The organism is Streptomyces sp. NPDC001194, assembly GCF_042896985.1.
Lineage (GTDB): Bacteria > Actinomycetota > Actinomycetes > Streptomycetales > Streptomycetaceae > Streptomyces.
In genome coordinates this window covers 74473-131431 of sequence record NZ_JBIAXU010000021.1, presented here as the reverse complement: position 1 = coordinate 131431, position 56959 = coordinate 74473, and the positions used below count along the sequence as shown (strand labels likewise).

Genomic DNA, 56959 nt, shown 5'->3' with positions numbered 1-56959 from the left:
CACCCGGCGATCGGGCTGCGCGGGCCGCCGGCCGCTCGCACGGCTCCCGTCCCGCGCGAGCCGCCGGTGCAGGGCGGGTCCGCCGGCCGCGATGCCCACGAACAGCACGACCGCGGTGATCAGGCTCGGCTCGGAGACCCACAGGCCGAGCACCTGGTCGAGGAGCAGGGCCCCCGCCACCAGCAACACCTTCCCGAGCAGCAGGCCGGAGTGGAGCCGGCGGTCGACGGGCCGGCCCAGGCGGGCCCGGCGGCGGTGCAGCAGCGACATCACCAGTGCGGCACACGCGACGAGCGCGACGAGACGCAGGGCGTGCTCCCAGGCGGGGGTGTCCGAGCCCCAGGCCCAGACCCCACCCATGACGGCCCCCGCGACTACGTAGATCCGACGCTCCGGCACGACTGCCTCCTGACCCTCGAGGGTCATACGACACGGAAACAACTTGCACTTCAAGTGTCATAACTTTGGACGTATCCGTCAAGCCCGGCCGCTTTCGAGCCGCCGGAGGCGTTCGACTAGGGTCGGCAGGGCAGCGCACCCATGAATCACCATCGACCACGAGGAGCAGCCGTGAGCCGGCCGGCGTCCACCGTTCTGCAGCAGGAGATCGCCAGGGAACTCCAGGTGTCGGAGACCTTCGACGCCGACCGGGAGATCGAGCGCCGGGTGGCCTTCCTGGCCGAGCGGCTCACCTCCACCGGCCTGCGCTCCCTGGTCCTCGGCATCAGCGGCGGGGTGGACTCCACCACGGCCGGACGGCTGTGCCAGCTCGCGGTGGAGCGGGCCCGCGAGGCCGGTCACGAGGCGACGTTCTACGCGATGCGGCTGCCGTACGGAGTCCAGGCGGACGAGCACGACGCCCAGCTGGCCCTCGGCTTCATCGAGGCGGACCGGGTACTGACCGTGGACGTGAAGCCCGCCAGCGACGCCGCACTGGAGGCGGCCCTCGCCGGGGGCACCGTGTTCCGGGACGCCCACCACCAGGACTTCGTTCAGGGCAACATCAAGGCCCGCCAGCGCATGATCGCCCAGTACGCGGTGGCCGGGGCCCACGACGGCCTGGTCGTCGGCACCGACCACGCGGCCGAGGCGGTCTCCGGCTTCTTCACGAAGTTCGGCGACGGCGCGGCCGACCTGGTCCCGCTGACCGGCCTGACCAAGCGCCGGGTGCGTGCCGTGGCCGACGTCCTGGGCGCCCCCGCGGAGCTGGTCTGGAAGACCCCCACCGCGGACCTGGAGACCCTGGACCCGGGCAAGGCCGACGAGGACGCGCTGGGTGTCACGTACGACGACATCGACGACTTCCTGGAGGGCAAGCCGGTCGACGAGCGCGCCTTCGACACGATCGTCCGCCGCTACCGCCTGACCGACCACAAGCGCCGGCTCCCGATCGCCCCGTAGTGCGGCGCCGGGTCGGGCGCATCGCGGTGGGCGGGGCGGGCTCCTACGCTTGAGGGAGCACCTCGGGGGCTCGGGGAGCCGTGTTGTCGAGCCTGGGCAGGGGTGACCGGTCATGGGCAGGTGCCGTCCGTTCCGTGAGCGCCGGGTCCGGCGTGCGGGAGTGCCGGCGGCGGTGGCGACACTGCTGGCCGCCCTGTGCGCGGGTACCGGCTCCGCCTCCGCCTCCATGGGCACGGACTTCGACCCCGCCACCGTGCGGAAGCTCGACGCGGCGATCACGGAGGTCATGAAGCAGACCGGCATGCCCGGTCTGAACATCGGCCTGTGGATGCCCGGCCGCGGCGTGTACGAGAAGTCCTTCGGCGTCGCGGACAAGCAGACCGGCACGCCCATGAAGTCCGACCTCTACTCGCGGATCGGCAGCGTCACCAAGACCTTCACCGTCACCGGAGTCCTCCAGCTGGTCGACCAGGGCAAGGTCGGCCTCGACGACCCCGTCTCGCGGTACGTCTCCGGCGTCCCCGGCGGGGACTCCATCACGCTGCGCCAACTGGCGAACATGCGCAGCGGCCTCTTCGACTACACGACGGACAAGAAGTGGCTGGACGGCGTCCGCGCCGACCCGCACCGCGCGTACACCCCCCGCCAGCTGCTGGACGTGGCCTTCGCCCATCCCCCGAACTTCAAGCCGGGCGCCAAGTCGGAGTACAGCAACACGAACACCATCCTGCTCGGGATGCTGGTCGAGAAGGTCAGCGGGCAGAGCCTCTCCGACTACCTCCGGGAGCACGTGTTCGCGCCGCTGAAGCTGAACGCCACCTCCCTGCCCGGTGACAGCGCCATGCCCGATCCGCACGCCCACGGGTACACGGACTTCACCCCGAAGGGCACCGTCGCCGACGCCACCGACTGGAACCCCTCCTGGGCCTGGGCCGCCGGCGCGGCCATCTCCGACCTCGACGACCTGCACACCTGGGCCCCGGCGCTCGCGGACGGCCGGCTGCTGACCCCCAGGACGCAGGCCGAACGGCTGCGGACGCTCCCGATCGGGGCCGTCCCCGGCGCCTCGTACGGCCTCGGCATCCTCGACTTCAACGGCTGGCTCGGCCACAACGGCGAGCTGCCCGGCTACGAGACGATCGCCGCCCAACTCCCGGCCGAGAAAGCCACCTTGGTGGTGCTCGTCAACAGCGACATCGACTACCGCGGCAAGAACCTGTCCAGCATGATCGGGAACGCGGTCACCTCGATCGTGACCCCCGACCACCTCTGGCCGGCGCCGGTGGCCGCCAAGCCGAAGTAGTCCCCGGCCGCAGTCGGCCGAGGCGGTCCATGTGACCATGGCCTCCTTTGGCACACGCACATCCGCATTGCCGCATTTCATGGGGGGACCATGCGCACCCGTACCACCACCGTCTCCGCCGGCCTCGCCGCCGCCCTCGCGACGGTGCTCCTCCTGACCGGCTGCACCGCGTCCGGCGGAAGCCCGAAGGGCAAGGACGGCGGCAGCAGCGCCGCGGCGCCCGCTCCCGTCGCGCCCGGTGGCGGCTCGGGGTTCGAGGGCCCCCGGCCGCAGGACCAGAACCTGCTCGCCTGGACGGGCGACCCCAACGACGCGGGGCACGTGACCGCCCAGTCGGTCGCCGGGGTGGCCGGACGGGTCACCCTCGTACGGATCGTGCTGCGCGAGCAGATCACCTGGTCCAACATCTGGCTCGGGCTGGCGGGGATCGACCCGAACGCCCAGCTCTCCCAGAACTTCCTCGGCGTCTACGACGCGAGCGGCACCCTGCGCGCGTCCACCGCGGACATCTCGCCACAGCTGATGACCGATGCGATCGCCAAGCCGTTCCCCCTCGCCAAGCCCTTCACCGCCGCCCCCGGCACCTATTTCATCGCCCTCCTCCTCAACGGCACCTGGGCGACCAACGGCCTCACCCTCAAGGCCACGGGCGCCGGGATCTCGGTGAACGCGGGCCTGACACCGCCGAACCTCCGCTACAGCACCCTGCTGACCGGCCAGACCTCCCTGCCGGCCACCGTGAACCTCGGTGAGCAGTCCACCGGCACCATCAACACGGGCTGGGGCAGCCAGTGGTACGCGATCTCCTGATCCGGGCGGGCCGCCGAACCGCGGGGCTGCGGGGCCGCTGAACCGCGGGGGCGCGGGCCGTGTCGCCCCGTGACCGCATGACCGCAGCTCAGGCGCCCCTCCGCCCGGCCTCCGCGGCGCAGCGGGTGCGGGGTACGGCCGGATGAGCGAAGCTGGGGACGGCTTTACCACGAGGCGGGACCCGAGCGGGACCGCCGATGCGAGGAGGGCTTCGTGGACGTTTCACGAGTCGGCGGGCTCACTCCCGCGACCCGGACCCGGAACGGGGTGCGGACGGCCACCCTGCTGTGCGCGGCCGCGGCCCTCGCGGTCGGAGCGGCCGTACCCGCCGCCGCACCCGCTTCCGCGCAGCAGACGCCCCGGGCCGTCATGGATCCGAATCCGGTCGTGGTCGTCGACTGCTTCTCCAAGGGCCAGGTGCGCCCCCGGGAGTACCTGCTGGCCTGCGGCGACGGGAACAACCGTCTCATCCGGCTGCGCTGGGACAGCTGGGGGCGGCGGACCGCTACGGCCACGGGCATCGACATGGTGAACGACTGCACCCCGTACTGCGCGGCGGGCCGCTTCCGCGCGTACCCGGTCAAGGTGACCCTGAACAACCCGCGGTCCTGGCCCGACCACCCCGACGTGCAGCGGTACACCACGATGCGGCTCCTCTACACCGACACCGCCCCGCCGCCGGTCCCCAAGGACGTGACGTACAAGCTCGTCTACTGACCGGCCCCGGCTACCGGCCGGCTCGATCGGCCTGACCGCCGAGGCGGGCGCTGATCAGGTAGGCCGCCTCTTCCGACAGCCGGGCGCGCCGCTCGTCCTCCTGGGCCCGTTCGAGTTCGCCCCGCAGTGCCAGCTCGGTGCGCAGTACGGTCGCCCGCGGCACCGGGACCCGCTGCCCGGGTTTCTCGGTGAACGGCTGGAGTTCGGCCGCCGAGACCTGGGCGTCCGGCGAGGAGCCGCGGCGGAGCGAGAGGAACACCCGGGCCAGCCAGTCGGCCGGGATCTGGACCATCAGATCTGTCATATCCGGGAAACGACGGGCCGCCCCCGCCGTGACTGCCGCTCCCCCGACCGGCTCAGTGCCCCTCCCCCGGCGCCCGGCGGGCGATGGAGGCCGAGCCGCGGCCCGTCGGGGCCGCGGCTCGGAGGCGGGGGTGGATCAGGACTTCTTGACCTCGTCGATGCAGAGCACGAACTGCTTGCCCGAGCTGCGGCGGGAGCCGCGCATCTGCTCCTGGTAGCCGATGTCCGACTGGCCCTTGCACTGGTTCGTGTCGAGGCTGTCGGGGATCACCTTGACCACCTTGTACTCGGCGTTCGCGCCGCCGCACTTCACCACCTGGAGGTCGGGGCTGATGGTGTTGCCCTTGTTCGTCAGGCAGTCCCCGACCTTCGCCTTGTCGGCGTCGTCCCGGCTGGCGTAGTAGCCCACCGCGGCCGCGATGACGACGACCACGGCGACGATGATCTTCAGGATCTTCATGACCCCCATGCGCTTCTGCGGAGGCGCGGGCGGGGCGGCGAACTGCTGCGGCGGGTAGGCGTACTGCTGCGGCGGGGCCCCGTACGGCGGCTGGCCCGGCTGCTGGGGCTGTCCGTATCCCGGCTGGGGCGGGTAGCCCTGCGGCGGCTGCTGGGCGTGCGGGGCGGGCTGGCCGTACGGGCCGGGGCCCTGCTGCGGCGGGTAGGTCATGCGGAAAATCCCCCGTGAACGTGTGCACTGCGCATTGCTTGACGTGCGCACGCTATAACAAGCCACCTACATCGGCCGCATTCACCCGAGGCGTCCGCGGCCCTACCCGTGGAAGGCGGTCGCGCGAACGGTGGTGCCGCAGAGCGCGAACTCACCGCCGTCGCTGGGCGCCAGCTGGTGGCGTCCGCCCGCGACGCCCACCACCATCGACGGCGCGACGAAGGGATCCGCGCCGGAGGCGCAGTAGCCGTCCGCCTCACCGAGCACCGGCGTGAAGGTGAGCTGCGACGAGGCCCGGCCGCCGGCGGCCAGCTGCACCGGTGCCGACTTGCCGACCCGGATCACCTGGAGCGGCTTGTTCTTGTCCGGCGAGCCCTGGCCCGCGAGTGCCACGGTCGGATAGCCGTTCAGTACGCACGGCTTCGCGCTCTTGTTGGTCACCGTGATCCGTACCTGCGCGGACCCGGCCGGCTGTGCGCTGTCGGCGACGACCTGGCTGCTCGTGCACGGGGCCGCCGGCCGGCGTGGCCCGTCCCCGCTGGCCGCCGCCCCGGAACCGGCGAACACCGCTCCGGACGCGAAGCCCGCCAGCAGGAGCACGGACGAGGCCTTGATCGCGACGCATCGCGTGGCGCGTTTCATGGGTTGCCCTCCACGGTCCGCCCGGAGCGCCGGAGCTGCTCGGGCCTGCCCCCTCCCCCAGCGTCCCACCAACGGGCGCCATCGGCGCGGGCGGCTCAGGCCCCCGCGTGGAGGTGGGCCGCCCACAGCAGCGGGGCCCTCACGCGGTCGTGGCCGGGCGGCAGGTCGTGGCCGTCCCGGACCTGGCGCACGGCGGCGTGCAGCGCGCGGGCGGAGCGGTCGGGGTCGACGGCCCCCGAATCCGTCCTGAGGCCGTCGTAGAAGGCCCGGGCGATGCGCACGGCGATCCGGTCGTCGATCTCCCAGAGCGTGCCGATGACATGGGGGAAGCCGGCGAGCTGGAACGCGGACGTGAGGTGGACGGCCTCGTCGGGCAGGTTCACGGTGTCGATGGCCGCCGTGCGGCAGGCGGACAGGTAGGCAAGCCTGGCGTGGTCGAGGGCGACGGGCGCCAGGCTCCTGACGGTCAGCGGGTCGTGCGCGTGGTCGTGGAGCAGCAGCCCGCTCTGCGAGGGGTCGGCGGGATCGCTCGTTCCGTGGCAGGCGAAGTGCGCGATGGCGCAGTGGGGCAGGTGCGCCAGTACGTTGGCCTTCGTCGGGGTGGTGTCCTCCTCCGCCCGGTCCCGGTCCTGCTCCCTGAGCAGGACGCGGTCGGGAAAGCGGGTCTCCAGCATGTCGGCCTCGGCGTCGGCGAAGCGCAACCGCCCCTCCCCCGGCAGTCCGGGCGTGGTCGGCATGGTGACGATCAGCGCCCGCCCGGCGGCGGCAGCGCCGCCCGCGCCGAGGGCCCGACCGCGTTCGCGGGCGTGGCGCAGCGCGCGTACGGTCGGGGTGTAGGAGGAGACGACCCGGTCCATCACGGTGCGCCGGTTCGGGTCGTCGGGCGCGTCGGCGTGATGACCGGCGGCATGCAGCGGCAGCAGCCCCAGCAGTCCGCCCGGGGCCCACCACACGCGCGGCAACTCCCCCTGGGTTTCGGTGGGGGGCGGGCCCTTGTACCCCAGCGCCTCCAGCACGGGACCGGCGGCGGCGTCCCAGAGCCACTCGAGGACGCCGGCCAGTACGGTCTGGGCCTCCTCCCGCTCCACGGGGTCCGTGCCCGAGGACGCGGTGTGCTGCGCCCTCCGGAAGGCGTTGATCCGGTCGACCAGCGTGGTGTGGTCCAGCCCGGGCAGCGGGAGGCCGGTGAGCCCCTCGGCCGTGAGCAGCAGCGCGTCACTGCGGAACCTGCTCACGTTGAACACCACGATCGGCCCGTGGGAGGCCTCGGCCCTGAGCTCTTCGGCCGGCGGCGGAAGGGCGAAGGAGGCGAAGCCCTCCAGGGCGCGGATCTCGTCCAGGACGGCGGTGAACTCCTCGGCCGTCCGGTGCCGGTCGCCGACCGGCGCGTCTGCGGGCGGGTCGAGCCGGTCGCGCAACTCGGCGTAGCGCGCCGCCAGTTCGGGACTCTTTTCGTGCAGGTCGGTGAGATCGCCGCGGTGGTCCAGTGTCCGGCCGAACATGACGGCGCGGCCCACCTCCAGCAGGCCCAGGGCGCGCTCCGCCCGCGATCGCGCCGTCCCGCCGGGGGCCGCGAGTGCGAGCGCGGCCGCGGTACCGGCCGGGCCCGCCACATCGCCGGTCGCGTCCTCGCGGTCCCGGCGCCCCCCTGTGCGCCCGGCCATCCGCGGCATCAGCCGCACGGCCTCCTCCGCCGCCTGCGCCGCACGTTCCCCTTCACCGGACCGTGCCAGCAGGAGGGCCGCGGACAGCCCCGCGCCGATCCGAAGGGACACCGAGGACGGGACCGTCGACGCCGCCGCCGACCAAGCCCCGACCGCCTCGTCCCGGTCCGCCCGGTCGCCGCCGTGGTCGAACCGCACGACCAGTGCGTCCGCGAGGTCGGACAGGAACACGGCGCGACCGGGGTGGCCTTCGGGCGTCGCCTCCACCGCCTGCCGGCCCACTTCCACGGCCGCGTCCAGGTCCCCGGAGTCACCGGTCCGTTCGAAGCGGAGCCGCAGTACGCGCCCCAGGTGGGAGAGGGTCTCGGTCAGGCCGGGCCGGCCGAGGGGGAACAGCGGCACGGCCTCCCGGTACCGGGCGATGGCACCGTCCAGATCGGGCAGTGCTCCGGTCCGCTCGTAGCGGGTCCGCAGTGCGCCGCCCAGGGCCGTCAGGATCAGCGCGCGGTAGAGGCCTTCACCGGGGGGCGTCCGCAGCGCCTCCCGGAGCAGTGCGACGGCGTCTTCGAGGTCCTCCACCGCTCCGGCCCGGTCGAACCGGGCGTTCAGCGCGTCTCCGAGGTTGTAGAGGTACATGGCGCGGCCGGACCCCTCGGCGACCGCCGCCAGCGCTTCCCGGAAGCGGTCGATCGCGGTGTCGAGGTCGGCGGGCGGGCCGCCCCGTCTCCACTTGATCCGCAGCACGTTGCCGAGGGCGGTCAGGTGAACGGCACGGTGGGGATGGCCGGCGGGCACGGCGGCCACGATGCGCCGCCACAGGCCCGCCAGAGCGGAGAGCCGACCCGGATCGTCCGACTCCCGCGGGTCCGAGAGCAGTTGGAGGGCGTACCCGGCCGCGTTCTCCGCGAGGACGGGCACCAGCGGCTCCGGAAGGTTCTCCTCGCCCGCGAGGAAGCACGCGGTGAGTGCCTGCACGGCGATCCGCAGGTCCGGCCGGCCCTGCTCCCCGTACGGGTCCTCGTACAGGTCCTCGTACAGGTCCTCGTACGGGTCCCGACCCGGCGCCCGGTCCGTCCGGTCCGCCAGCGCCTGGTGGCGGAACCAGTGGAACCAGCCCAGCAGATGGTGGACGGCGAGGTCGTCCTCTCCGGGCATGAGTGCCGCGAGCCGCCGCGCCTCGGCCAGGGCCTCGGCCTCCAATATCGGTGTCGCGTCCCGCGATTGCACAACACGCCGCAGACGCGCCGCCATTGCGTCCATCGCCGTCTCCGCGGCCGGTCGTACGGTGCGATCTGGGTCCCCCGGATGGCTCACGTCGGGTGATGCTAGTCCTACGGCCCCCGCACCGGCGGGTAGTTCCCCGGATACGCTCCGCGACAGCGGCGGTGGCCGCGGTCGTACGGGGTGCGACGCGTACGACCGGGGCTCCGGGCGCGGGGCCGCGGTCAGACCGGTTCGCGGTCCCCGACGGTCTCCCAGGACCCGGAGGCCGGTTCGTCGCCGCCCGCGGGGACGAACACGCACCGGGCGCCGGAGCGCATCGGCGACTCCCAGGCGGCCTCCACCTCGGCCATCGGCACGGCCACCGCAGCGGTGGTCGGCGCCAGGGCCGGCAGCCGGGCGAGCAGCTCGCGCAGGGCGGCGGCGCGGCGGTCGCCCGAGATCGAGCCGAGTCCGCTCCCGCAGAAGCCGACGTCCGCCTTGCGCAGCCATGCCGACGGCACGGTCATGTCGGGCCCGGCGGCGGATCCGACCTGCACCCACCGCAACGGGCGGGTGAGATCGGCGCGGTGGCGCAGGATGCCGTCGAGCGCCAGCTCGGCGGGACGGTCCCACAGATAGTCCAGGACCACGTCCACGTCGGCGGCCGCCGCGCCGAACGCGGCCGCGATCTCCTCGTCCGGGCCCGCGAGCCGCACCGTACGGTGCGCGCCCAGCTCCGCCGCGACCCGCAGCCCCTCCGGATCGCGCCCCGCCGCCACGACGGCGCCCGCGCCCTGGTCGAGGGCGAGCCGGATGGCGGCCCGGCCGGCGTTGCCGGTGGCGCCGAGGACGAGCACCGACTCGCCCGTGCGCAGCCGGCCCCGCTCGCGCAGTGCGATCCACGCGGAGGACGCCGGGTTCATGACGGCGGCGACGGCGACGGGATCCAGCCCGTCCGGTACGGGCATGAGCGCGGCGGCCGGTACGGCGACCCGCTCGGCCATCGTCCCGTGCGGGGGCTCCAGCCCCGGGATGTAGACGAGTTCACCGGCCGCGGTCCGGCCCACCCCGTCGAACCCGGGCACCAGCGGCAGCGCGTCGCCACCCGTGTAGTGGCCGCCCGAGGCGAACGAGCGCACCAGCGGGTACAGCGCGGCCGCCAGGACCTCGACGACCACCTCGCCGGCCGCGGGGACGGGCTCGGGCACGGACTCGTACCGGGGCGGCTGCCCCAGGGCGTGGACGACGGCTGCGTACATGAACTGGCCCCCAAACGGGTGATAATGCGGCAAGACGGACCATCCGATTGTGACGGCCGGCCGTCGCGCCCGCCGGCTGCGCCACGCGGCAGGGCTTCAGCGGACCGCCGTGGCGAGGCGGCGCGCCCCGCCCGAGTGGACGAAGTCCGTCAGGGAGACCGTGTAGTCGCCCTGGTCGGGGCGGTAGGCGGTGCAGTACTGCGTGGGGTACCAGCCGGGGATCCGCCAGGCGGCCGGCTGGGGGATGGCCTCGCAGGTCCGGTGGGCGGGCGCCGTGCGGTGCCGCTGGAGGAAGTCCCGGGTGAGCATCGGCTCCATGAAGATGAGGTCGCCCGCGTACGCACCGTAGATGAAGGTCTGGCCGCTGAGCGTGCCGGTGGTCGGGGGACGGCTGTCCAGGTGCGCGCCCATGGCGCCTTCCGCGGTCTGCGGGCTGCTCGCGGGGTAGCCGGCCGGCAGGTACGCCGCGGGGACCGGCTCGCCGGCCGCGGCCAGTTGGTCGCAGGCGATCAGCAGGGCGCAGCCGCCGGTCTTGATCGCGGTGCGGACCGCCCGGGGGGCCAGGTAGAAGTGCACGTCGAAGTGGGCGACGTCGTAGCGGCCGTGCGGGTTGTGCCCGTGCGGGTTCCAGTTGAACAGCACCCACTGGAAGGGCACTGCGGCCGCGGCGGCGGGGGTGGCCGGGAGCCCGAGTTCCAGGCTGTGGCCGCCGACGCATTCGTGCATGCCGTCGAGGTGCCCGTCGGCGTCGGCGTCGTAGCAGTGCTTGCCGTCGGTGGCGGCCGAGGTGGGCAGTCCGGTGACGGCCGGGGCGGTCAGGGCTACGCCCAGCACCTTCGGTATCCCGCCCTGGTACTCGCCGTACGTACGGACCGTGCCGTCGCCGAGGCGGGCGGCGCGTCCGTACACGGCGCACGCCGCGCTCCCGGCGTTCTCGCCGCAGGCGGGCATGCGTGCGGCGGAGCCGGAGGGCGGTGGCGGGGCCGCGGGACGCCCGGTGGCGGACAGGAGCGCTGCCAGGAGTGCGGCGGAGCCCAGCGCGGCGAAGGCGGTGGAGCGCGTCCGGGAGGTGCGGAAGAGGTTCATACGGCCACGCTCCAGGAGGAACGCGCGTTGAGCGCGGTGGCGTCCACACCGGTGACCTGGCGGGTGCAGGACTTGATGCCGTCCAGGCTGTCCTCGGGCAGGACGTGGCGGATGTCGTGGAAGCCGTCGGGGGCCAGTGCCTCGACCTGGCGGAGCACCGGGTCGGGTTCCAGCCTGCGGTGGGCCGCGAGGAGCCGCGTGGTCTGCGGCAGGCGGTCCGCCTCGTAGCGGGCGAGCGCCTCGTCCACGCCGTGGTGGGCGAGCTCGTACGCCAGCACGCGGGCGTCGACGATCGCCTGCGAGGCGCCGTTGGAGCCGGTCGGGTACAAGGGGTGCGCGGCGTCGCCGAGCAGGACGACCCTGCCGTCGGTCCAGGTGGGCAGTGGATCGCGGTCGATCATCGGGTACAGGCCGATGCGGGGTGCCCGGGTGATGATGCCGTGGAGGTCGAGGAACTCGCTGCGCCAGCCCTCGATGCGGGTGAGGACCTCTTCCGGGGGGACGGCGCGGTCCCAGTCGGCGCCGCCGCGCGCCTCCTCGGCGCCGAACCCGTCGTCGGTGCGGCTCTCGACGACCCAGTTGAGCAGGCACCGCCCGCTCTCGTCGGGCCGGGTGACCGGGTAGGCCACGGCCTTGACCCGGGCGTTGCAGCCGAGGATGACCATCGTGCGTCCGTCGAGGAAGGACGGCGCCTCGGTCACCCCGCGCCACATGCATATCCCGTTGCCGAGGGGCGGGCCTTCGTGCGGGTGCATCGTCCTGCGCACGGCCGAGTTGATGCCGTCGGCGCCGATCAGCAGGTCGCAGGTGTACGGGCTCGGCCGGTCCGCCACGTACGCCCGGACGGGGCGCCCGCCCGGCTCCCGGCCGCTCGTCCGGTCCTGTTCGTACCGTATGAGGCGGCCGCCGGTCACCAGCGCACCGGGGCCGAGCCGGTCCAGGACGGCCGACAGCAGGATGTCCTGCAGGTCGGCCCGGTGGACGGAGTACTGCGGCCAGTTGTAGCCGGCGGCGCGGCCGCGCGGCTCGGACCAGATCAGGCCGCCGTAGCGGTGGTGGTACTCCAACCGGGCGGTGGCCACGGCGACTTTGTCGAGCGCCGGCGCCAGTCCGAGTTCCGTCAGCTCCCGGACGGCGGCGGGTTGGAGATTGATTCCCGCACCGACGGCGCGCAGGTTGGGGCACGCCTCCACGATGAGCAGATCGCTCAGCCCTGCCGCATGAAGGCTCAGGGCCGTCGTCAATCCGCCAATTCCGGCACCGGCTATGAGGATGCGCGGGGAATTCCTTCGGCCGTACGGAGACATGCCCTCTACCTCCTGGGAAAGACGCCTTCCGTTGAATCTGCGGTGTTGAGAGCGAACCACTGTGCACGCGATCCCGAAAGTGCAGGTCAGCCGCTGGCGGTCACTCGATCAGGCTATGGCCGAGTGCCGCCTGATGGGTGACGAGCCTTTAATCGGGTGTCGGCAACAGAAAGGCTGCGACATGCCTGAAGAGACGTTCGAACCGTGCGACGTCCAGCGCCTCCAGCATGCTGTTGACTACGCCCTCCACGCCTCCGAGAAATCACTGGACGCTCTCCTGCCACCGTGGATGCCGGGCGAACTCAAACGGGAAATCAAGAGCGGATGCGTCGTCTCGCATTGCGCAACGCTACTGTTCCCGGAAACCGTGGAATCCGCTCTCGCGTACTTCGAGGAAAACGACTGGCCCGCGTCGGCCACCATACCGAGCGTGCTGGTCAAGCGCCGTCTGGTGGAGCGCCACTGGCTTCCGGACGATGCGGACATACGGGTGACGCGGCTGCGCGTCACGACCGGTCTGGCGCCGGAGGTCGAGGTCTTCCTCTTCCCTCGGTGCAGCCCCGGGTACACGGACGACGTGGGTGCGCAGGAGCGCGTCCACGGCTTCGAGAACCACGTGGGGCTGTTCATGGACCGGCCGGACGAGAGGGCCCTCACTCGTTTGGCGGACCGGCTGGAGACCACCGGCCGGATGGTCTACGAGGGCTCGGCGCACAACCCCCACGAGAACACCACGATGCTGTACTTCGCCCCGAGCGCCGCCGTGGCCATGTCCCGCCGCCGCTTCCCGCGGTGGGAGCTGCAGTGCGCGGGGGATCTGACGGCGTGCGCGGACCGGCGCCGGGTCCGGACGGAGGCCGTGTGCAGCGCGTACGCCGCGCTCGCGGCGAACCACGTGGACGGCGGTCTGACGCGACCCGCCCCCGCGCGGCGCCCCGTTCCGGTGGCGGCGCGGGAGGGCTGACCGAGGCGGGCCGCCGGCCCGGGCCCCGCCCCCGACTCCCCGTCCTCCGCCCCGTCCCGGGCGGGAGGCGGGGAGTCTTCGGTTGTCAGAGCGCGTCCGGCCCCGGCCCCCGGTCCACGGGCCAGTGCACCCGGCCCGCGTGGACGAGCCGGAGCTGGCGGCGCGCGGTGCGGGTGACCGCCGCCCATTGCGCATCGTCCGGGCCCGCGGCCAGGTAGGCGGAGACCGTCATCACCATGTGGTCCACGTACAGCCGCGCCAGCATGAGCAGGTCGTCCGCGCTCCACCCCCGGCTCAGGGGATCGGCGCCGAGCCGTTCGGCCACCTCGCGGGCGAACGCGTCGAGCTGGCCCGACACCGCCTCGCGCACCCTGCGTACACCGCCGTGCCGCTCGCGCACGATGAAGCGGATGTGCGCGGGGTACTCCCGTACGAGTTCGGCCATCAGGTCCACGGTCGTGTCGATCCGCTGCGCCGCCTCGCCGGAGGCGGCGAGGGTCGAGCGCACGGCGGCGTGCAGGCTCTGCAGCGCCTCGTCGACCAGGGCGATCCCCAGCTCCTCGGTGTCCCGGAAGTGCCGGTAGAAGGCCGTCGGGGTCACCCCGGCGACCCGGGTCACCTCGCGCAGGCCGAGGCTGCCCAGGCTCTGTTCCTCCAGCAGCGACAGGGCCGCGTCCAGCAAGGCCCTGCGGGTTTTGTGGCGTTGGGCCTGGCGTGCCCCGATGGTCTCACTCATGACGAAAAGTCAACCCCCGATTCTCGAAATCTGCGCGCTTGCATTTAGACTGAGCAGTCAGTGCACAACTGTCTCCTATTTTGGAGGAAGCACGATGCTCTTCCTGATAGCGGCCCTCATGCTGATGGGGATCGCCCTTGGAACCGTCGCCCACGTGCCCGTTCACGTATCCCTCGCCGCCACCGCCGCCATCGCCTGCTGGCTGCTGGTCTTCGCGGTCAGGGAGCGGACCGCCCGCCGGCACCGGCCGGCCGGCCGACAGGAGGGATGATCATGAACGCAACCGACACGGAGCGCCGCTCCCCCGCCGCCACCCCCGCACCCGCCCCGAAGTCCGCACCCACCGCCGCCGTCCGTCAGGCCGACGGAATGGCGGTGGCCTCCTTCGTGCTCGGCCTCATCGGCCTGCTCGCGATGAACCTGCTCCTCGGGCCGGCGTCGATCGTCCTGGCCGCCCTCGCGCTGCGGCGCGGTACGAGCCGCCCCGGGCGCGCCCGCCTCGGCCTCGCCCTGGGCGTCGCGGACCTCTTGGTCCTCGCCTGTCTGGTCAGCGCGGACCAGACCTGGTCGTGGAGCATCGGCTGAGCCACGCGTCCGCCGGCGCCGCTACGGGAGCGGGGCCCCGCGGGCGGTGAGCCACAGGTCGTACCACTCCTCGTGCGTGAGGTCGGGCTCGCGCAGCGCGGCGTCCCGGCAGGCGCGGATGCGTTCCGGGCGGCCGCTGCCCACCACGGGCGCGATCCGCGCCGGATGCCGCTGGAGCCACCACAGCAGGACCGTCTCCGGCGTGGTGCCCTTGGCGTCGGCCAGCTTCCGTACGAGACGGGCCGTCGCGTGCTCGTCGGCGCTCTCCTGCCGCCCGGTGTAGCGCCCCTGCGCCAGCGCGCCCCAGGCCTGGAGGCGGACCCCGTGCTCCAGGCAGTGCTCGACGGTCCCGGCGGGGAACCCGCCCGCCGCCGCCGCGGGGGTGTTGACGAGGACACCGTCCTCCAGCCAGTCCCGCCGGTCCAGGCTCATCTCCAACTGGTTCGCGACCAGCGGGAATTCGACGTGTCGCTGGAGACGGGCGATCTGCGCGGCGTTCATGTTCGAGACGCCGAAGGCACGGACCAGCCCCTGCTCGCGCAGTGAGGTGAGCGCCGCCGCGATGTCCCGCGGGTCGGCCAGTGGATCGGGCCGGTGCAGGAGCAGGACGTCGACGAAGTCGGTGCGCAGGCGCCCGAGGCTCTCCTCCACCTTCCGCACGATGGTGGAGCCGCGCAGGTCGTAGATGCCGGGGCGGTCGCCGTCGGCCAGCCGGATCCCGCACTTCGTCTGCAGCGCGATCCGCCCGCGCAGGCCGGGGGTACGGGCCAGGACTTCACCGAAGACGGCCTCCGCCTTGCCGCGGCGGTAGATGTCGGCGTGGTCGAAGGTGTCGATGCCGCTGTCCAGCGCCGCCTCGATCGCCGCCTCGGCCGCGTCGATGTCGGCCGGTGCGTACGCATCGGTGTCCCAGCCGCCGCCGAGCGCCATGCATCCGTACAGCAGCCGGGTGCCGTCCTTCTCCGGGGGTGTGATCGCCATGCCGCTCACCCTACGAGGCCGCCGGCTTCGCGGCGGGCCGGGGGCGGGGGGCCTCCACGGGCTTCTTCTGCGGCGGGGGCGTCCTCGGCGGATAGGAGGGCGGCACCTTCGGTCCGCTCGCACCGGTCGGCATCGTCGTCATGCGACCACGCTACGTGCCGGGGCGCCTCCGGGCCGGTGAGTTCCGGGGGAGAACGGCTCCGGCCCACCACCGCGCGGGGCGCGCGGTGGTGGGCCGGGGCGGTTCCTGCGGTGTCCGCGTTACGGCGCCATCTCGTAGGCCCCGGACAGCGCCTCGACGCGGTCCCAGACCCGGGCCGAGCGGGCTTCGTCGACGACCGGGCGCCGGATCGCGCCGAGCGCCCAGTTCTGCTGCTGCTCGGTGGCGGAGTCCTTGCCGTGGAGTTCGACGGCGTGCGCCGAGAAGTCCCGTACGAGGACGGCGAAGAGCTCGTCCAGCACGTCCTCGTCGAGGCCGGTCAGCCGGGCCTGCTCCAGGATCAGCTGGCCGTGGACGACGAGCGCGAAGAGCTGGCCGACGGCGAGCAGGAGGTCGAGGTCGCGGCTCTGCCGCTCGTCGGGGGCGGCGGTGGTGACGAACTCGCAGAGCGCGTCGGCCTGTTCGCGGAAGCGGGCGACGTTGGCCAGGGCCGCGTACGCGTCGAAGGCGGGGCGCCAGTCGTGGAAGCGGATGGAACCGAGGCCGCGGGCCGGGCCCTGCCGGAAGAGGAAGTCGTCGTCGGCCGCGTCGAGGCGGGTCGGCACGGCGGGGTGGTCGACCGGGTCGAGCAGGTGGTTGCGCATGAACTTGAGGATCAGGGCGAGGTTGACGTGGACCGTGCCCTCCAGCTTGGGCAGCCCGCGGATCTCGACGGCGGCCTGGGCGAAGTAGTTGTCCTTCTCGAAGCCCTTGGCGGCGATCACGTCCCACATCAGGTCGATGACCTTCTCGCCCTCCGTGGTCACCTTCATCTTCGTCATCGGGTTGAAGAGGAGGTAGCGGCGGTCGTCGGGTCCGGCGGTGCGGAAGTAGTCGACGGCGCGGTCGCTGAACAGCTTCATCCCGACGAGGCGTACGTACGCGTCCGCGAGCTCGCGGCGCACGTGCGGGAAGGCGGTGACGGGCCGGCCGTAGAGGATGCGGTTCTGCGCGTGGGTGACGGCCTCGTACATCGCGTGCTCGCAGATGCCGATCGAGGCGGTGCAGAGGTTGAACTTGCCGACGTTGACGGTGTTCAGGGCGGCGTCGAAGGCGGCGCGGCCGGTGTGCAGGACGTCGGCGGCGGCGACCGGGTAGTCCTCGAGGCGGAACTCGCTGACGTACTTGGAGGAGTCGACGACGTTCTTCACCAGGTGGTAGGCCGGGTGGCGGCTGTCGGCGGCGAAGAAGACGTATCCGTCCGGGCCCTCGATGTCGGTGCGGCGGCCGAACACCGAGACGAGCGCGGCCGCGTTGCCGTTGCCGATGTAGTACTTGGAACCGGTGGCGCGGAATCCGCCGGAACCGTCGGTGGCCGGCTCCAGCAGCATGTCGGTGGAGTAGATGTCGGCGCCGTGGGTCTTCTCGGACAGGCCGAACGCGAACACCTCGCCCTGGGAGAGGAGCTCGGCGGCGCGGTCGCGGGCTTCGGCGTTCTCGCTCTGCCAGACGGGGCCGAGGCCGAGGATCGTCACCTGCCAGGCGTACCAGTAGTCGAGGCCGTAGAACCCGAAGATCTCGTTGAGGGCGGCGATCCGTGCGGTGTCCCAGCGCTTGTCGGCGTGGCCCTCGGCGGCGGAGGCGGGGGTGAGGAAGGTGGCGAACAGGCCTTCCTTGGCGGAGAAGGCCAGGAAGTCGCCGAGCCAGGCGCGGGTGCGGTAGTCCTCGATCAGCTTGCGCTTGCCGCGCGCCTCGAACCAGTCGACGGTGGCGCGCAGCAGCCGGCGGGTCTCGGGGTCGAAGTGCTGCGGGTCGTAGGTGCGCGGGTTGAACAGCAGGGAGTCGGCCATGGAGGTTCGCCTTCCGGAGGGGTCGGGGGTGAGGGGTGAAGGTGGTGGTTGCGCAAGCGGGGGGAGGGCGGCTCAGGCGCGCGGGCGGGGCGCGGCGAGCCGGTGGACCGTGGCGAGCACGTCGTCGAGCCAGGCGATCGTCATGCGCTCGTACGCGATGCCCCCGCGGAGCACGACGTGCTGCAGCTCCTGACCGGCGTCGAGCGGTGCGGGGGCTTCGGGCCCGGTGAAGTCGCGCAGTTCCCCGGCGAGGTAGCGGGCGAGGCGGTCGCCGTGGGCCCGGCGGTGCCGTTCGACCTCGAGGACCAGTGCGGCCGGGTCGTCGAAGGCCGCGCCGCGGATCTTGACGGCGAGGTCGTGGCGCAGGCTCTCGGGTTCGATCGGCTCGTGCAGCCAGTCCGAGAGCGCGGTGCGCCCCGGAGCGGCGACGGAGTACTCCTTCTTGTCCGGCCGGCCCTGCTGCGCCACCTCGCGGACGGCGAGCAGGCCGTCGGTCTCCATGCGCTTGAGGACGCGGTAGATCTGCTGGTGGGTGGCGGTCCAGAAATAGCCGATGGACCGGTCGAAGCGCCGGGCCAGCTCATAGCCTGACCCCGGCTTCTCCAGCAGCGAGACGAGGATCGCGTGTTCGAGCGCCATACCCCTGATCCTTCTATGCACCTCGTTGCATAGACAAGTCGCAGCGCCCGGGTGAGACGCGGCTCACCCGGCGCCGGACGCCGGCGCAGTACGAAGCCTTTACCCGCCCCTGATGGCATGCCCAGGTCAAATCTGCCAGGCTCTTCGGCGGTGTCGCCCCGACCAGGGGGAGGCACCGCACCGCACGCACGGCACAGACACGCACGGCACAGCAGATCTGACCCAGCGTTCGTGCACACGACACGCACAGCCCGCGGCTGCCCTCCGGCGCACCCGAGCCGACCGGGCGGCCACCGAGCAGGCCGGAATCCGGCCGCCTCAAAGGAGTTCCGCGTGAGAACGACCCCCCACAAGGCCCTCGCAGCGTGCATATCAGCCTTCGCCGCGCTGGCCGCCACCGCACTGTCCCTCACCCCGGCCGCGGCCGCGCCGCACCGGGCGCCCTCCGCGGCCGCCGCCTGCACCCCGGGCCAGGCGGTCGCCAACGGCGGCTTCGAAAGCGGCACTTCGCCGTGGCCCCAGTCGCAGACCGGCCTCATCACGAGCCGCGCCGGTCAGAGCGCGCACGGCGGCACCGCCTTCGCCTGGCTGAACGGCGTCGGCCGTACGCACACCGACACGCTCTCCCAGAGCGTCACGATCCCCTCGGGGTGCAGCACCGCGACCCTCACGTTCTGGCTGCACATCGACACCGCCGAGACGACCACGTCGACGAAGTACGACAAGCTGACGGCGAAGATCGGCAGCACGACGCTCGCCACGTACTCGAACCTCGACAAGAACACCGGCTACGCACAGAAGTCCTTCGACGTGTCGGCCTTCGCGGGCCAGACGGTCAGCGTCGCCTTCACCGGCACCGAGGACTCCAGCCTCCAGACCAGCTTCGTCCTCGACGACGTCGCGCTCGACACCTCCGGCGGCACCACCCCGCCCGGGGACTCCACCCGGACGCCGACCGCACCCTCGTACACCGTCAACCTGAGCAGCAACACGAGCGGCACCGTCTGGACGGGCCACGAGAGCGCGAGCTTCACCAACGCCTCCCCCACCCCGCTGAGCGAGGTGTACCTGCGGCTGTGGGACAACTACCACGGCACCTGCTCCGCCATGCCGATCACGGTCAGCAACGTCACCGGCGGCACGGCGGGCGCCCTCTCGGTCGCCTGCACCGCCCTCAAGATCGACCTGCCGACCCCGCTGCCCCAGGGCCAGACCGCGACGATCGGCTTCGACCTGGGCATCACCGTGCCCAGCGGCGCCGACCGCTTCGGCTACGACGGGGCGTTCAGCATGCTCGGCAACGCCCTGCCCGTCCTCGCGGTGAGGGACGGAGCGGGCTGGCACCTCGACCCGTACACCAACAACGGAGAGTCCTTCTACTCGCTGGCCTCCGACTTCCGCGTGGCCCTCGACCACCCGAACACCCTGCTCGTCCCGGCCACCGGCGCCTCGGTGGACACCCCCGGCACCAGCGGTCGTACGGTCACCACGGCCACCGCCACCAAGGTCCGCGACTTCGCCTGGGCGGCCGGCCCGTTCGGCAAGATCTCCGGCACCTCCGCCGCGGGCACCCCGATCAACATCTACTCCGTGTCCGGCATCAGTTCGGCCGACTCGCAGTCGATGCTGACCACCGCCAAGTCCGCCGTGGACGCGCACTCGGCGCGGTTCGGCGCCTACCCGTACGGCGAGCTGGACGCCGTCATCGACAACAACTACTGGTTCGGCGGCATGGAGTACCCCGGGTTCGTCCTCGACCTGGTCAGCACCACGGCGCTCACCCATGAGATCGGCCACCAGTGGTGGTACGGCATCGTCGGCGACGACGAGTACACCAGCCCGTGGCTCGACGAGGCGTTCACCGACTACGCCACCGACCTGGCCCTGAACAAGACGGGGGCGAACTGCTGGAGCAGCGTCTCGTGGGCCTCGTCCGCCGAGAAGATCACGAACTCGATGGGCTATTGGGACGCCCACTCCTCGCGCTACTCCACGGTCGTCTACGGCTACGGCAAGTGCGCCCTGCACGACCTGCGGCGCGTGCTCGGCGACACGGTGATGGCCAAGCTGCTCAAGGACTACGCCACTTCGCACTGGTACGGGGTCTCCACGACGGCCGAGTTCAAGGCCGCCGCACAGGCAGCCACGACCACCGACCTGACCTCGTTCTGGACCCAGCACCGCATCGACGGCTGACCTGAGGAAGGCCGCGAGCCGGCCCGGCCGGCATTCGCCGCGGTGGGCGCCTTCCGGGCGCCCGCCGCGGCGAACCCATGTGTGCGGACAGGACTCTAGCCGTCACCTGTGACATGTGAAATATTACCTGCGCTCCGACCCAACTCCCCGAAAGGTCGCTCACGTTGCGCAGACTCCCAGCGGTGGTAGCGGCGATATCCCTCGCCCTCCTCGCCACCCCCGCGCTCGCCGCACCCGCCGCCCCGCCCCCCGCGGCGGCGCAGCAGGCCCCCGAGCTCTCCCCCGCCCCGCCGTCCGCGCCGCTGGAGGTCCAGCGCCAGAGCCTGCGCCGCCAGGCCCTCGAAGGAGTCGCCGCCGGCACCACCGCGGCCGAGGCCGACGGCACGCTGCCCCGCAAGGCCGCGGTCGGCAAGCGGTACGTCGAACTGGCGCAGGAACGCAAGGACAAGGTCTTCGTCATCCTGGCCGAGTTCGGCGACCAGGTGGACAACACCACGGAGTTCGAGGGCAAGCCGCGCTTCGGCGGCACGCCCGGCCCCCGCCACGACACCATCGCCAAGCCGGCGAAGACCGACAACCACACCCTGTGGCGCAAGGACTTCGACCAGGCCTACTACCAGCAGCAGTTCTTCGGCACCGGCACCGGAGCCGCCACCCTCCGCAACTACTACCGCCTGCAGTCCTCGGGCCGCTACGACATGGACGGCCAGGTCAGCGACTGGGTGCGGCTGCCGTGGAACGAGGCCCGGTACGGGACGGACAACTGCTCCGAGCCCGGCCAGTGCCGCACCAACTGGGACCTCGTGCGGGACGCCACCAACGCCTGGTACCACACGGAGCGCGCCAAGGGCCGTACGCCGGAGGAGATCAAGGCCCAGCTGGCCGAGTACGACGTGTGGGACCGCTACGACGCCGACCACGACGGCAACTTCGACGAGCCGGACGGCTACCTCGACCATCTCGTCGTCGTCCACGCGGGCAAGGACCAGACCTGGGGCGGCGGCGATCAGGGCAAGGACGCCGTGTGGGCGCACCGCTGGTTCGCGTACTGGGACCAGGCCGGCAGCGCGGGGCCCGCGGGCAACAAGGCGGGCGGTGTCCCGGTCGGTGACTCCGGCATCTGGGCCGGCGACTACCTGACCGGCGGCGAGAACAGCGGAGTCGGGCTGTTCGCCCACGAGTTCGGGCACGACCTCGGGCTGCCCGACCTGTACAGCTCCGACGGGGACAACAGCGTGAACTTCTGGTCGCTGATGTCCACGGCCTCCTACCTGGGCAAGGGGCGGAACACCACCGGGGACTACCCCGGCGACCTCGATCCCTGGAGCAAGCTGCAACTGGGCTGGCTGGAGTACACGGAGGCCGACGCGGGCCGCAAGACGCGTGCCGTGCTCGGGGTCTCCGGCTACAACACCGAGGATCCACAGGCCCTGCTGGTACACCTGCCGCCGTCGGTGACGCGTACGGATCTGACCGATCCGTACGAGGGCGCCAGCCAGTGGTGGAGCGGCACCGGTGATCTCATGGACAACACCCTGACCCGCACCGTCGACCTGACCGCGGCGGCGGGGCAGCCCGCCCGGCTGGACGCGCGCGTCTGGTACGACATCGAACAGGACTTCGACTTCCTGACCGTCGAGGCCTCGACGGACGGCGGCACCGCGTGGTCCCCCCTGCCCGGGACGGTCGCCGGCTCGGCGATCCCGGCGAAGGGGATCTCGGGAACCTCGGCCGGCTGGGCCGAACTCAGCGTGCCGCTGCACCGGTTCGCCGGAAGCTCCGTCCAGCTGCGGCTGCGGGTGACCTCGGACGGCAACACGCACGGCAAGGGCGTCACCTTCGACGCCGTGCGCATCACGGCGGGCGACCGGGAGCTGCTGCACGACGGCGCGGAGGCGGGCGCGAACGGCTGGACCGCACTCAAGTGGTCCCGTACACAGGGCCGTACGGGCTCGGCGGAGCACCCGCGGGCGTACTTCGTCGAAAACCGGCGCTACACCGGCTACGGCGCCTACCTCAAGAGCGGGCCGTACAACTTCGGTGCCGGGAACGACACGGTGGAGTTCTACCCGTACCAGCAGGGCGTGCTGATCTGGCTCTGGGACACGGCGTACAGCGACAACACCACGAAGGCGCACCCGGGCTCCGGCCTGCTCCTGCCCGTCGACGCCCGGCCGGAGCCGCTGCGCAACGCGGACGGCACGCTGCTGAACGCACGGGCGCAGACCTTCGACGCGACGTTCTCCACACGTGCGAGCGACGAGATCGTCCTGCACAAGGCCGGTGTGCCGGCGCTGATCCCGTCCCGGCCGGGGGTCCCCGTCTTCGACGACCACCGCGGCACCTATTGGAGCGCCGACCTGCCGCAGGTGGGCGTGAAGGTGCCGGACACCGGAACGCGGATCGCGGTGGTGAAGGAGGCCTCGGGCGGCGCCCTGACCACGGTCCAGGTCAGCCCCTCCCCCTGACGACAGGCCCCGGGCAGCCGTCCGGACCGGACGGCTGCCCGGGGCGGGGGGCATGTGGCGGCCGGCCTCCGGGCTTTGGCGCCTCGGCAGGGATGGCCGGTCGGCTCAGGAATCGAGCACGGCGGCGACGGCTTCGATCTCCACGAGCTGACCGTCATAGCCGAGCACGGTGACACCCGCCAATGTGCTGGGCACGTCGTGGTCACCGAACGCGTCCCGGACAACCCCCCAGGCCGTCACCAGGTCCTCCCGCCGGTGCGAGGCAACGAGGACACGGGTGCTGATGACATCGCGGAGTGACGCGCCCGAGTCCGTCAGAGCGGTCCGCATGTTCTCCACGGCCCTGGCCGCCTGCCCCGCGACGTCGCCGATCGCCGCAGTGGAGCCGTCCTCATTCAGAGGACACGCTCCGGCCAGGAAGATCAGCCGCGACTCGGCCGGGGCCGTGGCCGCGTAGGCGTACTCCGCGACATCGGACAGGGAGGCAGAGCGAATCAATGTGACAGCACGCGGCACGGGGTTCCTTCCGCAGCGGTTCCGGGACACTCAGGACCTTCTCAGAGGTCGACTCCACGTTCGACACATTTTCCCGGCCGTCACGGTGCCGTGCGCTGGTGCCGTGCGCCCGGGTCGCTGAAGGGGCCGGTGGGGGCGAAGGCGCGCTCCGCGAAGCGGCTGCCCATGCGCCGGTGGGTGGCGGCGTCCGGGTGGAGATCGTCGGGGAGCGGCAGTTCGGCGAAGTCCGCCTCGCCGTAGAGCTCGCGACCGTCCAGGTAGTGGAGGTTCGGGTCCTCGGCGGACCGCTGCTTCACGATGCGCGCCAGCTCCTCGCGGATGACGTTCAGCGTCAGCTTTCCGGCGGCGCGTTCCGCCGGATCGCCCGCCGCGCGGAACCGGAGCCTGCCCTCGCCGAGGGTGCTGAAGTCCGGGGCCGTGGGGCCGGGGGTGTCCTCGTGGATCGGGCACAGGACGGACGAGACGACCAGCAGGGGCGCGCTCGGATGCCCCTCGCGGATCGTGTCGAGGAACCCGTGCACGGCCGGGGTGAACGCGCGCAGCCGCATCAGGTCGTGGTTGACGAGGTTGATGCCGAACTTGACGCTGACCAGGTCCGCCGGGGTGTCCCGCATGGCCCGGGCGACGAACGGGTCGAGCAGTGCGCTGCCGCCGAAGCCGAGGTTGACCAGGTCGACGCCGCCGGCCGAGGCGGCCAGCGCCGGCCAGGTCGTGGAAGGACTGGCGGCGTCCGAGCCGTGGCTGACCGAGCTGCCGTGGTGCAGCCAGACCCTGCGGCCGCCCGGCGGCACGGGCTCGACGGGGGCGTCGGTGCGCAGTGCGACGAGCTCGGTGAGCTCGTTGTACGGCAGCCAGATCTCGACGTCCTTCGGGCGGTCGGGCAGACCGCCGAACCGGACGGTGCCGGCCGGGCCGCTGCGGAACTCCACGGATCCGGTGGTCATGTCGACCGTACGGACGTTGCCGCCGCCCACCCCCGCCTGCGCGGCGAGGCGCCCGTCGACGAGCAGGTCGTACACGCCGTCGGGGCGGGGCGGGGCGCCCACGTAGGCCGTCCTGGTGCGCAGCGCGTCGAGCTCGACGACGGTGGCCCGGGTGCGGAACACCAGTCGTACACCGGAGGGCTGGGCCTCCGCCATCGCCAGTTGCCCGTCGGCGTACTGCGCGCGGGCCCACGCGGGGAGCCGGTGCGGGAGCAGGCCGTGCTCGGTGCGCTCCAGCTCGAGCGCGCCGCGCAGGAGGTCCGCGGTGAGCGCGGTGGTGAGGGACGCGGTGGCCGCGCCGGGCGGGCCGGACCGGCCTGACGGGGTTGCATGATGGTCGTTCATGGCACCAGCCTGTCAAAGCGCGTGTCGGATCCGCACATCACTTTCCGGAGCGACGGCCACGGCCACGGCTCCCGCCGCCGTCAGCCACGTCAGGGCGTAGAGCCAGCCCCCGAGGACGTCCGTGGGCCAGTGCACGCCCAGGTAGATCCGGGTCAGGCCCACGGTCACCGCCCAGCAGGCCGCCAGGGCCCCGTAGAGGCGGGCGGCCGTCGGGGCCGCCGTACGCCATGCGGCCCATGCCAGCAGCCCGGCGACCACTGCCGAGGTGGCGGCGTGCCCGGAGGGGTAGGCGAAACCGGTCGCGAGCGCGGCCCAGTCGGCCACGGGCGGACGCGGTCGCGCCACGGCGTACATGACGGCGTAGCGCACGGCCTGGGCGAGCAGCAGGAAGCCGAGCGCCCCCGCGGCCGCCGCCGCCCGGCCGCGCCACCCGCGGCCCGCGATGAGCCCGGCGGCGACGGCGAGCCCGTACGGTACGGGTCCGCTGCCCGTCGCCGTGATCCCCCGCGCGAGGGCGACGGCGACCGCGGGGCGGTGCCGGACCGCCCACCGGTGCCATTCCTCGTCGAGGACGAACGGGGCGCCGTGCCGGGCCGCGACCAGGGCGGTCAGCAGGGCGAACAGGGCGGCGCACAGCCCTGCGGCCAGCGCCCAACGGATCAACGCGAGCCTTCGTTCGGGGTACGGCTGCCCCGCCTGCGGATCATCTCGACGGCCAGGGGGGTGAGGGAGACGAGGGCGATGAGGGCGACGATCGGCAGCAGGTAGCGGTCGACGTCGGGTACGGAGGTGCCGAGCGCGTATCCGGCGAGGACGAGACCGACGGTCCACACGAGCCCGCCCGCGATCTGCCAGAAGGCGAAGACACGGGCGGGTACGTCGAGTGCTCCGGCCAGCGGGTTCAGCACGGTGCGCACGATCGGGACGAAGCGGGCGAGCACGATCGCCTTGGCGTGCCCGTACCGTTCGAGGAGTTCTTCGGCCCGCTCGGCGCCCTCGTGGAGCTTGCGGCTGCGGCTGCGCGCCAGCAGGGCCCGCCCGCCGCGCCGTCCGATGAGGTAGCCGACCTGGGCCCCGAGCAGGGCCCCGGCCGACGCCGAGCACAGGACGAGGGGCAGCGAGAGGTGCACGGGGCCGTGCGCGCCCGGTACGCAGAACAGCCCGGCAGTGAAGAGGAGCGAGTCCCCGGGCAGGAAGAAGCCGATGAGCAGGCCCGTCTCGGCGAACATGACGACGGCGATGCCGAGCGTCCCGAAGGCGGCGAGGAGGGAACCCGCGTCCAGCAGGTTGACGGCCTGGGGGCTGAGCCCCTGCGCCACGGCCGCGAGCGGGAGAGGGAAGGGGGCCATGGGGGACAACTCCCGTGCGGTGAGAGGACGGGAGCCGAGGAGGACACCCGACCGGCGACCGGCCACAGGTCCGTGGACGGTGCCCGGCACTGTAGACGATCGGGGTGCGCGCCGCGTGCCCCCTCGGCCGCCCGGTCCACCGGTCGGCCCTGCGCGGCCCCGGCACCGCCGGGAGCGGATCGCCCTCGTCGGCGTCCCGGAGGTGGCGGTGCAGGTCGAGGCGGAACCGCGGATCGGGGTGGGGGTGCGGGTGGCGGCGGGCACCGGGCTCGTCGGCCCGGTCGTACCGGGCCGGGGTGAGGGTCAGGCCCGGGCGCAGCAGCCCCTCGGGGGCGATCCTCGGCATGTGCCAGCGCAGCAGGTCGGGGGCCGAGTGGCGCAGATCCGAGCGGAGCCGGCCGGCGAGTCCGCACCCGCCCTCCGGTCCGGCCGATGCGCGCCCTACTGGCCGTACGGGTTGCGGGCCCAGAAGCGGACGGTGTCGCTGCGACGGTCGAACCACAGGCTGGTGGAGCCGCCGGGGCCGTCCCGGTCGAGCTCGCGCGACCGGATCCACTGCGGATCCTGCGGCCCCTGGCCCCCCAGCGGCTTCTCGAACCACGAGGAGAAGTCGCCGGAGGGCGCCTCGGAGACGAAGGGGTGGGCCGCCGTGAGCTCGGCGAGTTTCCCCGGTGCCAGCCGGGCGAGGCCCGAGATCACCAACTCCGGCGACGGCAGGCCCCGGTCGTCGCCGTCCCGGCTGCTCACCCACTTGGCGTCGGTGAGCGGACCCAGCAGCGGGAAGGCCTGTTCCAGTGGCGCGGTGTCGGTGCGCCAGTTCCCCCCGGGCTCGTCCGTCGCCCGGTTCAGGGCCCACCAGGCGGGCAGTACCACCAGCCCCGCCCCGATGCCGATTCCGATCCCGATCAGCTTCCGCCGTTCCAACGCGATCCCCCCTCAAGCCGGCCTCGGGGCACCCTATCCGCCGCGGACACCTCACCCTGACTCCCCGTCGACCACGGCGACGCACCCGCCCGGGTGCGACTCAGGTCGCACGGTCCACCAGCCCCGAGGGGGACGCCCCGGCCGCGGTGGGCCCCGGACCATGACGACGTGAATGCGATGAACGCGCACGTGCAGTTGTCCCTCGGCGAACTCCTTCTCGTCCTGAGTGCCGTCGTGCTGGTGTCGGCGCGGTGGCTCGCGCCCCGCCCCCGGCGTCCGGTCACCCTCGCCGCGGCGGCCGCCGCCGTACTGTCCGGGGCCGTGCTCGGCGTGATCGGGCTGCGCTGACAGATGGTGCCGGTGCTGCTCGGTGCGGCCCTCGCGCTGCCGTTCGCCGTGGGGCCGCTCCTGCGGCGCACGGGGCGCAGGGCTCCGTGGTGGCTGGCGCTGCCCGGTACGGCGGTGTGCCTCGCGTTGATCGCCGCGGGTCCGGTGGCGTCGTGGGCCGTGCCCACCCCGGTGTTCCCCGAGCCGACGGGCCGGTTCGCCGTCGGCACCGGTGTCCTGGAGCTGACCGACCCGGACCGGCCCGAGACCGCCACCCCGGCGCCCGAGGACCGGCGTACGGTCGTCGCCCAGTTCTGGTATCCCGCGCAAAAGCCCCCGGCGGGCACGGGCCGCGCCCCCTACCTCGGACGTACGGAGGCCGAGGCGCGCACGGTCTGCGACGCCCTCGCGGACTACGCCGGCCTTCCCCGGTTCCTGCTGGACGCCCTCCCCGGTGCCCGTACGCATGCGGCGTACGGCCTGCCCGTCGCCGACGCCGGAGACCGGTTCCCGGTCGTGCTGTTCTCCCCCGGCCTGGGTGGTGTGCGCACCCAGAACACCTTCTGGGCGGAGGAGTTGGCCAGCCACGGCTACGTGGTCGTCGGCCTCGACCACCCCTACGACTCGGCCGCGGTCGTGCTCGGCGACGGCCGCACGATCCGTACGGAGGTCTCCGCGACGGGGGACGACGCCGAGGACGAGAGGCGGGCGGCCGGCTGGACCGCCGTCCGTGCCGCCGATCTGAGCTTCGTACGAGCCCAGTTGGGCCGCATCGACAGCGGTGGGATCGCCGGCCCGCTCACCGGGCGCCTCGACACCGCCCGCGTCGCGGCGGCCGGCCACTCGCTCGGCGGCGGCGCGGCCCTCCAAGCCGCCCACCAGGACCCGGGGTTCGCCGCCGTCATCGACCTGGACGGCTTCCCGCACGACCCCTCCCCACGGCCCTTCCGCCAGCCGGCGCTCGCGCTCACGCAGGCCATCGGCCCGGACACCGACCCGGACTACCTCCCCCGCCTCACCCGTGTGCTCGGCCTCAGCGGTGCCACGGCCTACCGCCTCACGGTGCCCGGGACCGCCCATCTCGCCTTCACCGACGCCCCGCTGTACCTGCCGCCCCTCCCCTCGCTCGTCGGCTCCCTGGACCGCACGCAGGGCCCGCGCCTCACCGCCGCCGCCAGCCTCGCCTTCCTCGACGCCACCCTGCGTGACGGCGGGGGCGACCCGGCCGCCGCCCTGTCGGCGTACGGCACCCTCTCCGTCCACCGCCCCGGCGGCTCCTGAGGACGCCAAGTCCGCTGCGTGAACAGTCGGTTGAACTCCTGGGTGGGCTGGGCGGAGCGTGCATATGCTCCCTCCGTACGTCGTACGGCAGTACCTCGAAACGTAAGGGGACCGCTTCGTGAGTGTCCGCATCCAACCCTCCTCCCAGGTCGACGAGAGCGCCGAGCTCGGGGACGGGACCACGATCTGGGATCTGGCGCAGGTCCGGGAGGACGCGCGGCTCGGGCGCGACTGCATCGTCGGGCGGGGGGCGTACGTCGGACCCGGCGTACGGATCGGCGACAGCGTCAAGCTCCAGAACTACGCGCTCGTCTACGAGCCCGCCGTACTCGGCGACGGGGTGTTCATCGGCCCGGCCGCCGTCCTCACCAACGATTTCTACCCACGGGCCGTCGACCCGGACGGCAAGCAGAAGCGCGGCGGGGACTGGGAGGCCGCCGGTGTCGTGGTGGCCGAGGGGGCCTCGCTGGGGGCCCGGTCGGTGTGCGTGGCCGGGGTGCGGATCGGACGGTGGGCGCTGGTCGCGGCCGGCGCCGTCGTGTCCCGGGACGTACCGGACTTCGCACTGGTCGCAGGGGTACCGGCGCGCCGCATCGGCTGGGTGGGGCGGGCCGGAGTCCGCCTGGTGGAGCGCGCGGGCGAGCCCGGCGTGTGGGAGTGCCCGCGCACCGGCGCGCTGCACGAGGAGAAGGACGGAACGCTGGCCGAAACACCCGACAAGCGGAACTGACGGCACGTCGGCAATTTAGGTCAGTGGCATTTCCGCAAAACCGCAATCAACGAACATCCTTGGGCATACCTTGTCCCTGTACACGGGATCTGAGCAGGCAACAGGCTTTGTTCAGTGGGGGGTTGTACACGACGAGGGCATCGCGGACCAAGTGACGACCGGACGGCGCGCAGCGCGCCCGCCCGGCGCCGCCGTTCGCGCGTGCTCCGGTCCGGGGCATCGCTGGGGGGATCCAGTGGGCGGCCTCGGACGGTTCGTGCCATCGGGGGGAATCACACCGCCGGCACGTGCGCCGTCATGCGCGTACCCCTCCACCGAACGACGGCCGCCGGGTCTGTCCTAGGAGCGATTCAGAGGGGGTAGGTGTGTTGGAGCCGAACAGCTCGGACATGCGAAGTGCGCGCAGCACACGGGAAGCCGGGGTGGGGACCCGGTGACCGCAACACGAGCAGCACGATTAGAAGCTCTGGCCCACGAGGACCCGTCGCTGCACGCGCTCGCCGAGCGGCTGCTCGCGCTGGCCGAGGCGGGACTGCCCGAGATGTACCTTCCGGGCGCCGACACCTTCGTGTTCACCCGGGCCGGCACGGTCACCTCCGACGGCGTCCGCCGCATGGAGGCACGGGGAACCAGCACCCGGTACGCGGCCATCACCGCGCTGGGGGCGCGGTTCCTGCCCGAGGACCGGCAGCGCGCCCTGTTCGGCGGCCACAGCGTCGAGGAGTACGCCGGCCTGCTGGTGGAACGGCTGCCGTCGGTGACGAACCTCGGAGACGCGGCGCTCATCGCCTGGGCGGCCGCCGAGACCGGCCACCCGAAACTGGCCGACGCCCTCGAGCGGGTGGCCGTACTGGACGTCCCCGGACGGCCGCAGTACACGGTCGAGGCGGCCTGGGTGCTCTCCGCCCTCGCCGCGGCCCGTACCGCACTGGACGTGGAGGACCGGCTGACGGTCGCCCGTGACCGGCTGCTGGCGGCCAAGGAGGCCGGCAGCCCGCTGTTCCCGCACGCCACCGGCCCGGGGCTGGTCCCCGGATACCGCTCTCACGTGGCCTGCTTCGCCGACCAGACCTATCCGCTGCAGGCGCTGGCCCGGCTGCACGCGAGCGGCCCCGACCCGCAGGCACTCGCGGCCGCGGACGCCTGTGCCGCCCGGATCTGCGAGCTCCAGGGGGACGGCGGACAGTGGTGGTGGCACTACGACGCCCGCACGGGCGGCGTCGTGGAGGGCTACCCCGTCTACAGCGTGCACCAGCACGCCATGGCGCCGACCGCGCTGTTCGACCTCGCCGAGGCGGGCGGCACCGACTTCGGCGGCGCCATCCGCCGGGGGCTGCGCTGGATGACGGACGTGCCCGAGATCAGTGGGCCCGACGGCACCCCGCGCGAACCCATGATCGTCGAGAAGTACGGGGTGACCTGGCGCAAGGTCTACCGCGGCGACCCCGCCAAGGCCGTCCGCGCCGCCCGCGGGCTCACCACCAAGGTGGCCCCGCAGGCCCGGCTGGCCCCGCTCGACCGGGTCTTCCGCCCCGACGTGATCGACCGCGAGTGCAGGCCGTACGAGTTCGGCTGGCTGCTCCACGCGTGGCTCGGGGGGCAGGAGAGATGACCCGACCACGGAACCGGCAGGACCGGCGGAGCCGGCCCACCCGCCAGACCCTCTTCGGGGTCACGCTCGACGCCCTGACCATGGACGAGACGGTGCAGCGCTGCCTCGACGCGGTGAAGCGCGGCGAACAGGTCGAGATCGGCATGGTCAACGCCGCCAAGCTGGTCAACATGCGGCGCGATCCCCGCCTCGCGGCGGCGGTCTCCGGCTGCGACCTCGTCCTGGCCGACGGCCAGGCCGTGGTGTGGGCCGGCCGGGTCCTCGGGGTCCGGCTGCCCGAACGGGTCGCGGGAATCGACCTGTTCATGCGGCTGCTCGCGGCCGCCGAGACGGCCGGCGTACCCGTCTACCTGCTCGGCGCCCGACAGGACGTACTGGAGCTGATGCTCGGCCGGATCGCGGAGCGCTTCCCGGCGCTGCGCGTGGCCGGCAGCCGCAACGGCTACTTCGACGACGCCGAACAGCCGGCGATCGCCGACGCCATCGCGGAGAGCGGGGCCCACCTGCTCTTCCTCGGCATGACCTCGCCCAAGAAGGAGATCTTCACGGCCGGCTACGGCGAACGTACCGGCGCCCACGTCGTGCACGGCGTCGGCGGCTCCTTCGACATCCTGGCCGGCATCACCAAGCGGGCCCCCGCGGTCTGGCAGCGCCTGGGACTCGAATGGTTCTACCGCGCCCTCCAGGAGCCGCGCCGCCTCGGAAAGCGCTACCTCACCACCAACACCGCCTTCCTCCTCATGACGGTGCGCGAGCTCATCCGCCGCACGCCGTCGGCACTGCCGCCCGCCACATCGTCTGCCGGTTCCGCGAACAGGAGTCACTGATGCGCGTCGTCGTCGTGGGACAGGGATACGTCGGCCTCCCTCTGGCCATCAGGGCCGCCGAGGTCGGACACCAAGTGATCGGGTACGACGTGGACGCCCGGCGGGTCAAGAGCCTCACCGCCGGCGAGTCGTACGTGGAGGACGTCTCCTCCGAACGGCTGAGCCGGGCGCTGGAGCGGGGCTCGTACCAGGCCACCGAACTCGCCCGCGACTGCGGCGGCTTCGACGTCGCGGTCGTCACCGTGCCGACCCCTTTACAGGACGGTGCCCCCGACCTGCGCTACATCGAGGAGTCGGCGCACACGCTGGCCCGCTTCCTGCGGCCGGGCGCGACCGTGGTCCTCGAGTCCACCACCTACCCCGGCACCACCGAGGAACTGTTCGGCCCCATCCTGGAGGACGGCTCGGGCCTCACCGCCGGGGCCGACTTCCACCTCGGCTACAGCCCCGAGCGCATCGACCCCGGCAACACCGTCTGGGGCTTCCAGCAGACGCCCAAGGTCGTCTCCGGAGTGGACGCCCGCTCGCTGAAGGCCGTCGAGGCCTTCTACGCGGACCTCGTCGACAAGACGGTGCCGGTGAGCTCGCCCAAGGAGGCCGAGCTCGCGAAGCTGCTGGAGAACACCTTCCGGCACGTGAACATCGCGCTGGTCAACGAGATAGCGATGTTCGCCCGTCACCTCGACATCGACGTGTGGCAGGCGATCGAGGCGGCCTCCAGCAAGCCCTTCGGCTTCATGAAGTTCACCCCGGGCCCCGGGGTCGGCGGCCACTGCCTGCCGATCGACCCCTCCTACCTGTCCTGGCGCGTCCAGCGCGAGCTCGGCCAGAGCTTCCGCTTCGTCGAGCTGGCCAACGACATCAACAGCCACATGCCCGAGTACGTGGCGCGCCGCGTCATGGACGCGCTGAACACCAAGCGCCGCTCCGTCAACGGCTCGAAGATCCTGCTGCTGGGGCTGGCGTACAAGAAGAACACCGGCGACGCCCGCGAATCGCCCGCGGTGCGCGTCTCCCAGCTGCTCCTGGACATGGGCGCCAGGGTGCGCGCGGCCGACCCCCACGTGGTGGAGGGCCTCAAGGTCGACTCCCGCCTCGTGCGGGTCGAACCGACCCGCAAGGAGCTGGCGGCGGCCGATGTGGTCGTCCTGCTCACCGACCACGACGCCTTCGACTACGCCATGGTCACCGAGCACGCCTCGTTCGTGCTCGACTGCCGCAACCGGCTCTCCGGACCCACCGTGGAGGTGCTCTGACCCCATGCCCAGGATCATCTGCGTGGCCGGTGCACGGCCCAACTACATGAAGATCAAACCGGTGATGGACGCACTGGAGCGCCGCGGCGCCGAAGTGGTCCTCGTCCACACCGGGCAGCACTACGACGAGTCCATGAACGACGTCTTCTTCCGCGATCTGGGCATCCGTCCGCCCGACCGTTACCTGGGCGCCGGATCCGGCACGCACGCCCAGCAGACCGGCCGGGTGATGGCGGCCTTCGAGCCGCTGCTGGAGGAACTGGCCCCGGACGCCGTGGTGGTGGTCGGGGACATCAACTCCACGCTGGCCTGCGCCCTGGTCACCGCGAAGGCCGGCCCGCTGCTGGCCCACGTGGAGGCGGGCCTGCGCAGCCGGGACTGGGGCATGCCCGAGGAGGTCAACCGGGTCGCCACCGACCGCGTCAGCGACTACCTGCTGGCCCCTTCCCCCGACGCGGCCGCGAACCTGCGGGCGGAGGGGTACCGGGAGGACCAGATCCACGTCGTCGGCAACGTCATGATCGACACCCTGCTGGCCAATCTGGACCGGGCCAGGGCCTCGGACGTCCTGGACCGGTACGGGCTCACCCGTGGCGGGTACGGCCTGGTCACCCTGCACCGGCCGGCCAACGTGGACGATCCCGGGGCCCTGCGCGGCCTGCTCAAGGCGCTGGGCGAGATCGCCGGCCGCTGCCCGCTGCTGCTGCCCGTGCACCCGCGGGCCGCACGGCGGCTGGAGGAGATCGGAGTCCCCGGCGGGATCCGGACGGTTCCGGCCGCCGGGTACCTGGACTTCATCGCGCTCCAGGACGCCGCACGCGTGGTGCTGACCGACTCGGGCGGCGTCCAGGAGGAGACCACGGCGCTGGGCGTGCCCTGCGTGACCCTGCGCGAGAACACCGAGCGGCCCATCACGGTCGAGGAGGGCACCAACGTCCTCGCCGGGACCGACCCTGAGCGCGTCACCGCGGTGGTCGGCCGGGTCCTGGACGATCCGCCGGCTCCGCGCTGCCCCGAACTCTGGGACGGCCGCGCGAGCGAGCGCATCGCTCAGGTCCTGCTGGAGGGCGCGGCGGCGGGGACGCGGCTGCGGCCCACCGACCTCGCCCCGTAACTCCGGCGACGACGCACCACCGCACCACCCGAGAAGAGCAAGAACCGTAATCCGCACAGGAAGAGAGCGGCGGCGCGTGGACGACACGGCGCCGCCGCGAGGGGGAAGACCATGGATCTCGCGGAGATCTGGCGGGTCATGCGCAGGCGCTGGTACGTGCTGCTGCCCGGACTGCTGCTCACGGCCGCGCTCATCGCGGGCGTGTACGTGCTCGTACCGGTGGAGTACCGGTCGCAGAGCACCGTGACGCTCCTGAACTCGAAGAAGGCCACGGTGGCCTTCGACGGCAATCCCTTCCTGAGCACCCAGGCCTCGCTCACCGGCATGGCCGACGGCCTGGCCCGCAACCTGAACTCCGACGACTCGAGGGCCGACCTCAAGTCCAAGGGCGTCACCGGGACGTACGAGGCGAAGATCGCCGACAACGCCCAGGGACCCTTCATGTGGCTGAGCGTCACCGGAACCGATCCGGCCGCCGTCCTGAAGTCGGACCAGGTCTTCACCGCCTACGCCGAGAAGCGTCTGACGGAGTTCCAGGCCCAGCAGGCGGTGACTCCCGAGGCCATGATCCGCATGGCCACGATCGTCCCGCCCCAGAAGCCCGAGGCGCAGACCAAGACCCGGCTCCAGTACCTGATCATGGCGGGGGCGCTGGGCTTCGTACTGAGCCTGGTGGCCACCTTCTTCGTGGAGGCGCGGCGCCGCAGGCCGGACAAGCCGGGGCGGCACCGGCCCGCGCCGGCCGAGAGCACCGGGACCGGCGGGGCCGACGGGGTGCCCGGGGCCGCCGCGTCCGGGGCGGGCGAACCCCGTAACACCCCCGCTTCCGCGGGGGCCTCGCCGTGACCGGGACCGACGCCGGTGTCCGGGCTCCGGCCGAGTCCACGCCCGAGGCGGCCTCGCTGGGGCGCAAGGTCGGCTCCGCGGCCCGGTGGAGCCTGGTCAACACCGTGGTCATGCGCCTCGGCAACTTCGTCACCGGCATCATCCTCGCCCGCTTCTTCCTCGGCCCCGAGGCCTGGGGCGTGTACGGGATCGCCCAAACGGTGCTGCTGGTGCTGCTCTCCGCGAACGAACTCGGCGTCTCCCTCGCCATCGTGCGCTGGGAGGGCGATCCGCGCCGCTTCGCCCCGACCGTCCTCACCCTGAGCGCCGCCTCCAGCTGCCTGCTGTACGCCGTCCTGTTCGCGGCGGCTCCCGCCGTGGCGCGGGTGCTCGGCTCCCCCGAGGCGGCCGGGATCCTGCGGGTGATGTGCGTGTGCGTGGTCCTCGACGGTCTGTCGCAGGTGCCCGCCGGGTTCCTCACCCGTGAGTTCGCGCAGGGCAGGCGGATGGCGATCGACGCCGTCAACTTCGTCCTCAGCACCGGGGTGACCCTGCTGCTGGCCGTCCAGGGGTGGGGCGCGATGAGCTTCGCCTGGGGCTCCGTCGCCGGCAACGCGGCCGCGCTCCTCGGATGCTGCCTCGCCGCTCCCGGCACCCTGAGGTTCGGCTGGGACCGGGAGCAGGCGAAGGCACTGCTCCGCTTCGGGCTCCCGCTCGCCGGGGCCAGCATGCTCGCCCTCGGCGTGGTCAACGTGGACACGATGGTGGTGGGTTCCGCCCTGGACCAGCTGGCCCTCGGCTTCTACGTGCTCGCCTTCAACATCTCCGGCTGGCCCGTGCGGATCATCTCCGAAGCCGCCCGCCGCGTCTCCTTCGCCGGGTTCTCCCGGCTGGCCGATTCCCCGGGGGCGCTGGCCGGAGGGTTCGGCCGCGCCCTGGGCGTGGTGATGACGGGCACCGTCCCGCTGTGCGTCCTGCTGGCCGCCCTGGCCTCACCGATCGTCGGGCTCGTCTACGGGGACCGCTGGCTGCCCGCGGCCGCCGCGCTGCCCTGGCTGATGGCCCTGGGGCTCGTACGGATCGGCTGTGAGCTGGCGTACGACTGCCTGGTGGCCATCGGCCGGCGCCGCTCCCTCATCGGCGTGCAGGGCCTCTGGCTCGTCATCCTCGTCCCGGCCCTGGTGGTCGGCGCCGGTGCGGGCGGGATCGTGGGGGTGGCCCAGGGGCACGTCCTGGTCGCCGGCGCCGTCGTCGTGCCGGTGTTCCTCTTCGCGCTGCACCGCGGCGGGGTGACCCTGGGGACCGTCGCGCGGGCCTGCGCCTGGCCGTTCCTGGGCGGCGCCGTGATGGCCGGTGTGGTCCTCGGCCTGGAGCGGCTCCTGGGCGGCGGGGTCCTCGCGCTCCTCGCCACCGGGGCCGCGGGCACCCTCTGCTACGTCGTCTGCGTCCTGCCGAGCCGCGGCTTCCTGCGCGGCTCGGCCCCGGCGCGGGGGTAGCCGCCGTGGCACGCGACCGCAGGCGCCTCGTGGCCTGGCTGCTGACCGGGCTCGTACTGGCCCTCGTCCTGGCGCTCTACGACGCCGACCGGACCGGGGTGGGCGAGCCCTCGGCCGCGCCCTGCCCGGACAGCGCGCTCCGGTGCCCCGGTGCCACTCCCCCGGCCGGGCCCGCGCCCTCCTCCGCGCCGCCCTCCGCGGACCCGTCCGCGTCCGGCAGCCCGAGCCCGTCCGCATCGGCGCCGGCCTCCGGCACGCCGTCGCCCGGTACGGGTACGAGCCCGGGGCCCGGGGGCCCCTGCTCCTCGCCCGGTGACTGCGGATTCCCCGACTCCCGCACCACCGGCCCCCGGATCGCGCTGGAGCGGCACGACACGGGCGACATGTCCGTGAAGACCGACGGCATGGTCATCAAGGGCTGGGACATCCGCGGTTCCCTCGACGTCTACGCCAACGACGTCACCGTCATCGACAGCCGCATCACGTCCACGAACTGGTGGGGGATCAACCTCCGCCCCGGCTTCAGCGGACTGCGCGTCCTGCACACCACCATCACCGCCGTACCCGGCAAGGGCCCCGACAACGGGGGCGTCGACTACGCGGTCTCCAACATGGGCGGCAGCTCGATCGAGGTCGGCTGGTGCGACATCTCCGTGTTCGGCAACGCCCTCTCGATGGGCCAGGGCGAGATCCACGACAACTACGTGCACGACATCGTCCCGTTCCGCAACCAGGGCGGCGAATGGCAGCACACCGATGCCGTCATCAGCGGCGGCGGCAACAAGGGCCGCCTCACCATCCGCCACAACACCCTCCTGAACCCCGTGGCCGTGCACCAGGGTGCCAGCGCCGCCATCGGGCTCTTCGCGGACACCGGCAACGTGTCCTCGGTGGTCGTGGACGCCAACTGGCTGGCCGGCGGGGCGTACGCGCTGTACGGCGGAGGCCCGGGCGCGACCGGCATCCAGGTCACGGACAACGTGTTCTCCGCCGAGTACCACCCGAACGCCGGCGCCTACGGGCTGGTCGCCGCCTGGAACGCGGGCGGCGCCGGGAACGTGTGGCGCGGCAACCGCACGGCCGACGGCCGGCCCGTGGTCCCCGAGCCCACCCCCTGAACACCGCGCCCCCGACCATCGAATCGAGAGGACGTCATGCGCCGCATCGCCCGGGCCCCCTGGGAGCTGCTCAAGCGGGCCTTCGGCTGGCTGGTGCTCTTCGAGGCCAGGAACAAGGTCCTGCTCGCCCCCTCCGCCGTGCGGCTGCGGCGCTTCGAGGACACCGAGACCGCCCGGCTCTCCGCCCTCCTGGGCAGCCCGCCGAGCGCCCTGGTGGCCACCGTGATCGCCACGCACCGGCGGCCCGGGGCACTGCGCGCGGCGGTCCGCTCGGCCCTGGCGCAGACCGTCGCCGACCAGGTGGTCATCGTGGTGGACGACGGCGCGGGACTGGGTGAACTGCCGCAGGATCCGCGGCTGTTCGCGGTGTCGCTGGCCCGCAACACGGCCACGGCCGGAGTCGTGCGCAACGTGGGCATACGGCTGACCCGCTCGCGGTACGTGGCCTTCCTCGACGACGACAACCTGTGGGAGCCCGACCACCTGGAGCAGGCCCTCGCGGTGCTGGAGCCGCCCGGCGGGCCCGAGGCCGTGTACACCGCGCTGCGCCGGGTCCTGCCCGACGGCTCCGAACGGGACGTGCTGTCGGTGCCGTTCGACCGCCGCCGGGCCGCCCACGAGGCCTTCCTCGACACCAACGCCTTCGTGGCGCGCCGCACCCGGTCCCTGTACTTCAGCCGGCTGCGGCGCACGCCCGAGGTGCTGCCGCGCGAGGACTGGGAGCTCGTACGGCGCTATGCGCGCCGCCACGAGGTCCGCCACGTGCCCCGGCCCACGGTCCGCTACCTGGTCAACCCGGAGAGCTTCTACACCGCCTGGGACGGGCAGACGCCCACCGGGTGACCAGGCCTCCGCCCGCCCGGACTCCGCCCGGGACCGGTCAGGGACCGGGCGTGGCGCGCAGCGCGGACGGGCTGGCCAGGGCCCGGGCCGCCGCCAGGCTCGCCGGCCTGCCGAGCGCGGCCCTCGAGGTCTCCCGCAGCAGTACGGCCCCGCGGAAGGCGGCGGTCGCCGCCGCCCCGTGCCGACGGCCGTAGAGCCGCACCCGGTTGAGGGTCAGCAGGGTCCACAGGCGGGGCGAGACCTGGGAATCGCCCCCCAGGTGCACCGCGCGGGCGCCGGGTTCGAGGCGGGTGGCGAAGCCGCGGTCCCCCGCGCGCAGGCAGTACTCGGTCTCCTCCGAGTAGAGGAAGAAGGATTCGTCCCAGGCCCCGCAGGCGTCCAGGCAATCCCGGGAGAGGGCCATGAGGGCGCCCGTCGCCCAGTCGGCGACCGTCGCCCGCTCGTACGCGGCCGCGTCGGTGACCAGCTCGCTCCAGCGCGGGAACCGCCCGGCCCTGCGGTTGCCGATCACCGCCTCCCCCAGGGCCCGCGTCACGCGCGATTCGCGGCGCAGCGAGTGCTGGAGGGTGCCGTCCTCCTCGTACAGCAGCGGCACGCTGATCCCGACCCGGCGGCCGCCGGACAGCGGTGCGTCGAGGGCGTCGACGAGGAGTGCGGCGCAGCCCCGCCGCATCCGGACGTCCGGATTGCACACGAGGGCGGCGCGGAAGCCCCCCTCCCACGCGGCGGCTGCTTCCAGCGCGGCGTTCACCCCCGCCGCGTACCCGGCGTTGCGACCGGTCTGGACGACCGTGGCCCCGGGGGCCAGCGAGCGGACGACGTCGACGGTGTCGTCGGCGGAGTCGTTGTCGGCGACGACCAGGCGCCAGTCGAGACCGTCCATGCCCTCGGGCAGGGAGGCGAGGAACCCGGGCAGCACCCGGGCACTGTTCCAGGTGACGACGAGGACGGCTACGGGACCGGCCGGGCGGGAGCGGTCCGGGTGGCTACGGGTGGGCATGGGGACTCCGCGGTTCGGGGCTTCGGCGGCGCGCCGCGCCGGATGAAGCCGAGGTGACTGCCTCCGGCGGCGATCGTCAGGAAGAACATCCCGGCGAACATCGGGAAGCTGAGGGCGTCGAAGGTGGCGCTGCTGACGAGGGCGACGAGGGCGGAGGCGAAGAACGCCTGGCCCAGCTCCCGTTCGGACTCGTCGGCGGCGAGGCGGCGGATGGCACCGCCCTGGTGGATCCCCGTGAGGAACAGCGCCAGGAGGGCGAGCAGGCCGAGCATGCCCATCTCCGCCAGGGTGAGCATGTACTGGTTGTCGGTGAAGAAGTAGAGGTCCGGCGTGAAGGTCCCGAGGCCCCGCCCGAACAGCGGGTGCTCCTCCAGGTAGGGGACGATCGCGCTGTACTTGACGGTTCGGGCCTGGGTGCTGCTGTCGGAGTTCGACAGGAAGGAACTGAAGAGCGTGGTGATGGTGCCGATCAGCCCGGGTACGGCGACCTTGAAGCAGGCCACCGAGCCCACCAGCAGGCCGATCGCGGTCCAGCGGCGCTGCGGCTTCCAGCGCGGCACCATGACCAGGACCACGATGAGCGCGCCGATGATGGAGGTCCGCGACACGGTCAGCGGCAGCGCTCCGCCCATCAGGGCCACCGGCCCCCAGCGGCGCCAGCGGCTGAGGTGGCCGCGGACCGGGTCGAAGGCCTGCTGGACGGCGAAGGGCAGCATCAGGGCGAGCATGCCGCCGAACTCCAGCGGCTGGGCGGTGGTGGAGCGCGGCCGGGTGAACGCTCCGCGGTCGAGCGTGGTGATCTGCGCGACGCTGGACTGGAGTCCGGGGATGCTGATGTGTTCGGCGATGTTCGTCGCGGTGAAGAAGTCGTAGTAGCCGATGGCGGCCACCACCGAGCCCATCACGACGGCCCGTCGCAGCAGGACGTCGAGGCGGGCCCGGTCCTGGATGCCGGCGGAGACCAGTACCACGATCGACACCCAGACGAGCAGTCCGATCAGGCCGCGGTCCGCGCCGAGCACCTCCTTGTGGGTGCTGCCCCGGGCGGCGTCCGCGAGGTACGAGGCCAGCACGGAGACGGCCAGCAGCCACATCGCGACCCGGGGCAGCCGGGTGCCCGGGGCGGGCCGGATCCGGCCGGTCAGCCAGGTGGCCAGGTACCAGAACAGGCAGAGCAGGGCGAACACGTTGGCCGGGGTGCCCACGCCGCCCATGCCCGGCAGGGTCAGGTTCGAGGGGATGAAGAAGGCCAGCCCCAGGTAGCCGCTGAGCAGCGCGGTGGCGTCCGGCGTGCGGCCCGGCAGCCTCCTGCGGGCGCGCGCCCTGGGTGCGCCGGCCGCGGCCGCGGCCGCCTCGCGCCTGCGGCGGCGGGCCACCAGCAGGGTCTCGGTCACGAAGGAGAGGGTGAAGCCGGCGGTCACGCCCGCGATCACCACCGCCAGCACCTGCTGGTAGCGGCTCTTGAGCTGGGGCACCGGGGTCTGCGGCAGCACCACGGGGGCCGTCTGGACGAAGTACGCGGGCTGCACCTTGGCCGCCGCCTGGAGCGCGTTGAGCTGCTCGCCGGCGAAGGTGGTGAGCGTACTGGTCTCCTTGAGCACCTTGGCCCGGTCGGTGCCCGTGACGGTCAGCGTGAGCATCGGGCCCGAGGTGTTCGCGGCGAAGCCGACCGTGTACGGGTCGCTCACGCCGAGGCCCTGCAGGTCGCGCGCCGCGTCGGCCCCGGACAGGGTCCTGATCAGCACGTCGGCGGTGACGACCAGCGAACCGCCCGCGTTCGAGATGGGGTTGCCGAAGGCCGGCGCCAGTTCGGCCACCGCCGTGGAGTCGAGCAGTGCCACCGAGCTCTGCGACTGGTACGCCACGGGCACCGAGCGGTACAGGTGCATCCCCGCGAGGAGTCCGATCACCGTCAGGGGCACCATCACGTACCAGCGGCGCCGCAGCACGGCGACCATCTCACCGATGCTCACGAATGCCCCCTCGCGCCTGCCGGAACCGATGGCGGGCGGACCGGCGTCCTGGAAAGATCGAACGCGACGGAAGGAATCCTGTGTCGCCTGGTGAGTTGTTCCGCACGCTTCGCCGCCGCTGGTACGTCCTGACCCTGGTGGCGGCGCTCGCGGCCGCCGGGGCCCTGCAGGTGCTCCGCCCCGCACAGACCTATGTGAGTTCGGCGATCGTCGTGCTCAAGCCGCCGGTGACCGGCAGCCAGCCCAATCAGCTCGCCAATCTCCAGCCGCCGCTGGCCGCCGTGTCGTACGCGGCGGTGCAGCACATCGAATCCCCCGCCGGGGCCGAGGAGTTGCGTGCCGCGGGGGTGGCCGGCACGTACCGGCTGATGCCGCGCAACAGCGGCACCAGCGTCACCCCGCGCTACCTGATCCCCTCGCTCCAGGTGCAGGCGGAGCACGCGGATCCCGCCGCCGCCAACCTGGCCGTGCTCAAGGTGGTCGAGGCGTACACCAAGCGGATCACGGCCATGCAGGCGGAGCAGCAGATCCCGGAGAAGGCGCGGATGAGCGTCACCCTCCTCGTGCCGCCGACGGCGGTGGCACAGACGGGGACCAAGAGCCGCGGACTGGCCGGGGCGGCCCTGCTGGCCGGGGTCTGCGGGGTGGCCGCCGCACTGTGGACCGATCAGCTCGTGACGCGCCGGAACCGGCGCCGGCGCGAGAGCGCCGACGCCGGTCCGGTGGACGAGGACGAGGCGCGGAGCCGGGTCCCCGTGGCCGCAGGGGCCCGCTGAGGAAGCGGGCCCGCGGGCCTTCCGGCCCCCGCTGCGGGAGCCTTGGTGCAGGTGGTGCTGCTCGTGCGTGTGGTGCTGCTGAATCATCAAATCCCTCGGCGCTTCCAGGACTGCCACCAGAGCCACTCGCGCCCGCGGTCGGCGACCGCCGAGAGCACCAGCGGCTGCAGGTACGGCATCGCGCGGGCCCCGATCCGCCGCCGCCTGCGCAGCGCCCGGTACTCGGGGAGCCCGGTGTACCGCGGCAGGCACTCGGCGGCGAACGCCTCGAGCTCCTCGACCGGCACGGCCCCGGTGCGCCCTCGGTCGTACGCGCGGTAGGCGCGCCGCAGCGCGTACCGGGCGAGCCGGGTCCGCGCCAGGGTGGAGAGCCGGGCGGCGTCGGGTAGCAGGCCGGCGCACTTCTCCAGGACCGAGTCGAAGGCGACGAGGCGCTGGCGAAGGTCGTCGAGCTGTCCGCCGAAGTCCGTGGTGGACATGTTGTTGCCGTGGACGCGGTAGAAGGCCTGGTCGGCCCCGCGTACGTAGCCCACGTCGGCGTGCGCCGCGAGCCGCATCCACATCTCGATGTCGCCGGCGTGCGGGAGCTGCGGGTCGTAGCCCCCGACCTTGCGCTGGAGGCTGGTGCGGACGACCACCTCGGGCGAGGTGATGCACCCGGTGCCCTCCCGGAAGCGCCGTTCCAGCCACCACTGCCCGGGGTAGACCACCGAGCCGGTGCCGCGGGTGCGGGCCGCGGGGAGCGGGCCTCCGTGCCGGAACCGGAGCGGCCGGCCGTAGGCGAATCCGGCCTCGGGGTGGGCGTCGAGCAGGGCCGCCGCGCGCACCAGGGCTCCGGGGACCAGCCGGTCGTCGGCCGACAGCAGGGCCACGTAGTCCCCGTCGGCCCACTCCAGCAGGCCCTCGTTGTAGGTGGCGATGTGGCCCTGGTTCTGCTCGTGGACCCTGACCTCGATGCGCGGGTCGGCGGCCGCCAGTGCCCGGGCGACGTCCGCGGAGTCGTCGGGCGAGGCGTCGTCGATGATCAGCACCCGTACGTCGACGCCCGGCTGTTCGTCCAGGACGCTCTTGACGCAGTCGGCCAGGAAGTGGCCGTACTTGTAGCAGGGGATCACCACGCTGACGGTGCTCACTGGCCGCTCACCTCCGTCGAGCCCTCCGCCGCGAGGCCGCTCGGGGCCGTGGTGGTGAAGACGGGCCCGACCCAGTAGTTCACGGAGCCGAAGGTGTTGGTGGGGAAGGCGGTGGAAGTTCCGTACTTGTAGAGCCCGTTGGCGCCGCCGCTGCCGTCGGCCGGGGCGACCAGCGGGTAGGAGCGGTGCGCGGCCGTGAAGTAGCCGCCGTCCACGGAGTACTTGCCGTTCGGCGCGTGGTAGGAGGCCACGTAGCTGGTGCCCGCGGTGATGGGTACCGGGGTGGCGAAGTGGAGCTGCTGCCAGCCGGACAGGGTCTCGCTGCCGAAGGTGCCGGTGGCGAGGAGGGTGCCGGTGGCCGACCACAGGCTGCCGGTGTGCGTGCCGGTGTTGCCGGGGCCCTTGTAGAAGGTGATGCCGGTGACGTAGCCGCTGACCGCGGACTGGAAGCGGGTGCCCAGCTCGACGGAGTTGGTGTCGTCGCCGACGTTGGCGGTGCTCGGTTCGGTGGCGGACGTCCACAGCGTGCAGGGGCAGTTCACCGTGGGCGGGCTCGCGCTGGTGGTGAAGGTCCAGGTGACCGGCGCGGCCATGGTGTTGCCCCACAGGTCGGCGGCCTGCACCGAGGCCGTGTACGTGGTGTTCAGCACCAGTTCGGTGGACGGGGTGAAGGTGGCACTGTTGGAGGCGGTGAGGACCTTGCTTCCGGGGACGGTGGCGCCGCCCGGGTCCTTCAGGGTGAAGGCGAGGGTGTCGGAGTCGATGCCCTCGCTGAAGGTGGCCTTGACCGCGGCGGTGATGGCGGTGCCGGTCGCCGCGGACTGCGGGGTGATCGAGGTGACGGTGGGCGGGTTGGTGCTGGCGCTGGAGGTGTCCAGGACCGCGTCGACCCAGTAGTTGCTGCCGGAGGCGGCCGTGGACGGGAACCCGCCCGTGCCGCTGTAGCGGTAGACGCCGTTGCCTCCGTCGGTGCCGCTGCGCAGGGCGGTCAGCGGGGCGAGGCCCGCGTCGGCGGAGGCGAAGGTGTTGTCGAAGGAGTACCCGCCGTTGGGGGCGAAGTAGGAGGCGATGTAGGTGGTGTTGGCCTTGATCGGGACCGGCGAGGCGAAGTTCAGCTGCTGCCAGCCGGACGCGGTCTCGTTGGTGAAGGTGCCGGTGGCCAGGCGCTGGCCCGAGCTGCTCCACAGGCTGCCGGTGTGGGTTCCGGTGTTGGCCGGGGACTTGTAGAAGCGGACGCCCGTGATCGAGCCGGGTGCCGAGGAGCGGATCTTGACGCCGAGTTCGACGGCGCTGCCGTCACCGGCGTTGACGGTGCCCGGCACCGCCGCGGCCGGCCAGACGGTGCAGGGGCACTGCTGGGGTCCCACGGTCAGCGGCACGGTGGTGGTGGCGCCGATGTTGACGCTGTCGTCCACCGCGCGGACCTTGATCTGGACGGGTCCGGGGGCGGTCGGGGTCCACTTGTAGTTCCAGGAGCCGACGCCGGTGGCCGCCTTCCAGGTGGTGCCCCCGTCGGTGGAGACCTCCACGCGGGCCACCACGCCGCCGCCGCTGTCGGTCGCGGTGCCGGTGATGGTCACCGGGCGCAGTGCGGGCACCGTGGCATTGGCCGCCGGGCTGGTCACCGTGATGGCCGGTCCCGTGGTGTCGGTGGAGGCGGTCGTCGCGACCAGGTTGGTCTGGAGGGACTTGGGCTGGACGCCCATGTCGGCGAACACGTTGACCGTGGCCTGCTGCATCCGCTTGTCCTCGGTGACCACCGTGTCGTCGGGGTTGCCCGTCGGCATGTTGGTCAGGCCCCAGGACCACTGCACGGTGCCGGCGCCGAAGACCAGCGCCTGCGAGGTCGGGTCGCGGAAGGCGACCAGGCTGTGCGTCGCGGTGCCGTTCCCGTACGTGTTGCCGTAGTCGAGCCGGAGCTTGCCGTCGTTGATGTCGACCGTGGTGGAGGACATCGCGATCTGACCGGGCGGCCGGGCCGCGTCCTCCACGTCGCTGTCCCACTCGTATCCGAGCGTGCCGGTCGGGAAGGTGGCGGTCTGGGAGGGGGTCAGGTTCGCGACGGTGGTGTTGCGCCACAGCCGCATCTTGGCGAACGCGCCGGGCACGGTGATCGCGTCACTGCGGTAGCCGTTCACGCTGAACAGCGAGCCGGTCAGCTGGTTCTGCGGCTGGTACGGCCGTCCGTTCGTGGAGCTGGCGGGGTCCATGAAGGTGCCCGTCCAGATCCCGCTCGGGTCCGGGACGCCGTTGGGCTGGGGGAAGGAGAGCTTGGTCTCCTTGTAGCAGACCAGGGTCCGGTTGGCCGTGGCCGCGCCGTCGATGCTGGGTGCGAGCCGGGTCTTCCAGAAGACCTCGTTGCCGCTGAAGTACGTCTGGTGGAGCCCGGCGCGGCGCGCGTTCAGCGCGTTGGTGAACTGGTCCTGGGTCCAGTACTCGTCGTGGCCCGAGGACATGAAGACCTTGTGGTTCCTGAGCTGGGTCGCACCGCGTGTCGACATGTCGATTCCGGACATGTAGCTGACGTCGTACCCGTTGCGCTCCAGCCACGAGATCATCTGGTATTCGGACCCGTAGATCCCGTTCTCGCCGCCGATGTCCATCGGCCGGTTGTAGCTGACCTCGTACGCGCGGCCGTCGGGCGCGGGGCCCCCGCCGTCGTACAGGTCCTGTCCGCCGTAGTTGTTGTACGCCTGCCAGGTCTGGTCACTGGTCTGCACGACGACGTCGGAGTGGCTGGCGTCGTTGCGGACGACGAACGGGTACGGCATCACCCCGTTGCCGTCCGCCTGGTCGAGGTTGGCGATGTACAGACCGGACACGGCGTCGGCCGGCACGGTCCACGTCGCGGTGACGGGCCAGTTGCCGCAGTCCACCAGGCCGGTGGCGGCCTTGGTGGTGCAGCTGCGCGGGTTCCCGCCGGGCGCGAAGTTCGCCGGGTAGGTCTGGGCCGCCTGCGCCGCGGTCGACATCAGGCGGGCCCCGTCACCCCCGTAGTGGCCCAGCCGGTAGACCGACACCCGGTACGGGGTCGACGACTGCACCTTGAACTGCACGGTCTCGCCCGCCTGGACGCTCATCTGGGCGCTGAAGCCCTTGATGTCCCCGTAGGCGCTGGGCGAGAACCAGTCGGACATCGGTGTGCCCGGTTTGGAGTTCTCGCACACGATCGCGTTCGTGCCGGGACCGCAGGGGTCCACCGCACCCGCCACGGAGGACGGAGGTAAGACCGTGGCCATCAGGGCGGCGACCACGGTGAAGAGGCCGTACCGGAGCAACCTTGTCCGTCTGTTCATCTGTACCTCTTTTTTGTGCGTCGGCGCGGCGCTGGGCGTCAGCGCAGCGCGTCGGTGAGCGCGTCCACGACCCGCTGCTGTTGGGCGGCGGTGATCTGCGGGAAGAGCGGGAGGGAGAGCATCCGGTCCGCGGCCTGCTCGGCCTGCGGGAAGTCCCCGCGGCCGTGGCCGAGATGGGCGAAGGCGGGGGTGAGGTGGACCGGGGCCGGGTAGTGCACGCCCGCGCCGATGCCCTCCGCGTTGAGCTTGCCGACGACGGCGTCGCGGTCGGCGCCGCCGACCCGCACGACGTACAGGTGCCATACGTGGACGTTGCCCTCCGCCGTGACCGGCAGGGTCACGCGTCCGGCGGCCGCCAGGTCGGCCAGCAGGCCGTCGTAGCGGGCGGCGGCGGCGCGGCGGGCGGCGTTGCCGTCGCCGAGGCGGGCCAGTTTGGCCCGCAGCACCACGGCCTGGAGGCCGTCCAGCCGGCTGTTGAACCCGGCCACGTCGTGGCGGTACTTGGCGACGCCGCCGTGGTTGGCCAGGGCCCGTACGAGGTCGGCCCGCTCCTCGTCGTCGGTCACCACCGCGCCCGCGTCCCCGTAGGCGCCGAGGTTCTTGCCCGGGTAGAAGCTGGTGGCGGCGATCGCGCCGCTGCCGGGGGTGCGGCCCTCGCGGCTCGCCCCCTGGCTCTGGGCGGCGTCCTCGACGACCTTGGCGTACGGGGGCAGTTGCGCGGCCAGCTCCGCCGCCGGGGCGCACTGCCCGTACAGGTGGACCGGGACCACGGCGCGCGTGGCCTTGCCCACCGCGTCCAGCGCGGCCTGCGGGTCCATCAGCAGGGTGTCGGGGAGGCAGTCGACCAGGACCGGCCGGGCGCCGATCCGGGCGACGGCCCCGGCGGTGGCGATGAACGTGTTGGCGGGCAGCACCACCTCGTCGCCGACGCCCACCCCGCTCGCGCGCAGGGCGAGTTCGAGGGCGTCCGTGCCGTTGGCCACGCCGACGCAGTGGCCGACACCGGCGAAGGCGGCGTACTCGCGCTCGAAGGCGCGGACCTCCTCACCGCCGATGAAGGCGGTGTCGGCCAGCACCCGGTCGAAGCCTGCGCGTAATTCCTGCGCGACCTCGGCGTGCGCCGCCTTCAGGTCCACGAGAGGTATCTGGTTCATCCGACTGTGCTCCCCATCCGTGTTTCCGTGCTCATGTCGGTCTCGGGACTCTTCCGCGTCCCCGGCCCCGGGCCGGTCTCCCCGCCGTCGGCCGTCAGCTCGTCGAGGGCCGGGCCCCCCGCCGCGCGCAGCCGGCGCGCGGGGCTCCCGGCCCACACCTCGCCGGGCGGCACATCGGCCAGGACCGTGCTTCCCATACCGGTCAGCGACCAGGCGCCGACCGTGGTGTTCTCCCGTACGAGGGCGCCCGCGCCCACGTACGCCCCGCGCCCCAGCCGGACCCCGCCGCCGAGGCGGACGCCCGAGGCCAGGGTCGCGAAGTCCCCGACCGCGTCGTCGTGGGTGAGGACGGTGTGCGGCATCACCGCCACGTGGGCCCCCACCCGTACGGCCGCGGTCAGCACGCAGTGCGCCAGCAGCACCGTGCCCGGGCCGAGCACCGAGGAGGCCGAGACCGCGGCCGTGGGGTGGACCACGGTCGCGTACCGGCTCTCGGGCAGGGCCAGGCGCCGCACGATGCGGGCCCGTACCGCGTAGTCGCGCGGGCTGCCGACGCAGACGACGACCCGGGCCCCGGGCCGCCGGTGCACCAGCTCGCCGCCGCCCAGCACCGGCACCCCGTCGACCTCGCGGCCGTGCAGGGCCGGGTCGTCGTCGAGGTGCCCGGCGAGACGCCAGCGCGGGGCGCGGCCGCGTTCCCGGTCGGCGGCGGCCGTGTCCCGTACGGCCTGGGCGGTCTCGCGGGCGAAGCCGCCCGCGCCGACGATCAGCAGGTCCCGGGTGACCGGGTCGCCGGGCCCGGCCGGGCCGGTCATCCGCCCGCCCGTCCGCGCAGCACCGCGACCACCCGGTCCTGCTGCTCCCGCGTCATGGTGTGGAACAGCGGCAGGATCAGCGAGTCGCGGCTGATCCGCTCGGTGACCGGCAGTGGCGCCGCCCCGTGCCCGGCGTACGCCGGTTCCAGGTGCGAGGCCATGATCCCGCGCCGGGCCGAGATACCGGCCCCGGCCAGCACGGCGAGCAGCTCGTCCCGGCCGACCGGGAACTCCTCGGTCAGCAGCACCCAGTACGACTGGAAGTTGCCCTCGCCGTGGCCGGGGTCGCGGACCGGGCGCAGTCCCGGGATGCCGGCGAGCAACTGCCCGTACCGGGCCGCCAGTTCGCGGCGGCGGGACACGATCTCGTCCAGCTTGCCGAGCTGCACCAGGCCCACCGCGGCCTGGATGTCGGTCATCCGGTAGTTGTAGCCGACCTCCAGATAGGCCTCGGCGATCGGCTTGCTGCTCGCGTGCCGCTGCGCGGCGGACACGTTCATGCCGTGCTCGCGCAGCCTGCGCAGGCGCTCGGCCCACTGGGCGTCGTCCGTGGTCACCATGCCGCCCTCGCCGGTGGTGATCACCTTGCGGGGGTGGAAGGACCAGGCGGCGAGCAGGGCGCCGTGGCCGACCGACTTGCCGCCGACGGTCGCGCCGATCCCGCAGGCCGCGTCCTCCACCAGCGGGACGCCCCAGTCGGCGCAGGCGGCGCGCAGGGCGTGCACGTCCGCCGGAACCCCGCCCTGGTGGACGGCGAGGACCGCCCTCGTGCGCGGGGTGCGTACGGCGTCCACGGTCTCGGGGGTCAGGTTCCCCGTGGCCTCCTCGACGTCGGCGAAGACCGGGTGTGCGCCGACGTAGCGCACCGCGTTGGCGGTGGCGATGAAGGACAGCGAGGGCACGATCACCTCGTCGCCGGGGCCGAGCTCCAGCGCGATCAGCGCCAGGTGCAGGGCGGTGGTGCACGAGCTCACGGCGATGCCGTGCTCGGCGCCCACCCGTTCGGCGAAGGCCCGCTCGAAGGCGGCGACCCGGGGGCCCTGGGCGACCCAGCCGGAGAGCACGGCCTCTGCGGCGGCCTGCGCCTCCTCCTCGCCGAGCCACGGGACCATGACGGGGATGCGGGCGGGGGCCTTCGGGGCGGGGGCGGTCCCGGCGCTCATCGGCCGGCCTCCCCGGCCGCGGCCTGCGCCGCCGCGTCGGCGCCGGCCGCGGCGTCGGCGGCGCGCTCGGCCCGCCACCACTCCACCAGGTCCCGCAGCCCGCGGCGCATGTCGATCTCGGCGGTGAAGCCGAGCCGCCCCGAGGCCTGCGAGGTGTCCGCCAGGCGCCGGGTGACCCCGTTCACGGCGCGGGCCGGACCGTGCTCCGGCACCATGCCCTGCGCGCACATGGCCTCCAGCAGTCCGACGGCCAGGTCGCGCAGGCTGGTCTCGGAGCCGCTCGCGACGTTGAACACCTCGTCGGTCAGGTCCGACTCGGCGGCGAGGAGGTTGGCACGCGCGATGTCGCGCACGTCGGCGAAGTCCATGGTCTGGGTGCCGTCGCCGAGGATCAGCGGCGGCTCGCCCGCCGTGATCCGCTCCATCCAGCGGATCAGCACCTCGGTGTACAGCCCGTGGATGTCCATCCGGGGCCCGTAGACGTTGAAGTAGCGCAGCGCGACGTAGTCCAGCCCGTACATGGCGTGGAAGCTGCGCAGCATCCCCTCGTTGAAGGCCTTCGCGGCCCCGTAGAAGGTGTCGTTGTTGTACGGGTGGTGGCGCTCGGTGGTCGGGAAGGTCTCCGCGAGCCCGTAGACCGAGGCGGAGGAGGAGGCGACCACCTTGCCCACCCCGGCGGCCACCGCCGCCTCCAGCACGTTGAACGTGCCGTCGACCAGCACCTCGTTGGCCAGTCGCGGCTCCTCCGCGCACTGGGTGATCCGGATGGCGGCGAGGTGGAAGACCAGCTCGGCCCCCTCGGTCGCCTTCCGTACGGTCTCCCGGTCGCGGATGTCGCCTTCGACGACCTCCACCGCGCCGCTCCCCAGCGCGCGGGCCAGGTTGGCGGCGCGCCCCCGCACGAAGTTGTCGAGGACGACGACCTCGCGCGCCCCCTTGTCGACCAGCAGGTCCACCACGTGCGAGCCGATCGTGCCCGCCCCGCCGGTGACCAGAATCCTCTTGCCTCGTACGCTGCTCAACGCCCTGCCCCTACTGAGTCGGTCATGGTGTTTCGTGCTGGTGCGCCCGGCGCGGCGTGCACGCCGGGCGAGGTGCTGCGGGACGCGGTTCCACGGGGGTCCCGCGCCGGCTGTCAGCGGCCGGTGCGCAGTCCGACGACGGCGCCGCGGAATTCCAGGCTCCGGGAGGCGGCTTCGAGGATGTCGAGCACCTGGAGGCCGGCCCAGCCGTCGGTCAGCGCCGGGCGGCGCGTCCGTACGGCGGCGGCGAACTCCTCGACCATGCTGCGCAGGGCCTCCTTCTCGCCGATCGCGGGCGCCACCATGTCGCCGCTCCGGTAGGAGACGAGCATGTCGCGGCGCTCGTCCGCGCCGATCTCCTGGGGGGTCGTCATGTCCACCCCGCGGTCGAAGACGGCGACGCGCTGGGTGGGGTTGAGGTCGTCCCAGACCAGGGTGCGCTTGGAGCCGCCGACCATCGTGGTGCGGACCTTGACCGGGGAGAGCCAGTTGACGTGCACGTGGGCGATGGCGCCGGTGTTGAGCGTGAGCGTCAGGTAGGCCACGCAGGACTGGCCGGCTCCGATCGGGTCGGCCCCGTGGGCGGCGACGGCGACGGGGTGGACGTTGTCCGGGAGGATGAAGTCGAGGACCGAGAGGTCGTGGGGGGCCAGGTCCCACAGGACGTCGATGTCCTTCTGGACGAGCCCGAGGTTGATCCTGACGGAGTCGAAGAACTGGATGTCGCCGAGTTCGCCGGAGCGGACCATGTCCCTTATGCGGGACACCGCGGGGGTGTAGCAGTAGGTGTGGTCGCACATGAGGGTGAGGCCGCGTTCCTCGGCCTCGGTCACCAGCTTCAGGCCGTCCTCGTACGTGGCGGCGAGGGGCTTCTCGACGAGGACGTGCTTGCCGGCCCGCAGCGCGGCCAGGGCGACGTCGAGGTGGGTGCCGGCCGGGGTGGCCACGGCGACCGCGTCGACGGCCGGGTCGGCCAGCACGGCCGCGTAGTCCGAGGTCGCCTGGACCGTGGAGTAGCCGCCGAGCACCTGCCGCGCCCGGTCGACGTTCAGATCACAGAGCCAGCGGAGCCGGAATGCCGGGCTGGCCTGGAAGTTGCGGACGAGGTTGGGGCCCCAGTAGCCCGCTCCGATGACGGCGACGCCTAACGGCTTGGTCGGCCACACGCCCGTGGCCGCGACCTCGCGCGCCGCACCCTTCACGGCGTCCTTCTCGGTTTCCTTCTCGGATTCCTTCACAGCGTTCCACTTTCCTTCCGCGCACGCCCGCGGGCGTATCGACAACCCATGGCCGGGACGCGTGCGAAGGAAGGGGGTGCCGCCGACGGCCGGCGCCGGGGCGCATGCGCGACCCGTGCGTGACCTGCCCGACGGTGATGGCCCCCCACGACCGATGCCCTACGTGTTGCGACGTACTTCCGCCCCCCGGCCGCCCGGCACCCCTCGCACCGGTCCGGCCACGGGCAGGCGGCCTGTTCCCCCAAGCCGCCGTACCCGTATGTACCCCAACTGCCCTGCTCCGACTGGATTTCCGCGTCGCCGAAGCACGCCGAATCCGGTCGGCTGCGTTCAATCTAGACCACCGGGCGTACCCCCGGGGAGAGTTGGAGGAAACGGTCGGCTCGGCTGTTCGAGCGTGCATACTTCCGGGGTGACCAGCATCGTGATCCCGGCCCACAACGAGGGCCGGGTCATCGGCCGGCTCCTCGACGCGCTCCTCGCCGGTGCCCCGGATTCCGGGCCCGACATCGTCGTGGTGTGCAACGGCTGTACGGACGACACCGCCGCGGTGGCGGGCGCGCGGGGGCCCCGCGTACGAGTGGTGGAGATACCGACTCCCTCCAAACACACGGCACTTCGCGTCGGGGACGAGCACGCGCGGGGCTTCCCGCGCCTGTACGTGGACGCCGACGTGGAGGTCGGCGCGGCCGATGTGCGCGCGCTGGCCGGCGCCCTCGCGGCCCGTCCGGACCTGCTCGCGGCGGCCCCCGGCCGGGACATCCCCCTGTCCGGGTGCGCCTGGCCGGTCCGCGCGTACTACCGGGTCTGGCAGCGGCTGCCGGCGGTCCGCGAGGGGCTGTTCGGGCGGGGGGTCATCGCGGTGACCGAGCCCGGGCACGCGCGGATCGCCGCCCTGCCGCCGCTGATGGCCGACGATCTGGCGGCCTCCCTCGCGTTCGCCCCGCAGGAGCGGCGCGTGGTCGAGGACGCCCGGGTCGTGGTGCACCCGCCGCGCACCTGGGGTGACTTGATCAGGCGGCGCGTCAGGGCGGCGACCTCCTCCGCCGAACTGGAACGGTTCCAGGCTTCGGGGGCGCCCGGAAGCCCGGAGGGGGCGCGCGCGCCGTCCGCACGCACCGGTACGGATGATCTGCGCGCCCTGCTGCGGGCCCAGCCCAGCCTGCTTCCGGGGGTGGTGGTGTTCGTGGTGGCCGCCCTCGCCGCCCGGCGGGGGTCCCGCAAGGCCATCCGGTCCGGGGACTTCTCCACGTGGCTGCGCGACGAGAGCAGCCGACAGGGCTGAGCGGCGCAGGCGGGCCGAATCGGGCCGTACGCCGCCCGGTTGGCCCGTACAAGCACTAGGGTCTCACTCACACGTACGAGTGACCTGACCGTCGGCACCGGGAGCTCCAGAGCATGTACCTCGCGGACCGCTCCGCGCCCGCCGGCGCGAAGACCGCACCGGACGGCGGGCCCCTCCGGGCCCCCGCGGTCGCCTCGACCGTCTTCGCGCTGGGCGCGGTCAGCCTGATCACGGACGTCTCCTCGGAAATGGTCACCGCGGTCCTTCCCCTGTACCTGGTCGCCGGGCTGGGACTGAGCCCGCTCGGCTTCGGCGCCCTCGACGGGGTCTACAACGGGGTCAGCGCGCTGGTGCAGCTGACCGGAGGCCACCTGGCCGACCGGGTCCGCAACCACAAGCTGATCGCGGGCATCGGCTACGGCCTCTCCGCCCTGTGCAAGCCGCTCCTGCTGCTCGCCCACAGCCTGGGGCCGGTGGGCGTGGTCCTCGCGCTGGAACGGACCGGCAAGGGCCTGCGCACCGCACCGCGCGACGCCCTCATCTCCCTCTCCACGCCTGCCGAGTTACAGGGCCGCGCGTTCGGCGTGCACCGCGCCATGGACACCACGGGGGCGCTGCTCGGCCCCCTCGCCGCCTTCTTCATCCTGAACATGGCGGTGGGCGGGTACGACGCCGTCTTCGGCGTCAGCGCCTGCGTGGCCGTGCTCGGTGTGGTGGTGCTGATGCTGTTCGTCCCCTCGGGAGCGGGCATCGGCCCGGGCCCCGCCGGGGCGGCGAAACCGGCCGCGGCGAAGCCGGAGGGCGAGAGACCCGACGGGGAGGGGCCGACCGGGGTGACGCCGTCCGGTGCGACGCCCGCCGGGGTGAAGCCCGCCGGAGCGAAGCCCGCCGGGGTGAACCTCCGTGAGGCGGCGGCCCTGTTGCGCCTGCCCCGGCTGCGCGCCCTCGCGCTCTGCGCGGCCCTGCTCGGCCTCACCACCGTCAGCGACGCCTTCCTCTACCTGCTGCTCCAGGACCGCTCCGGCATACGGGAGCAGTGGTTCCCGCTGCTCCCGCTGGGCACGGCCGCCGTGTTCCTGCTGCTGGCCGTGCCGGCCGGGGCGCTGGCCGACCGGATCGGCCGCCGCAGCGTCTTCCTCGCCGGGCACGCCCTCCTGCTGGCCGGCTACGGGCTGCTGCTGTGGGCCCCGCACTGGCCGGCCCTCCCGTACCTGGTCCTCGTACTGCACGGCCTGTTCTACGCGGCGACCGACGGGGTGCTGCCCGCGGCCGTCGGCGCGACCGTCCCGGCGAAGCTGCGGGCCACCGGCCTCGCCGTCGTCGGCACCAGCCAGGCGCTGGCCCGCTTCGGCTGCTCGCTCGCCTTCGGGGCCGCCTGGACGGTGTGGGGCGCCGGTCCGGCGCTCGCCGCCGCCGCGGCCGGCCTGTGCTGCTGCGCGGTCGTCGCCGGGTTCGTACTCCGCCCGGCGCCGCCGGCGCCCGCCCGGGAATCCGCCACCGACCCCGCCCGACACCCCCGAGGAACCCGATGACCCGCTCACGCCGGCTGCTCGTACTCGCGGTGGCCGTGCTGCTCCTCGGTGGCCTCGCCGCCGCGCTGGTCCTGCGCTCCGCCGCCCGCGCCGAGCAGACGCACGAGGGGGACCCGACGGTCGCCCAGGGCCCGGTCCTCCTCGGCCAGCAGAACCGGCTGGCCTTCCTCAACGGGGCGAAGGGCCCGCACCGCGGAGCCCTCGTCACGGTCCCCGGGCAGACGCCCCAGGCCGAGCGGACCGCTTCGGGGCTCACCTGTCAGCGCTTCCACGCGGCCGCCGGCACCGGCGTGTGCCTGAACTCCTCGCCGGGCGCGCTGGCCCAGGACAACAAGGCCGTGATCGTCGACTCCGAGCTGCGCCCGCTGCACGGCTTCCCGCTCGCGGGCACCCCGTCGCGGGCCCGGGTCGCGCCGAGCGGCCATTTCGCCGCGTGGACGGTGTTCGTCGCCGGCGAGTCCTACGGCGCGGCGTTCTTCTCCACCCGTACGACGATCGTGGACACCCGTACGTGGGCCGTCGAGCCGGACCTGGAGAAGTTCTCCATCGTCCTGGACGGCCGGCCCTACTCCTCGGGGGACGTCAACTTCTGGGGCGTCACCTTCTCCAAGGACGACGACACCTTCTACGCGACGCTCGCCACCGCCGGCCAGACCTACCTGGTGAAGGGCTCGGTCTCGCGGCGCAGCGTCACCACCGTCGCCCAGAACGTCGAATGCCCGTCGCTGTCCCCGGACGAGACCCGGATCGTCTACAAGAAGCGCGTCCTGCGCGGGGCGTCGCTGTGGCGCGAGCACGTACTGGACCTGCGGACGCTGCGGGAGCAGCCGCTGGCGGAGAAGCGCAGCGTGGACGACCAGGCGCTCTGGCTGGACGACCGTACGGTCGCCTACGCCCTGCCCGCCGAGGGAGCGCCGGACACCACCGACCTCTGGACGGTCCCGGCGGACGGCTCGGGCGCCCCCCGCCTCCTCACCCCGGCCGCTTCCTCCCCCACCCGACTGGGCTGATACGGGGCCACCTGCCTGACGGGGCCGCCGTGTCGGCCCTGTCAGGAGCTCCTCGGGCCGGTGTGCGTACAGACTCGGCCTCGTGGACCTGCATCTCACGGACAAGGTGGCGCTGGTCACCGGAGCGAGCAAGGGCATCGGCCTGGCGGTCACCCGGGCGCTGGCCGGCGAAGGCGCGCTGGTGGTCGCCGCGGCCCGTACGGTGGACGGCCCCTTGGCGGAGCTGGCGGACGGCGGGCGGGTCCGGCCGGTGGCCGTCGACCTGGCCACCGCGGACGGACCGGAGCACGCGGTACGGGAGGCGGTCGCGGCCTTCGGCGGGCTGGACGTCCTCGTCAACAACGTCGGAGCGGTCCGGCCGCGGCTGGGCGGGTTCCTGTCGCTGACGGACGAGGACTGGACCTGGGCCCTGAACATCAACTTCCTGACCGCCGTCCGCACCACCAGGGCCGCCCTCCCGCACCTCATCGAGCGGGGCGCGGCGTCGATCGTGACCGTCGGCTCCGTCAACGCCTTCCTGCCCGACCCCGGAGTGATCGACTACAGCGCGGCGAAGGCGGCGCTCACCAATTTCTGCAAGGCGCTCTCCAAGGAGGTCGGCCCGCACGGGGTGCGCGTCAACACCATCAGCCCCGGCCCGGTCGAGACGGCCCTGTGGCTCGGGGACCAGGGGGTGGCCGCCACCGTGGCGGGCGGTACCGGGAGCACGGCGGAGGACATCGTCGCGGGCACCGCCGCGCGGTCCGTCACCGGGCGGTTCACCCGCCCCGAGGAGGTGGCCGACCTCGTCCTGCTGCTGGCGTCGGACCGGGCGGGCAACACCACGGGCTCCGACCACACCATCGACGGCGGACTCGTCACCACGCTCTGACCCCCGCGGAGCTCACGGCCGACGGCGGTGTGCGCATGGCCGACGACGGCCGGGGGCCTCACCGATGCGCGGCCCCCGCGCGGCGGTCGGCTCCCGTAGGAGCCGGGGGGACGTCGGCGGGGGGCCGGCCCGGGTGGGGGCCGCCCCCCGGCCGGGCCGGCGGCCCCGCGGCCCCCCCCCCCCCCGCCCCCCCGGCGGCCCCCCCGAAAACCCCCCCCCCCC

General features: G+C 73.0%; 52 protein-coding genes (1 of these 52 cut by a window edge). 25 read left to right on the top strand and 27 right to left on the bottom strand.

The window, feature by feature from the left end; translation table 11 throughout:
* Window positions 1–399: the 5' portion of a hypothetical protein gene (locus ACFY1T_RS30875; RefSeq protein ID WP_390791086.1), read on the bottom strand. It extends 24 nt beyond the left edge of the window; 399 of the gene's 423 nt are visible here — the first part of the coding sequence; the start codon lies at window positions 397–399; its stop codon lies beyond the left edge, outside the window.
* Window positions 400–570: 171 nt separating this feature from the next.
* Here ACFY1T_RS30875 and nadE point away from each other — a divergent pair, with 171 nt between their 5' ends.
* The 4 genes from nadE to ACFY1T_RS30855 all read left to right on the top strand — a co-directional run bounded on the left by nadE (window position 571) and on the right by ACFY1T_RS30855 (window position 4231).
* On the top strand, window positions 571–1401 hold the full coding sequence (nadE, locus tag ACFY1T_RS30870) for an ammonia-dependent NAD(+) synthetase (RefSeq protein WP_390791085.1): 831 nt from the start codon (window positions 571–573) through the stop codon (window positions 1399–1401).
* A 172-nt stretch (window positions 1402–1573) separates the two neighbouring features.
* Window positions 1574–2704, top strand: coding sequence for a serine hydrolase domain-containing protein (locus ACFY1T_RS30865; RefSeq protein ID WP_390791084.1), 1131 nt, complete (start codon window positions 1574–1576; stop codon window positions 2702–2704).
* 90 nt (window positions 2705–2794) lie between these two features.
* Window positions 2795–3514 carry a hypothetical protein gene (locus tag ACFY1T_RS30860; RefSeq protein WP_390791083.1) on the top strand — a complete coding sequence of 240 codons (720 nt, stop codon included), beginning with the start codon at window positions 2795–2797 and terminating at the stop codon, window positions 3512–3514.
* 213 nt (window positions 3515–3727) lie between these two features.
* Window positions 3728–4231 (top strand): hypothetical protein, encoded by a 504-nt coding sequence (locus ACFY1T_RS30855; protein ID WP_030867760.1) that lies wholly within the window; start codon window positions 3728–3730, stop codon window positions 4229–4231.
* 10 nt (window positions 4232–4241) lie between these two features.
* Here the strand turns inward: ACFY1T_RS30855 and ACFY1T_RS30850 are convergent, their stop codons facing one another.
* The 7 genes from ACFY1T_RS30850 to ACFY1T_RS30820 all read right to left on the bottom strand — a co-directional run bounded on the left by ACFY1T_RS30850 (window position 4242) and on the right by ACFY1T_RS30820 (window position 12365).
* Window positions 4242–4535, bottom strand: coding sequence for a hypothetical protein (locus ACFY1T_RS30850; protein WP_390791082.1), 294 nt, complete (start codon window positions 4533–4535; stop codon window positions 4242–4244).
* Window positions 4536–4670: 135 nt separating this feature from the next.
* Window positions 4671–5204 carry a hypothetical protein gene (locus ACFY1T_RS30845; RefSeq protein ID WP_390791081.1) on the bottom strand — a complete coding sequence of 178 codons (534 nt, stop codon included), beginning with the start codon at window positions 5202–5204 and terminating at the stop codon, window positions 4671–4673.
* A 102-nt stretch (window positions 5205–5306) separates the two neighbouring features.
* Complete coding sequence (locus ACFY1T_RS30840; RefSeq protein ID WP_390791080.1) at window positions 5307–5846, bottom strand: DUF4232 domain-containing protein; 540 nt, start codon at window positions 5844–5846, stop codon at window positions 5307–5309.
* Window positions 5847–5941: 95 nt separating this feature from the next.
* The gene (locus ACFY1T_RS30835) at window positions 5942–8770 is read right to left on the bottom strand and encodes a CHAT domain-containing protein (protein ID WP_390791079.1); all 2829 of its coding nucleotides are present in this window, start codon (window positions 8768–8770) and stop codon (window positions 5942–5944) included.
* A gap of 185 nt (window positions 8771–8955) precedes the next feature.
* Window positions 8956–9972, bottom strand: coding sequence for a zinc-binding alcohol dehydrogenase family protein (locus tag ACFY1T_RS30830; protein WP_390791078.1), 1017 nt, complete (start codon window positions 9970–9972; stop codon window positions 8956–8958).
* A 96-nt stretch (window positions 9973–10068) separates the two neighbouring features.
* On the bottom strand, window positions 10069–11058 hold the full coding sequence (locus tag ACFY1T_RS30825; RefSeq protein WP_390791077.1) for a hypothetical protein: 990 nt from the start codon (window positions 11056–11058) through the stop codon (window positions 10069–10071).
* A complete protein-coding gene (locus tag ACFY1T_RS30820) occupies window positions 11055–12365 on the bottom strand; it encodes a flavin-dependent oxidoreductase (protein WP_390791076.1) in 1311 nt (436 codons plus the stop codon). Before ACFY1T_RS30820 ends, ACFY1T_RS30825 begins: the two co-directional genes overlap by 4 nt.
* Before the next feature lie 367 nt (window positions 12366–12732).
* Here ACFY1T_RS30820 and ACFY1T_RS30815 point away from each other — a divergent pair, with 367 nt between their 5' ends.
* On the top strand, window positions 12733–13329 hold the full coding sequence (locus ACFY1T_RS30815; RefSeq protein WP_390791075.1) for a hypothetical protein: 597 nt from the start codon (window positions 12733–12735) through the stop codon (window positions 13327–13329).
* Between the two features lie 85 nt (window positions 13330–13414).
* Here the strand turns inward: ACFY1T_RS30815 and ACFY1T_RS30810 are convergent, their stop codons facing one another.
* Complete coding sequence (locus tag ACFY1T_RS30810; RefSeq protein WP_390791074.1) at window positions 13415–14065, bottom strand: TetR family transcriptional regulator; 651 nt, start codon at window positions 14063–14065, stop codon at window positions 13415–13417.
* A 94-nt stretch (window positions 14066–14159) separates the two neighbouring features.
* Between ACFY1T_RS30810 and ACFY1T_RS30805 the strand changes: the two genes are divergently transcribed.
* On the top strand, window positions 14160–14336 hold the full coding sequence (locus ACFY1T_RS30805) for a hypothetical protein (RefSeq protein ID WP_199809252.1): 177 nt from the start codon (window positions 14160–14162) through the stop codon (window positions 14334–14336).
* A complete protein-coding gene (locus ACFY1T_RS30800; RefSeq protein WP_390791073.1) occupies window positions 14333–14650 on the top strand; it encodes a DUF4190 domain-containing protein in 318 nt (105 codons plus the stop codon). The genes ACFY1T_RS30805 and ACFY1T_RS30800 overlap by 4 nt, the downstream gene beginning before the upstream one ends.
* A gap of 21 nt (window positions 14651–14671) precedes the next feature.
* Here ACFY1T_RS30800 and ACFY1T_RS30795 read toward each other — a convergent pair whose 3' ends face one another.
* The 4 genes from ACFY1T_RS30795 to ACFY1T_RS30780 form a co-directional block, all read right to left on the bottom strand.
* Window positions 14672–15631, bottom strand: a complete 960-nt coding sequence (locus ACFY1T_RS30795) for an aldo/keto reductase family oxidoreductase (protein ID WP_390791072.1) — start codon at window positions 15629–15631, stop codon at window positions 14672–14674.
* A 10-nt stretch (window positions 15632–15641) separates the two neighbouring features.
* Window positions 15642–15773, bottom strand: coding sequence for a hypothetical protein (locus ACFY1T_RS30790; protein ID WP_390791071.1), 132 nt, complete (start codon window positions 15771–15773; stop codon window positions 15642–15644).
* Window positions 15774–15892: 119 nt separating this feature from the next.
* Window positions 15893–17620 carry an acyl-CoA dehydrogenase family protein gene (locus tag ACFY1T_RS30785; protein WP_390791070.1) on the bottom strand — a complete coding sequence of 576 codons (1728 nt, stop codon included), beginning with the start codon at window positions 17618–17620 and terminating at the stop codon, window positions 15893–15895.
* A gap of 72 nt (window positions 17621–17692) precedes the next feature.
* Window positions 17693–18259: a PadR family transcriptional regulator gene (locus ACFY1T_RS30780; RefSeq protein ID WP_390791069.1), complete on the bottom strand. Its 567-nt coding sequence runs from the start codon at window positions 18257–18259 to the stop codon at window positions 17693–17695.
* Window positions 18260–18592: 333 nt separating this feature from the next.
* Between ACFY1T_RS30780 and ACFY1T_RS30775 the strand changes: the two genes are divergently transcribed.
* Window positions 18593–20455: a M1 family aminopeptidase gene (locus ACFY1T_RS30775; protein WP_390791068.1), complete on the top strand. Its 1863-nt coding sequence runs from the start codon at window positions 18593–18595 to the stop codon at window positions 20453–20455.
* Window positions 20456–20637: 182 nt separating this feature from the next.
* The gene (locus ACFY1T_RS30770) at window positions 20638–22923 is read left to right on the top strand and encodes an immune inhibitor A domain-containing protein (protein ID WP_390791067.1); all 2286 of its coding nucleotides are present in this window, start codon (window positions 20638–20640) and stop codon (window positions 22921–22923) included.
* 105 nt (window positions 22924–23028) lie between these two features.
* Here ACFY1T_RS30770 and ACFY1T_RS30765 read toward each other — a convergent pair whose 3' ends face one another.
* The 5 genes from ACFY1T_RS30765 to ACFY1T_RS30745 form a co-directional block, all read right to left on the bottom strand.
* Window positions 23029–23439, bottom strand: a complete 411-nt coding sequence (locus tag ACFY1T_RS30765; RefSeq protein ID WP_390791066.1) for a RidA family protein — start codon at window positions 23437–23439, stop codon at window positions 23029–23031.
* An 80-nt stretch (window positions 23440–23519) separates the two neighbouring features.
* Window positions 23520–24767 (bottom strand): GDSL-type esterase/lipase family protein, encoded by a 1248-nt coding sequence (locus ACFY1T_RS30760; RefSeq protein ID WP_390791065.1) that lies wholly within the window; start codon window positions 24765–24767, stop codon window positions 23520–23522.
* 12 nt (window positions 24768–24779) lie between these two features.
* Window positions 24780–25430 carry a phosphatase PAP2 family protein gene (locus ACFY1T_RS30755; RefSeq protein WP_390791064.1) on the bottom strand — a complete coding sequence of 217 codons (651 nt, stop codon included), beginning with the start codon at window positions 25428–25430 and terminating at the stop codon, window positions 24780–24782.
* Window positions 25427–26116: a DedA family protein gene (locus ACFY1T_RS30750; protein ID WP_390791063.1), complete on the bottom strand. Its 690-nt coding sequence runs from the start codon at window positions 26114–26116 to the stop codon at window positions 25427–25429. Before ACFY1T_RS30750 ends, ACFY1T_RS30755 begins: the two co-directional genes overlap by 4 nt.
* A gap of 441 nt (window positions 26117–26557) precedes the next feature.
* Window positions 26558–27040: a hypothetical protein gene (locus tag ACFY1T_RS30745; protein WP_390791062.1), complete on the bottom strand. Its 483-nt coding sequence runs from the start codon at window positions 27038–27040 to the stop codon at window positions 26558–26560.
* Window positions 27041–27208: 168 nt separating this feature from the next.
* On the opposite strand from ACFY1T_RS30745, the gene ACFY1T_RS30740 reads away from it, so the two are divergent.
* From ACFY1T_RS30740 to ACFY1T_RS30690, 11 genes are all read left to right on the top strand, one after another.
* The gene (locus ACFY1T_RS30740; protein ID WP_390791061.1) at window positions 27209–27388 is read left to right on the top strand and encodes a hypothetical protein; all 180 of its coding nucleotides are present in this window, start codon (window positions 27209–27211) and stop codon (window positions 27386–27388) included.
* A gap of 3 nt (window positions 27389–27391) precedes the next feature.
* On the top strand, window positions 27392–28648 hold the full coding sequence (locus ACFY1T_RS30735; protein WP_390791060.1) for an alpha/beta hydrolase family protein: 1257 nt from the start codon (window positions 27392–27394) through the stop codon (window positions 28646–28648).
* A 118-nt stretch (window positions 28649–28766) separates the two neighbouring features.
* A complete protein-coding gene (locus tag ACFY1T_RS30730) occupies window positions 28767–29378 on the top strand; it encodes an acyltransferase (RefSeq protein ID WP_390791059.1) in 612 nt (203 codons plus the stop codon).
* A gap of 433 nt (window positions 29379–29811) precedes the next feature.
* On the top strand, window positions 29812–30990 hold the full coding sequence (locus ACFY1T_RS30725; protein WP_390791058.1) for a hypothetical protein: 1179 nt from the start codon (window positions 29812–29814) through the stop codon (window positions 30988–30990).
* Complete coding sequence (locus ACFY1T_RS30720) at window positions 30987–31817, top strand: WecB/TagA/CpsF family glycosyltransferase (RefSeq protein WP_390791057.1); 831 nt, start codon at window positions 30987–30989, stop codon at window positions 31815–31817. The genes ACFY1T_RS30725 and ACFY1T_RS30720 overlap by 4 nt, the downstream gene beginning before the upstream one ends.
* On the top strand, window positions 31817–33073 hold the full coding sequence (locus tag ACFY1T_RS30715) for a nucleotide sugar dehydrogenase (RefSeq protein WP_390791056.1): 1257 nt from the start codon (window positions 31817–31819) through the stop codon (window positions 33071–33073). Before ACFY1T_RS30720 ends, ACFY1T_RS30715 begins: the two co-directional genes overlap by 1 nt.
* A gap of 4 nt (window positions 33074–33077) precedes the next feature.
* On the top strand, window positions 33078–34187 hold the full coding sequence (wecB, locus tag ACFY1T_RS30710) for a non-hydrolyzing UDP-N-acetylglucosamine 2-epimerase (RefSeq protein ID WP_390791055.1): 1110 nt from the start codon (window positions 33078–33080) through the stop codon (window positions 34185–34187).
* Between the two features lie 111 nt (window positions 34188–34298).
* Entirely contained in the window at window positions 34299–35033 is a 735-nt protein-coding gene (locus tag ACFY1T_RS30705; RefSeq protein WP_390791054.1) for a chain length determinant protein, read from the top strand.
* Complete coding sequence (locus ACFY1T_RS30700; RefSeq protein WP_390791053.1) at window positions 35030–36508, top strand: oligosaccharide flippase family protein; 1479 nt, start codon at window positions 35030–35032, stop codon at window positions 36506–36508. Before ACFY1T_RS30705 ends, ACFY1T_RS30700 begins: the two co-directional genes overlap by 4 nt.
* Window positions 36509–36513: 5 nt before the next feature.
* Complete coding sequence (locus ACFY1T_RS30695; RefSeq protein ID WP_390791052.1) at window positions 36514–37626, top strand: hypothetical protein; 1113 nt, start codon at window positions 36514–36516, stop codon at window positions 37624–37626.
* A gap of 36 nt (window positions 37627–37662) precedes the next feature.
* The gene (locus tag ACFY1T_RS30690; protein WP_390791051.1) at window positions 37663–38469 is read left to right on the top strand and encodes a glycosyltransferase family 2 protein; all 807 of its coding nucleotides are present in this window, start codon (window positions 37663–37665) and stop codon (window positions 38467–38469) included.
* 37 nt (window positions 38470–38506) lie between these two features.
* Here the strand turns inward: ACFY1T_RS30690 and ACFY1T_RS30685 are convergent, their stop codons facing one another.
* Together ACFY1T_RS30685 and ACFY1T_RS30680 are read right to left on the bottom strand one after the other, a co-directional pair.
* Entirely contained in the window at window positions 38507–39469 is a 963-nt protein-coding gene (locus ACFY1T_RS30685) for a glycosyltransferase (RefSeq protein WP_390791050.1), read from the bottom strand.
* Entirely contained in the window at window positions 39421–41442 is a 2022-nt protein-coding gene (locus ACFY1T_RS30680; RefSeq protein ID WP_390791049.1) for an O-antigen ligase family protein, read from the bottom strand. The genes ACFY1T_RS30685 and ACFY1T_RS30680 overlap by 49 nt, the downstream gene beginning before the upstream one ends.
* A 95-nt stretch (window positions 41443–41537) precedes the next feature.
* On the opposite strand from ACFY1T_RS30680, the gene ACFY1T_RS30675 reads away from it, so the two are divergent.
* Window positions 41538–42218 carry a hypothetical protein gene (locus tag ACFY1T_RS30675; protein ID WP_390791048.1) on the top strand — a complete coding sequence of 227 codons (681 nt, stop codon included), beginning with the start codon at window positions 41538–41540 and terminating at the stop codon, window positions 42216–42218.
* Between the two features lie 86 nt (window positions 42219–42304).
* On the opposite strand, the gene ACFY1T_RS30670 is transcribed toward ACFY1T_RS30675, so the two are convergent.
* The 7 genes from ACFY1T_RS30670 to ACFY1T_RS30640 form a co-directional block, all read right to left on the bottom strand.
* On the bottom strand, window positions 42305–43351 hold the full coding sequence (locus tag ACFY1T_RS30670) for a glycosyltransferase (protein ID WP_390791047.1): 1047 nt from the start codon (window positions 43349–43351) through the stop codon (window positions 42305–42307).
* Window positions 43348–46647, bottom strand: a complete 3300-nt coding sequence (locus tag ACFY1T_RS30665; protein ID WP_390791046.1) for a DUF4082 domain-containing protein — start codon at window positions 46645–46647, stop codon at window positions 43348–43350. Before ACFY1T_RS30665 ends, ACFY1T_RS30670 begins: the two co-directional genes overlap by 4 nt.
* 38 nt (window positions 46648–46685) lie before the next feature.
* Window positions 46686–47801: a DegT/DnrJ/EryC1/StrS family aminotransferase gene (locus tag ACFY1T_RS30660; RefSeq protein ID WP_390791045.1), complete on the bottom strand. Its 1116-nt coding sequence runs from the start codon at window positions 47799–47801 to the stop codon at window positions 46686–46688.
* Window positions 47798–48616, bottom strand: a complete 819-nt coding sequence (locus tag ACFY1T_RS30655) for a NeuD/PglB/VioB family sugar acetyltransferase (protein WP_390791044.1) — start codon at window positions 48614–48616, stop codon at window positions 47798–47800. The genes ACFY1T_RS30660 and ACFY1T_RS30655 overlap by 4 nt, the downstream gene beginning before the upstream one ends.
* Window positions 48613–49779 carry a DegT/DnrJ/EryC1/StrS family aminotransferase gene (locus tag ACFY1T_RS30650; protein WP_390791043.1) on the bottom strand — a complete coding sequence of 389 codons (1167 nt, stop codon included), beginning with the start codon at window positions 49777–49779 and terminating at the stop codon, window positions 48613–48615. The genes ACFY1T_RS30655 and ACFY1T_RS30650 overlap by 4 nt, the downstream gene beginning before the upstream one ends.
* Window positions 49776–50801: an SDR family NAD(P)-dependent oxidoreductase gene (locus ACFY1T_RS30645; RefSeq protein ID WP_390791042.1), complete on the bottom strand. Its 1026-nt coding sequence runs from the start codon at window positions 50799–50801 to the stop codon at window positions 49776–49778. Before ACFY1T_RS30645 ends, ACFY1T_RS30650 begins: the two co-directional genes overlap by 4 nt.
* Window positions 50802–50914: 113 nt before the next feature.
* On the bottom strand, window positions 50915–52039 hold the full coding sequence (locus tag ACFY1T_RS30640; protein WP_390791041.1) for a Gfo/Idh/MocA family protein: 1125 nt from the start codon (window positions 52037–52039) through the stop codon (window positions 50915–50917).
* Between the two features lie 412 nt (window positions 52040–52451).
* On the opposite strand from ACFY1T_RS30640, the gene ACFY1T_RS30635 reads away from it, so the two are divergent.
* From ACFY1T_RS30635 to ACFY1T_RS30620, 4 genes are all read left to right on the top strand, one after another.
* Window positions 52452–53324, top strand: coding sequence for a glycosyltransferase (locus tag ACFY1T_RS30635; RefSeq protein ID WP_390791040.1), 873 nt, complete (start codon window positions 52452–52454; stop codon window positions 53322–53324).
* A gap of 113 nt (window positions 53325–53437) precedes the next feature.
* A complete protein-coding gene (locus tag ACFY1T_RS30630; protein WP_390791039.1) occupies window positions 53438–54856 on the top strand; it encodes an MFS transporter in 1419 nt (472 codons plus the stop codon).
* The gene (locus ACFY1T_RS30625; RefSeq protein ID WP_390791038.1) at window positions 54853–55866 is read left to right on the top strand and encodes a TolB-like translocation protein; all 1014 of its coding nucleotides are present in this window, start codon (window positions 54853–54855) and stop codon (window positions 55864–55866) included. The genes ACFY1T_RS30630 and ACFY1T_RS30625 overlap by 4 nt, the downstream gene beginning before the upstream one ends.
* Before the next feature lie 82 nt (window positions 55867–55948).
* Window positions 55949–56737: an SDR family NAD(P)-dependent oxidoreductase gene (locus ACFY1T_RS30620; RefSeq protein WP_390791037.1), complete on the top strand. Its 789-nt coding sequence runs from the start codon at window positions 55949–55951 to the stop codon at window positions 56735–56737.
* Window positions 56738–56959: the final 222 nt, after the last annotated feature.

What these genes read in the sequence shown, in the direction of transcription:
- ACFY1T_RS30860 (WP_390791083.1), top strand. Translation starts at nt 2,795, where the DNA reads ATGCGCACCCGTACCACCACCGTCTCCGCCGGCCTCGCCGCCGCCCTC.
- ACFY1T_RS30850 (WP_390791082.1), bottom strand. Translation starts at nt 4,535, where the DNA reads ATGACAGATCTGATGGTCCAGATCCCGGCCGACTGGCTGGCCCGGGTG.
- ACFY1T_RS30845 (WP_390791081.1), bottom strand. Translation starts at nt 5,204, where the DNA reads ATGACCTACCCGCCGCAGCAGGGCCCCGGCCCGTACGGCCAGCCCGCC.
- ACFY1T_RS30840 (WP_390791080.1), bottom strand. Translation starts at nt 5,846, where the DNA reads ATGAAACGCGCCACGCGATGCGTCGCGATCAAGGCCTCGTCCGTGCTC.
- ACFY1T_RS30835 (WP_390791079.1), bottom strand. Translation starts at nt 8,770, where the DNA reads ATGGACGCAATGGCGGCGCGTCTGCGGCGTGTTGTGCAATCGCGGGAC.
- ACFY1T_RS30830 (WP_390791078.1), bottom strand. Translation starts at nt 9,972, where the DNA reads ATGTACGCAGCCGTCGTCCACGCCCTGGGGCAGCCGCCCCGGTACGAG.
- ACFY1T_RS30825 (WP_390791077.1), bottom strand. Translation starts at nt 11,058, where the DNA reads ATGAACCTCTTCCGCACCTCCCGGACGCGCTCCACCGCCTTCGCCGCG.
- ACFY1T_RS30820 (WP_390791076.1), bottom strand. Translation starts at nt 12,365, where the DNA reads ATGTCTCCGTACGGCCGAAGGAATTCCCCGCGCATCCTCATAGCCGGT.
- ACFY1T_RS30810 (WP_390791074.1), bottom strand. Translation starts at nt 14,065, where the DNA reads ATGAGTGAGACCATCGGGGCACGCCAGGCCCAACGCCACAAAACCCGC.
- ACFY1T_RS30805 (WP_199809252.1), top strand. Translation starts at nt 14,160, where the DNA reads ATGCTCTTCCTGATAGCGGCCCTCATGCTGATGGGGATCGCCCTTGGA.
- ACFY1T_RS30800 (WP_390791073.1), top strand. Translation starts at nt 14,333, where the DNA reads ATGATCATGAACGCAACCGACACGGAGCGCCGCTCCCCCGCCGCCACC.
- ACFY1T_RS30795 (WP_390791072.1), bottom strand. Translation starts at nt 15,631, where the DNA reads ATGGCGATCACACCCCCGGAGAAGGACGGCACCCGGCTGCTGTACGGA.
- ACFY1T_RS30790 (WP_390791071.1), bottom strand. Translation starts at nt 15,773, where the DNA reads ATGACGACGATGCCGACCGGTGCGAGCGGACCGAAGGTGCCGCCCTCC.
- ACFY1T_RS30785 (WP_390791070.1), bottom strand. Translation starts at nt 17,620, where the DNA reads ATGGCCGACTCCCTGCTGTTCAACCCGCGCACCTACGACCCGCAGCAC.
- ACFY1T_RS30780 (WP_390791069.1), bottom strand. Translation starts at nt 18,259, where the DNA reads ATGGCGCTCGAACACGCGATCCTCGTCTCGCTGCTGGAGAAGCCGGGG.
- ACFY1T_RS30760 (WP_390791065.1), bottom strand. Translation starts at nt 24,767, where the DNA reads ATGAACGACCATCATGCAACCCCGTCAGGCCGGTCCGGCCCGCCCGGC.
- ACFY1T_RS30750 (WP_390791063.1), bottom strand. Translation starts at nt 26,116, where the DNA reads ATGGCCCCCTTCCCTCTCCCGCTCGCGGCCGTGGCGCAGGGGCTCAGC.
- ACFY1T_RS30735 (WP_390791060.1), top strand. Translation starts at nt 27,392, where the DNA reads ATGGTGCCGGTGCTGCTCGGTGCGGCCCTCGCGCTGCCGTTCGCCGTG.
- ACFY1T_RS30720 (WP_390791057.1), top strand. Translation starts at nt 30,987, where the DNA reads ATGACCCGACCACGGAACCGGCAGGACCGGCGGAGCCGGCCCACCCGC.
- ACFY1T_RS30715 (WP_390791056.1), top strand. Translation starts at nt 31,817, where the DNA reads ATGCGCGTCGTCGTCGTGGGACAGGGATACGTCGGCCTCCCTCTGGCC.
- wecB (WP_390791055.1), top strand. Translation starts at nt 33,078, where the DNA reads ATGCCCAGGATCATCTGCGTGGCCGGTGCACGGCCCAACTACATGAAG.
- ACFY1T_RS30705 (WP_390791054.1), top strand. Translation starts at nt 34,299, where the DNA reads ATGGATCTCGCGGAGATCTGGCGGGTCATGCGCAGGCGCTGGTACGTG.
- ACFY1T_RS30690 (WP_390791051.1), top strand. Translation starts at nt 37,663, where the DNA reads ATGCGCCGCATCGCCCGGGCCCCCTGGGAGCTGCTCAAGCGGGCCTTC.
- ACFY1T_RS30685 (WP_390791050.1), bottom strand. Translation starts at nt 39,469, where the DNA reads ATGCCCACCCGTAGCCACCCGGACCGCTCCCGCCCGGCCGGTCCCGTA.
- ACFY1T_RS30665 (WP_390791046.1), bottom strand. Translation starts at nt 46,647, where the DNA reads ATGAACAGACGGACAAGGTTGCTCCGGTACGGCCTCTTCACCGTGGTC.
- ACFY1T_RS30660 (WP_390791045.1), bottom strand. Translation starts at nt 47,801, where the DNA reads ATGAACCAGATACCTCTCGTGGACCTGAAGGCGGCGCACGCCGAGGTC.
- ACFY1T_RS30655 (WP_390791044.1), bottom strand. Translation starts at nt 48,616, where the DNA reads ATGACCGGCCCGGCCGGGCCCGGCGACCCGGTCACCCGGGACCTGCTG.
- ACFY1T_RS30650 (WP_390791043.1), bottom strand. Translation starts at nt 49,779, where the DNA reads ATGAGCGCCGGGACCGCCCCCGCCCCGAAGGCCCCCGCCCGCATCCCC.
- ACFY1T_RS30630 (WP_390791039.1), top strand. Translation starts at nt 53,438, where the DNA reads ATGTACCTCGCGGACCGCTCCGCGCCCGCCGGCGCGAAGACCGCACCG.
- ACFY1T_RS30625 (WP_390791038.1), top strand. Translation starts at nt 54,853, where the DNA reads ATGACCCGCTCACGCCGGCTGCTCGTACTCGCGGTGGCCGTGCTGCTC.